This window comes from Sporosarcina sp. ACRSM (assembly GCF_022346545.1).
Classification (GTDB): domain Bacteria; phylum Bacillota; class Bacilli; order Bacillales_A; family Planococcaceae; genus Sporosarcina.
The window spans coordinates 57672-115342 of record NZ_JAKRNU010000009.1 but is presented as its reverse complement, the minus strand read 5'-3'; the positions used below and the strand labels follow the sequence as shown (position 1 = coordinate 115342).

The 57671-nt window shown below is 44.9% G+C and carries 39 protein-coding genes (2 of these 39 cut by a window edge); 31 read left to right on the top strand and 8 right to left on the bottom strand.

What is annotated here, in order from left to right; genetic code table 11:
- The 6 genes from MHZ95_RS14850 to MHZ95_RS14825 form a co-directional block, all read left to right on the top strand.
- Positions 1-725 carry the end of a xylose ABC transporter ATP-binding protein gene (locus tag MHZ95_RS14850; RefSeq protein WP_239391569.1) on the top strand. Its footprint begins 796 nt before the window's first position, so only the last 725 of its 1521 coding nucleotides appear in the window; the start codon falls outside the window, past its left edge; the stop codon is at positions 723-725.
- 62 nt (positions 726-787) lie between these two features.
- Positions 788-1885 carry a sugar ABC transporter permease gene (locus tag MHZ95_RS14845; protein WP_304649404.1) on the top strand — a complete coding sequence of 366 codons (1098 nt, stop codon included), beginning with the start codon at positions 788-790 and terminating at the stop codon, positions 1883-1885.
- 39 nt (positions 1886-1924) lie between these two features.
- On the top strand, positions 1925-3247 hold the full coding sequence (gene xylA, locus MHZ95_RS14840; RefSeq protein ID WP_239391567.1) for a xylose isomerase: 1323 nt from the start codon (positions 1925-1927) through the stop codon (positions 3245-3247).
- 86 nt (positions 3248-3333) lie between these two features.
- Positions 3334-4833, top strand: a complete 1500-nt coding sequence (gene xylB, locus MHZ95_RS14835; protein WP_239391566.1) for a xylulokinase — start codon at positions 3334-3336, stop codon at positions 4831-4833.
- 15 nt (positions 4834-4848) lie between these two features.
- Positions 4849-5847, top strand: coding sequence for a Gfo/Idh/MocA family protein (locus MHZ95_RS14830; protein ID WP_239391565.1), 999 nt, complete (start codon positions 4849-4851; stop codon positions 5845-5847).
- Positions 5848-5883: 36 nt separating this feature from the next.
- Positions 5884-6930, top strand: a complete 1047-nt coding sequence (locus MHZ95_RS14825) for an aldose epimerase family protein (protein ID WP_239391564.1) — start codon at positions 5884-5886, stop codon at positions 6928-6930.
- A gap of 56 nt (positions 6931-6986) precedes the next feature.
- Here MHZ95_RS14825 and MHZ95_RS14820 read toward each other — a convergent pair whose 3' ends face one another.
- Positions 6987-7736 (bottom strand): hypothetical protein, encoded by a 750-nt coding sequence (locus MHZ95_RS14820; protein WP_239391563.1) that lies wholly within the window; start codon positions 7734-7736, stop codon positions 6987-6989.
- A gap of 308 nt (positions 7737-8044) precedes the next feature.
- On the opposite strand from MHZ95_RS14820, the gene MHZ95_RS14815 reads away from it, so the two are divergent.
- From MHZ95_RS14815 to MHZ95_RS14805, 3 genes are all read left to right on the top strand, one after another.
- Positions 8045-9226: an acetyl-CoA C-acetyltransferase gene (locus MHZ95_RS14815; protein ID WP_239391562.1), complete on the top strand. Its 1182-nt coding sequence runs from the start codon at positions 8045-8047 to the stop codon at positions 9224-9226.
- A gap of 427 nt (positions 9227-9653) precedes the next feature.
- Complete coding sequence (locus MHZ95_RS14810) at positions 9654-11033, top strand: S41 family peptidase (RefSeq protein ID WP_239391561.1); 1380 nt, start codon at positions 9654-9656, stop codon at positions 11031-11033.
- Between the two features lie 72 nt (positions 11034-11105).
- Positions 11106-11534 (top strand): VOC family protein, encoded by a 429-nt coding sequence (locus MHZ95_RS14805; RefSeq protein ID WP_239391560.1) that lies wholly within the window; start codon positions 11106-11108, stop codon positions 11532-11534.
- 58 nt (positions 11535-11592) lie between these two features.
- Here the strand turns inward: MHZ95_RS14805 and MHZ95_RS14800 are convergent, their stop codons facing one another.
- The 3 genes from MHZ95_RS14800 to sda all read right to left on the bottom strand — a co-directional run bounded on the left by MHZ95_RS14800 (position 11593) and on the right by sda (position 14310).
- Complete coding sequence (locus MHZ95_RS14800; RefSeq protein ID WP_239391559.1) at positions 11593-12630, bottom strand: PTS sugar transporter subunit IIC; 1038 nt, start codon at positions 12628-12630, stop codon at positions 11593-11595.
- Positions 12631-12913: 283 nt separating this feature from the next.
- Entirely contained in the window at positions 12914-14053 is a 1140-nt protein-coding gene (locus MHZ95_RS14795) for a polysaccharide deacetylase family protein (RefSeq protein ID WP_239391647.1), read from the bottom strand.
- 116 nt (positions 14054-14169) lie between these two features.
- Positions 14170-14310: a sporulation histidine kinase inhibitor Sda gene (sda, locus tag MHZ95_RS14790; RefSeq protein WP_239391558.1), complete on the bottom strand. Its 141-nt coding sequence runs from the start codon at positions 14308-14310 to the stop codon at positions 14170-14172.
- A gap of 288 nt (positions 14311-14598) precedes the next feature.
- Here sda and MHZ95_RS14785 point away from each other — a divergent pair, with 288 nt between their 5' ends.
- The 8 genes from MHZ95_RS14785 to MHZ95_RS14750 all read left to right on the top strand — a co-directional run bounded on the left by MHZ95_RS14785 (position 14599) and on the right by MHZ95_RS14750 (position 28383).
- Positions 14599-15576: a bile acid:sodium symporter family protein gene (locus MHZ95_RS14785; RefSeq protein WP_239391557.1), complete on the top strand. Its 978-nt coding sequence runs from the start codon at positions 14599-14601 to the stop codon at positions 15574-15576.
- 230 nt (positions 15577-15806) lie between these two features.
- The gene (locus MHZ95_RS14780) at positions 15807-16919 is read left to right on the top strand and encodes an extracellular solute-binding protein (protein ID WP_239391556.1); all 1113 of its coding nucleotides are present in this window, start codon (positions 15807-15809) and stop codon (positions 16917-16919) included.
- Positions 16920-16993: 74 nt separating this feature from the next.
- Positions 16994-18064, top strand: a complete 1071-nt coding sequence (locus tag MHZ95_RS14775) for an ABC transporter ATP-binding protein (RefSeq protein ID WP_239391555.1) — start codon at positions 16994-16996, stop codon at positions 18062-18064.
- A gap of 11 nt (positions 18065-18075) precedes the next feature.
- A complete protein-coding gene (locus MHZ95_RS14770; protein WP_239391554.1) occupies positions 18076-19797 on the top strand; it encodes an ABC transporter permease in 1722 nt (573 codons plus the stop codon).
- Between the two features lie 33 nt (positions 19798-19830).
- Positions 19831-21348, top strand: coding sequence for an argininosuccinate lyase (argH, locus tag MHZ95_RS14765; protein ID WP_239391553.1), 1518 nt, complete (start codon positions 19831-19833; stop codon positions 21346-21348).
- A complete protein-coding gene (locus MHZ95_RS14760) occupies positions 21348-22289 on the top strand; it encodes a BadF/BadG/BcrA/BcrD ATPase family protein (protein ID WP_239391552.1) in 942 nt (313 codons plus the stop codon). Before argH ends, MHZ95_RS14760 begins: the two co-directional genes overlap by 1 nt.
- A gap of 244 nt (positions 22290-22533) precedes the next feature.
- A complete protein-coding gene (locus tag MHZ95_RS14755) occupies positions 22534-25380 on the top strand; it encodes an S-layer homology domain-containing protein (protein WP_239391551.1) in 2847 nt (948 codons plus the stop codon).
- Positions 25381-25557: 177 nt separating this feature from the next.
- The gene (locus tag MHZ95_RS14750; RefSeq protein WP_239391550.1) at positions 25558-28383 is read left to right on the top strand and encodes an S-layer homology domain-containing protein; all 2826 of its coding nucleotides are present in this window, start codon (positions 25558-25560) and stop codon (positions 28381-28383) included.
- A gap of 65 nt (positions 28384-28448) precedes the next feature.
- On the opposite strand, the gene MHZ95_RS14745 is transcribed toward MHZ95_RS14750, so the two are convergent.
- Positions 28449-29894, bottom strand: a complete 1446-nt coding sequence (locus tag MHZ95_RS14745) for a DUF6612 family protein (protein ID WP_239391549.1) — start codon at positions 29892-29894, stop codon at positions 28449-28451.
- Positions 29895-30313: 419 nt separating this feature from the next.
- Between MHZ95_RS14745 and ilvD the strand changes: the two genes are divergently transcribed.
- The 9 genes from ilvD (at position 30314) to MHZ95_RS14700 (ending at position 41824) form a co-directional block, all read left to right on the top strand.
- Positions 30314-31981 carry a dihydroxy-acid dehydratase gene (gene ilvD / locus MHZ95_RS14740; RefSeq protein WP_239391548.1) on the top strand — a complete coding sequence of 556 codons (1668 nt, stop codon included), beginning with the start codon at positions 30314-30316 and terminating at the stop codon, positions 31979-31981.
- A gap of 385 nt (positions 31982-32366) precedes the next feature.
- Positions 32367-34094, top strand: a complete 1728-nt coding sequence (ilvB, locus tag MHZ95_RS14735; protein ID WP_370643064.1) for an acetolactate synthase large subunit — start codon at positions 32367-32369, stop codon at positions 34092-34094.
- On the top strand, positions 34091-34606 hold the full coding sequence (gene ilvN / locus MHZ95_RS14730) for an acetolactate synthase small subunit (protein WP_239391546.1): 516 nt from the start codon (positions 34091-34093) through the stop codon (positions 34604-34606). The genes ilvB and ilvN overlap by 4 nt, the downstream gene beginning before the upstream one ends.
- A gap of 216 nt (positions 34607-34822) precedes the next feature.
- Positions 34823-35857: a ketol-acid reductoisomerase gene (ilvC, locus tag MHZ95_RS14725; RefSeq protein ID WP_239391545.1), complete on the top strand. Its 1035-nt coding sequence runs from the start codon at positions 34823-34825 to the stop codon at positions 35855-35857.
- Positions 35844-37385 (top strand): 2-isopropylmalate synthase, encoded by a 1542-nt coding sequence (locus tag MHZ95_RS14720; protein WP_239391544.1) that lies wholly within the window; start codon positions 35844-35846, stop codon positions 37383-37385. The genes ilvC and MHZ95_RS14720 overlap by 14 nt, the downstream gene beginning before the upstream one ends.
- Before the next feature lie 165 nt (positions 37386-37550).
- Positions 37551-38651 (top strand): 3-isopropylmalate dehydrogenase, encoded by a 1101-nt coding sequence (gene leuB, locus MHZ95_RS14715; RefSeq protein ID WP_239391543.1) that lies wholly within the window; start codon positions 37551-37553, stop codon positions 38649-38651.
- 133 nt (positions 38652-38784) lie between these two features.
- Positions 38785-40194, top strand: coding sequence for a 3-isopropylmalate dehydratase large subunit (gene leuC, locus MHZ95_RS14710; protein WP_239391542.1), 1410 nt, complete (start codon positions 38785-38787; stop codon positions 40192-40194).
- Positions 40195-40215: 21 nt separating this feature from the next.
- A complete protein-coding gene (gene leuD, locus MHZ95_RS14705) occupies positions 40216-40812 on the top strand; it encodes a 3-isopropylmalate dehydratase small subunit (RefSeq protein WP_239391541.1) in 597 nt (198 codons plus the stop codon).
- An 85-nt stretch (positions 40813-40897) separates the two neighbouring features.
- On the top strand, positions 40898-41824 hold the full coding sequence (locus MHZ95_RS14700) for a threonine ammonia-lyase (protein WP_370643063.1): 927 nt from the start codon (positions 40898-40900) through the stop codon (positions 41822-41824).
- 99 nt (positions 41825-41923) lie between these two features.
- On the opposite strand, the gene MHZ95_RS14695 is transcribed toward MHZ95_RS14700, so the two are convergent.
- Complete coding sequence (locus MHZ95_RS14695) at positions 41924-43531, bottom strand: exosporium glycoprotein BclB-related protein (protein WP_370643058.1); 1608 nt, start codon at positions 43529-43531, stop codon at positions 41924-41926.
- 463 nt (positions 43532-43994) lie between these two features.
- Between MHZ95_RS14695 and MHZ95_RS14690 the strand changes: the two genes are divergently transcribed.
- Positions 43995-46133, top strand: a complete 2139-nt coding sequence (locus MHZ95_RS14690) for an ATP-dependent Clp protease ATP-binding subunit (RefSeq protein ID WP_239391539.1) — start codon at positions 43995-43997, stop codon at positions 46131-46133.
- A 93-nt stretch (positions 46134-46226) separates the two neighbouring features.
- Here the strand turns inward: MHZ95_RS14690 and MHZ95_RS14685 are convergent, their stop codons facing one another.
- Entirely contained in the window at positions 46227-47315 is a 1089-nt protein-coding gene (locus MHZ95_RS14685) for a glycosyltransferase family 2 protein (protein ID WP_239391538.1), read from the bottom strand.
- Positions 47316-47626: 311 nt separating this feature from the next.
- Here MHZ95_RS14685 and MHZ95_RS14680 point away from each other — a divergent pair, with 311 nt between their 5' ends.
- Positions 47627-49897 (top strand): S-layer homology domain-containing protein, encoded by a 2271-nt coding sequence (locus tag MHZ95_RS14680; RefSeq protein ID WP_239391537.1) that lies wholly within the window; start codon positions 47627-47629, stop codon positions 49895-49897.
- A 55-nt stretch (positions 49898-49952) separates the two neighbouring features.
- Here the strand turns inward: MHZ95_RS14680 and MHZ95_RS14675 are convergent, their stop codons facing one another.
- Complete coding sequence (locus MHZ95_RS14675) at positions 49953-51947, bottom strand: S-layer homology domain-containing protein (protein WP_239391536.1); 1995 nt, start codon at positions 51945-51947, stop codon at positions 49953-49955.
- A 209-nt stretch (positions 51948-52156) separates the two neighbouring features.
- On the opposite strand from MHZ95_RS14675, the gene MHZ95_RS14670 reads away from it, so the two are divergent.
- The 3 genes from MHZ95_RS14670 to MHZ95_RS14660 all read left to right on the top strand — a co-directional run.
- Positions 52157-53620, top strand: a complete 1464-nt coding sequence (locus MHZ95_RS14670; protein WP_239391535.1) for an O-antigen ligase family protein — start codon at positions 52157-52159, stop codon at positions 53618-53620.
- 618 nt (positions 53621-54238) lie between these two features.
- Positions 54239-56515 carry an S-layer homology domain-containing protein gene (locus MHZ95_RS14665; protein ID WP_239391534.1) on the top strand — a complete coding sequence of 759 codons (2277 nt, stop codon included), beginning with the start codon at positions 54239-54241 and terminating at the stop codon, positions 56513-56515.
- Positions 56516-56654: 139 nt separating this feature from the next.
- On the top strand, positions 56655-57671 hold the 5' portion of the coding sequence (locus tag MHZ95_RS14660; protein ID WP_239391533.1) for a polysaccharide pyruvyl transferase family protein. The gene runs 123 nt beyond the window's last position; 1017 of the gene's 1140 nt are visible here — the first part of the coding sequence; its start codon is at positions 56655-56657; its stop codon lies off the right edge, out of view.

The window sequence follows — 57671 nt, the reverse complement described above, 5'->3', positions numbered from 1 at the left end:
ATACAGTAACGGATCATCACGGTAAAAAAATAATTAATGATGTTTCATTTACGCTGAAAAAAGGTGAAATACTTGGCTTTTCAGGTCTGATGGGTGCTGGACGGACGGAATTATTCATGAGCTTGTTTGGCGGCTTGAAGGGAAATCCGACCGGGACGGTTTTGATAGATGGAAAGGAAACTTCTATCAAAAATCCGGCAGATGCGATTAGAGAAGGATTGGCTTATGTTTCTGAAGACCGAAAGCGCTACGGCCTTGTTTTAGGGATGGATATTACTAAAAACACAACACTCGCCGCCTTGAACAAAATGATGAAATTAAAGGTGATCGATAATGCCTTGGAAGTGAAAACGGCTGGGGATATTACATATAAAATGAATTTGAAAGCGCCCAATCTGGAGGCGTTGGTTGGACAACTAAGCGGTGGAAACCAGCAAAAGGTTGTGCTGAGTAAATGGTTGTTAAATGACCCGAAAGTGTTGATTTTAGATGAGCCGACGAGGGGGATTGATGTCGGAGCGAAGTATGAGATTTATAAAATCATCAATGAATTGGCGAGTCAAGGTGTCGGGATCGTGATTGTTTCGTCTGAGTTACCTGAAGTACTCGGTATGTCAGATCGGATTCTTGTGATGGCAGAAGGGAAAATTACTGGGGAATTCAGTAGGGAAGAAGCAACACAAGAGAAAATAATGACATGTGCTACAGGAGGGGAAAAGTCGTGAAAACGCAACCCGCAGCGAATATAGAAGCGCACGAAAAAAGAGAGCTAAGTTTCAAACTGGATATGCAGGCATACACACTGATTATTGCTTTGGTGTTGATCGCCGTTATTTTCGGATTTTTTACAGGTGGAGAGTTTCTATCCTCTCGTAATATATCCAACTTGTTTTCTCAAATGTCCGTCATCGCTATTTTAGCCATCGGGATGACATTGATCATTGTAGCGGGGCATATCGACTTGTCTGTCGGTTCCTTGGTGGGATTAACAGGCGGAGTGGCGGCGATTTTACATGTTTGGTACGACTGGAGTACATTTGCTGTTGTCGTTGCGGCGATTGTTGTCGGAGCGCTCTTCGGTATTTGGCAAGGTTGGTGGGTTGCTTATCGAGCTGTCCCGGCCTTTATCGTCACGTTAGGCGGGATGCTGATATTCCGGGGGATTCTAATCGGTTTAAGCAAAGGGCAAACGGTTTCGCCGATGAATGACAGTTTTAAGGCAATTAGTAATAGTTACCTTCCATTCACCATCGGTTATATTTTGGCGGTCGTCAGTATCGGACTGTTGATTGTATGGACTATGTGGAACCGGGCCAAAAAAAAAAATTTGGACCTATTGCTTCCAGCGCCACTGATCGATTATGGAAAAATAAGTATCTATTCATTTTTCATTTTATTAGCAACCTATATGTTGAATCGTTATCAAGGAATTCCAACGCCTATATTGATCGTTGTCTTTTTCGCGGCTGTTTTTATTTTTGTTTCTTCAAAAACATCGTTTGGCAGATATGTGTATGCAATTGGTGGAAACCCGGAGGCCGCTGCCCTGTCAGGTATTAACATCAAGAGGAATACGTTATGGGTTTTCACTTCAATGGGTGCACTCGCAGGAATTGCTGGCGTGATCTTAACAAGCCGATTGAATGCGGCTACTGTAAATGCCGGAAATATGTACGAACTCGATGCGATTGCAGCTTGTGTAATCGGTGGAACCAGTCTAATGGGCGGGAAAGGGAAAGTCGTTGGCGCGCTGATTGGTGCGTTGATCATGGCAAGTATCGATAATGGGATGAGCATGATGAACATTGAAACGTTCTGGCAATATATCGTGAAAGGCCTCATCCTGATTGTCGCTGTCTGGATTGACATTGCTAGTAAGAAGTAATCGGATCTTGTAACTAAAAAGTATATGGGGGAATTGAACATGACTTATTTTGAAAACATCAATCGCATCAACTATGAGGGACATACATCGACCAATCCGCTTGCATTTAAATACTATAATCCAGAAGAAAAAGTGGCAGGCAAAACGATGGAAGAAATCTTACGTTTCGGTGTTGCGTATTGGCATACGTTCACAATGGATGGATCCGATCCATTTGGCAGCGGCAATATGATCCGTTCTTGGGATAAGTTTAAAGGTATGGATTTGGCGAAAGCTCGGGTAGAAGCAGGATTTGAGTTCTTTGAGAAATTAAATGTTCCCTTCTTTTGCTTTCATGATGTCGACATCGCCCCAGAAGGCGCAAATCTCCGGGAAACCTATCGGAATCTCGATGAAATTGTGGCGATGATCAAAGATTATATGCAAACAGGTAAGACAAAGCTTCTATGGAATACGGCAAATATGTTTTCACATCCACGTTTTGTTCATGGGGCTGCAACTGCCGTTAATGCCGATGTATTTGCCTATTCAGCTGCCAAGGTGAAAAAAGGGTTGGAAGTGGCTAAAGAGCTGGGGGCTGAAAACTACGTATTCTGGGGAGGACGCGAAGGCTATGAAACGTTATTGAATACGAATATGAAGCTGGAATTGGATAACTTAGGTCGCTTTTTCCATATGGCGGTCGATTATGCGCAGGAAATTGGTTATGATGGTCAATTTTTAATAGAGCCAAAGCCGAAAGAGCCGTCGAAGCATCAGTATGATTTCGATGTGGCGACAGGGTTAGCCTTTTTACAATCCTACGATTTACAAGATCATTTTAAATTTAATATTGAAGCGAACCATGCCACTCTAGCTGGGCATACCTTTGAGCATGAACTACATTATGCCCGTATCAATGGCATGCTAGGTTCAGTCGATGCTAACCAAGGAGATACATTGCTCGGTTGGGATACGGACGAATTCCCGACAGACTTATACGCCACAACGTTAGCGATGTATGAGATCTTGAAAAATGGCGGACTGGGACGAGGCGGATTGAACTTCGATGCAAAAGTGAGAAGAGGCTCGTTTGAACAGGAGGATTTATTCCATGCACATATCGCTGGGATGGACAGTTTTGCAGTCGGATTAAAAGTGGCGCAAAAGTTGATCGATGATAATGTACTTGATGGATTTATTGAAACGCGTTATGACAGCTACAATCATGGGATTGGGAAAGAAATTGTTGAAGGGAAAACGAACTTCCGGGATTTAGAAGAGTATGCCTTGCAGTTAGGGGAAATTCAAAACACTTCCGGGCGTGCCGAACGGCTAAGAGCGACCATCAACCAGTATTTATTATCAGTAACCTCTGCATAATGATTGGTTGAAACTAAGGATGTACTAGAATCAGATTATAGACTTCTAGTATGTCCTTTTTATCTAAAGTAGATGAGGGTGAAGTCATGAAATATGTCATTGGCATCGATTTGGGAACGAGTGCAGTAAAGGTTCTATTGGTCAATCAGTTGGGCGATGTATGTCAGGAAATCACGAAAGCCTATCCACTCATACAGGAGAAATCTGGCTATAGTGAACAAGATCCTGAGCGATGGGTCCAAAAAACAGCAGAAGCTCTTTCGGAACTGGTACAGCAATTGGAAGGAAATTCTCAAGATATTGAAGGAATCAGCTTTTCAGGTCAAATGCATGGTCTTGTTTTAATGGATCAAGAGCAAAAGCTACTGCGCAATTCCATTCTTTGGAATGACACGCGGACAACGGAACAATGCCAAAGAATCTATGAAGTTGTCGGCAAGGGGAAGTTGCTCGACATCACGAAAAATCCCGCTTTGGAAGGCTTCACGTTGCCCAAACTGCTATGGGTGCAAGAGTATGAACCGGAGGTTTTTGAACAAGTTGCCCACTTCATGCTTCCAAAAGATTATGTACGGTATCGGATGACTGAGAAGATACATAGCGAGTATTCAGATGCGGCAGGAACTCTATTGCTCGACGTCGGGGAAAAAATGTGGAGTCAGGAGATGTGTGAACAATTCGGTATCCATCCATCCATTTGTCCACCATTACTCGAATCGCATGACTATGTCGGGAACATCACATCCGAATATGCAAAGGAAACGGGACTTGACCCAGCGACAAAAGTATTTGCCGGCGGTGCGGATAATGCATGCGGTGCCATTGGTGCAGGGATTTTATCGAGTGGGAAAACGTTGTGCAGTATTGGAACTTCTGGGGTCATCCTTTCTTATGAGGAAAATAAGGGGCGCGATTTTGCAGGAAAAGTTCACTTTTTTAATCATGGAAAGGAACAAGCTTTTTACACGATGGGCGTGACGTTAGCTGCCGGACATAGCCTCGAATGGTTCCGGAATGTCTTTGCGAAGAACGAAAATTTCGATGAGTTGCTTGCGGATATAGATCAGGTACCGATCGGTGCAAACGGTTTACTTTTCACCCCATATTTAGTCGGGGAGAGGACACCTCATGCGGACGCCACAATTCGAGCCAGCTTTATCGGAATGGACACTTCCCATACGCAGAAAGATTTTGTCCGGGCAATCTTGGAAGGCATCACTTTTTCATTGAATGAATCCATTCATCTCTTTAGGGAAAGTGGCAAGACCATCGATACAATCATCTCCATTGGTGGTGGCGCGAAAAATGAAGCGTGGTTACAAATGCAGGCGGATATTTTTAATGCAAATATCATCAAGTTATCCAGTGAGCAAGGACCCGGTATGGGGGCAGCCATGTTGGCAGCATATGGCTGTGGCTGGTTTGATTCATTGGAACAATGCGCAGAGCTATTTCTTAAAACAGCGTCATCCTATACACCGATTAAAGAAAATGTGAAAAAGTATCACGCATTATTTACGATTTATAAACAAGTCTACGCACAAACGAAAGCGCTAAATGAGGAGCTAAAGCCATTTAGAAAATAGAGGGGGAAAGGGACAATGAAAAAAATCCGTTGGGGCGTTCTAAGTACGGCAAATATCGCTCAAACGCAAGTGATTCCAGCGATTGTTCGCGCCGAAAATGCAGAGCTGATTGCAATGGCAAGCCGGGGAAGTAAGGTTCATGCAGTGGCTTCGAAGCTAAAAGTCCCGAAAGCATATGAAAGCTACGAGGAATTATTGCATGATCCGACAATCGATGCGATCTATATTCCTCTTCCAAATCATCTGCATAAAGAATGGGTAGTCAAAGCGGCTGAACAAGGGAAACATATCCTTTGTGAGAAGCCGGCAGCACTGTCCGCTTCGGAAGCTGCTGAAATGGTAGAACTATGCCATGATCACAATGTGAAATTCATGGAAGGGTTCATGTACCAATTGCATCCGCAGCATGCACGGGTGAAAGAGGTTATTGCATCCGGAGAAATTGGTGAGGTGAAGCTTATTAAATCCAGTCATTCCTTTTATTTGGAGAATCGGGCTAAAGATATCCGAATGGACAAGGCGATGGGGGGAGGTAGCTTATATGACCTTGGCTGTTACACAATCCATGTGACCCGTTATTTAACAGATGCAGAACCTATAGAAGTGCAGGCCTTGGCATCGTTTGACGCTGAAGCCGGCGTGGACATTAGTACTTATGGCTATATGAAAATGGCTAATGGCGTGACGGCAATTTTCGACTGCAGCTTTGATATGGCTGCACGCAATGAATATGAAGTTGTTGGAACGAAGGGGACAATTAAGGTTTCTTTAGCATTCCGGCCGGACGTGAATGGTGGAAATGGTTCGCTTCTTATCCAAAGTGACGGCGTGACGCGAGAAGAAAATATCGAGGGCGATATTTATCGACTGGAAATTGAGCATTTTTCCGAGGCAATTCTTAATGATTCAAGCCCTGCGATTACAGGACAATCTACTATCCGTAACATGCAAGTAATCGAAGCTTGCTACCAATCCATTCAAACCGGCCAACCTGTTGAAATCAACCAATCATGACTTTTTTGTTTTATGTTGAAAGGATGGCGGCTGGCAGTGGAAGTGAAAAAGAAGTTGTTTGGCATGATAGACAAACAGCCAGTGTTTTTATATACCGTTAAGAACCAAAGAGGATTCGAGCTCTCTTGTCTGGATTATGGGGGCATCATTACGGAAATTAGGACTCCCGATCGTGAAGGGAAAATAGAAAATGTTGTATTGGGATTTGATACGTTGGGAGAATATCACAACAACCCTCATTATATTGGGGCAGTGGTCGGGCGATTTGCGGGGCGCATTAAGAATGGAGTTGTCTATTTAGACAGAAATGACTATCGGATCACTACAAATGAAAACAATCATCATCTACACGGTGGGTATAAGGGATTCAGTCAAGTGCTTTGGGATTCAACGGTAATTGAAAAAGAAAATGAAATCAGCATTATATTTTCTTATGTAAGCCCTGATGGGGAAGAAGGCTATCCCGGAAATCTTGAAATAAAAATGACGTACACCATTACAGTTGATAACGAGCTGATCATCTCTTACTGGGGGACTTCGGACAAAAAAACAATATTGAATCCGACCAACCATACCTATTTCAACTTAAGTGGCGACTTAAAAAGATCTATTTTAGATCATGAATTAAAGATCAGTAGCCGTCAATTTATCGAATTGAATGAAGAATTGCTTCCGACCGGGAAAGTACTGGCGGTGGAGCAAACGGTTTTTGATTTTCAAAAAGGAAGAGCGGTTCGCGATGGCGTTAAATCCACACATCCACAAACTGTATTGGCGACCAATGGTTATGACCATCCTTTTTTACTGAATGAAAATCAGCATCAAGAAATTGTCTTAAAAGATCATAAAAGTGGTAGAAAACTTGTGGTAGAGACAACCGAACCTGCTGTTATTGTATATACAGGAAACAAATTGGAAGGCGACTATACAATCAGAGGTAAAAAGGCGCAAAATCATTTAGGGTTATGTTTAGAAACGCAGGCACCGCCTGATTCCATCAAGCACCCTCAATTCCATTCATCCATCTTAGATGTGGGTGAAGTATACGAATCAATGACGAAGTATACTTTTCTTACAATATAGGTTAAACCAACAAACAACCTCCCGATCAGCCAGACGATCGGGAGGTTGTTATCGTTTTAGACAAACCAATACAGCAGCTCACTAACATACCTACCGATTGCTGAATCGGCAATCAGTATAAAGAACAGACTGAAGAGGATGGAATAAGCGAGCAAGTAGACGATGAAAATATAGAACGGATCAATTGTTGTTGGGTTTTTCAGGATTAAAGCGCTCAGTAGGTAAAGCGGCACTAACAAGATGGCAAAGAGAAAAACAAGACTGAGCAATAAATGTCCATAGGTGTAGGATTTGATGATCATTAATAGGAAGGAAGCTGTTGCACCGATAAGAAGAGGGGGTAAGTGGGCTCCATATAAGCTGAGTATGGTTTTAATGGATTGTTGTGGACCGAGCGATGAAGTGGTGACGTATAGGGCGATGAGTGCGATGGTGATGGCTAATAATGTAAAGATGAATGCACCGCCGAAAAACGAAAGGAATCCATTGGCGAGACTTTGGCGTAAAGCCGTAAAGAGGGACAGTGTCACTAAAATACCAAGTAACAGCATACTGATCAGGCCGTTTGCAATCCCGGCTTCGCCATGTTCATAGGCGAGTGCGGGCTTTTTTAATTGGCGGAGGAAATATGAACGGTACGCTTTCGCTTGGACAATCAACTGTTCGACATGGACGTTTGTTTTGGCTGGGACGGTTGTAGCCCGGCGGGGATTATGTAGAACATTCGACTCTTCGAATTTGCTTCCACAATCACCGCAAAATTTCCCTGTTGGCTGCTCATAGCCACAATCAATGCATTTTAACATAGATGTCCTCCTCGTTTGTTTGGGATCTGCCTAATTCACTGTATGCATGCTTTGTAGAAACAAGAAGAGCGTGGGCTTATTAATGATTGTATTCCCTTTAGAAAAGAAGGATTTGATTATAGTTACTAGAATTATTAAATAATATAGAAGAATAAGCTGAACTGGATGCACGGTTTGCAATCGATGAGGGGGAAGATTCTTGGGAAATCTAGTGGAAATGGAAGAGTTAGTGAAAATCGAAGTTCAAGGTCCAATCGGTTATATTATGATGAACCGGCCGCAATAGATTGGAAAGGGGAAATGACTGAATGTCAAACGTATACATTATAGATGGGGCAAGAACAGCTTTTACTGCATTTGGGGGATCATTCGCCAAGGTGGATGCGATGAAATTGGGTACGGTCACGGCGGTCGAAGCATTAAAGCGTTCGAATGTGCAACCGGAACAAGTGGATCATGTCATTTATGGCAATGTCATTCATACGGGGACGAATGCGGCTTATCTAGCACGACATATCGGATTGAAAGCAGGCATTCCGCAAGAAGTGCCTGCGTTGACATTGAACCGGCTTTGCGGATCCGGCATGCAATCCGTTGTAACAGCCGCACAACATATTGTCCTGGGCGAAGCGGATATCGTCTTAGCAGGTGGTGCGGAAAATATGTCGCAAGCGCCGTATGCCAATTTTGAACAGCGATTTGGCGGCTCGAAATTGGGTAATTTGCAGTTTGAAGATATGTTGTCTGCGACATTGACAGACGAGTATACCGGGAGCGGCATGGGGATGACAGCTGAAAAATTAGTGGACCAATATGCGATTTCACGTGAAGAACAAGATGCCTTTGCTATCGAATCCAATCAACGGGCGGCAGCCGCGGCGGAAAGTGGTGTATTCGCAGAAGAGATCGTCGCTGTGGAAGTGAAAACACGGAAAGGTTCCGTGCTTGTCGACAAAGATGAACATATTAAACCGGATGTCAATGCGGAAGTGATGGCTAAGCTTCGACCTGCCTTTAAAAAGGAAGGGAGCGTGACGGCGGGAAATGCATCGGGCATTAACGATGGAGCCGCGTCAGTTGTGGTCGCAGGTGAAAAAGCCGTTCATAAACATGGATTGAAACCGATAGCGCGCATCGTTTCGTGGGGCGTAGCGGGGGTGGATCCGACGATTATGGGGATTGGTCCGGTGCCTGCCATTAAACAAGCATTGGAAAAGGCGAAGCTCACGCTTGCGGATATTGACTTGATTGAGGTGAATGAAGCGTTTGCGGCCCAGTACTTAGCGGTCGAAAAAGAGCTGGAATTGGATCGCTCGAAAACAAATGTTAATGGCGGTGCGATTGCGCTTGGCCATCCGGTTGGTGCCAGTGGAGCACGGATTTTATTGTCGGCAGCTTATGAATTGAAGCGCCGCAATGGAAAATATGCGGTGGCGAGCCTCTGTATCGGCGGCGGGCAAGGAATTGCGGTGGTGATCGAAAAGGCTTAAGCTTCCCGCGCTTTAACTTGATTCAGTAGAAGTCCCCCACATCCATAAGTGGCGGGATGAATGCCAGAAAGCACTTCAATCAGAGGGAGTTCAAACTCCCTGTAGCTGACGCCTCGCTTTCAGTACAAAAAGATTTGCTGATTGGAAGAACTCAGGTTAAGGTCGCCGCGTCCAAAAGTGCCTTAATTTCTGCAAAAAAACGCAGAAATACGGCAAATCGAACCCTTCGCTGTTCGATTCGCAATTCAAAATTTGGACGTAATCATGCCGAGGCGCGATTGATTTATACGAGTAACGCGATCTCCCCATCTTGTATGCATAGGATGAGGGGATTTTTTGCTTTGTCATTATTTTCTATTAATCTAGTCAATCTCAGAACTATAACGCTATAATGAAAGAAGGTTGTAAAGAGAGGGGAATTGCCATTGTGAGGACAAATGTTAAAATCCTATTGGTCACATTATTATCTGTCTTATTTTTCCAAGTATCGTCCGCATCTGCTCAACCGATCGACGATATCCGGGAGCTGGTCCGTGATTATTATGTCGATGATATTCCCGAATCCGTGTTGTCTAAGGGATCCATCACAGATATTACGAATCATCTGGATCCCTATTCTGTCTATATGACTGCGAAGGAATATGAGCAATTCATCAACAGTATCGAACAGCGCATTGTCGGGATTGGCGTCGTGTTGGAGGAGGATGGAAAAGGGGTCAAAGTGACATCTGTCATTCCGAATGGCCCGGCAGATCAGGCTGGGATTCAAGCGGGAGACATTATTACGAAAGTCGATGGGAAAAGCGTTGTCGGCAAAGCGGTACAGACAGCCGTCACGCTCATTACCGGAGAGGAAAATACAACGGTCACGCTGACGATTGAACGTCCAGCAAGCAGAGAAGTGTTGACAAAACAGTTGAAGCGACAAGCGATTTCATTGCCGAATGTGGAATTTGCTATGCTTGGCGGCGATATTGGTTACATTCGTCTGAACAGTTTTTCAACGGAATCCGCAAAAGAAGTGAATGATGCCATGATTTCACTCGCTGGGGCGGATGGCTGGATACTGGATCTGCGAGATAATGGCGGCGGTTTTATCACAGCAGCTCAGGAGATTACGGGATTCTTTCCAAGGGCGAAAAATGCATTTCAACTGAGAGAAAAGAACGAAGCGCCTATCGTATATAAGTCAGAGTCGTATTTGAATCAATTCCAGAAGCCCGTCCATCTATTGGTGAATGCCTATAGTGCGAGCGCGTCGGAAATGGTTGCGGCGGCAGTTAAGGAACAAAAAGCGGCCACTTTATACGGACAGACAAGCTATGGAAAAGGAACAATGCAGTCGATGTTCAGCTTTACAGATGGCAGTGTATTGAAGTTGACGACTGCCCGTTTTTATTCACCTGGAGGTCAGTCGATTGATAAAACCGGTGTGAAACCGGATAACGTCACGAAAATAGGGGAAGAACTGGAGCAATCTCATCGTAGTCATTTGCTGGCAAAGCTGGAGGGTTACAAACAGCATCCAAGCCTTGTAAACGTTCCGACCACAAAAACATTCACGGTGGAAATGAATACGTCCATGGACTGGAAAAACATCGATGCATCCGCCGTTCAATTGATTGAGTTGGGTGGAGTTGAACAATCTGTAACCATTGATGTCAAAAATGATCAAACCATCACTGTCATCCCAAAACAGCCTTTACTGAAGGGGAAGAAGTATATGTTGATCGTCCATCCTTTATGGAAAGGGAAGAACCAGCATGCCATGAAGCAAGGGATTTATTTGGATGTCAGCGTGAAATAGTTTGGTACGATGATTAAAGAAGATGAAATGATACAATAATAGAAAAGAATGCAATGTGGAGGTGTAAAGCAGATGGCTGTAGACGTGTATCTGAATTTTAATGGCAATTGCCGCGAAGCAGTAGAGTTTTATGCAGAAGTTTTTGGGACGGAGAAACCGCAAATGATGACTTTCGGGGAGACGCCGCCTAGCCCGGAATTCGTGATGCCAGAGGAAGCGAAGAACTTGGTCATGCACACGCGACTCAATATTGAAGGAAGCAATGTCATGTTTTCTGATGTATTTCCGGGCATGCCTTTCATTGAAGGGAACAACATTAGCCTCGCTTTTGTCAGTCAGGATTTGGAGAAAGTAAAAACGGTATTCGCGAAATTGGCAGAAGGCGGTACTGTCAAAATGGAGTTACAAGAAACTTTCTGGACCAAATGCTACGGCAGCTTGAAGGATCGGTTTGGCATTGAATGGCAGTTCAACCATGACAATGGAGAAACATTCATGTAATGGATAAAAATGAAATCCCTGATGAGTTGAATCATCAGGGATTTTGCGTTGTACAAGCTTAGTCGAAATCCAATTTGTAATCTTCCGCTTTGATCATTTTCAGTTTTCTAGAAAAGATATAGATCAGACCAAGATTTAAAATGATTGGTAATATGAAGAAAGTACTTAGCATAATTGCAATGTTTTGCGGTGTCCAACCGCCTTCAGCTAGGTTGATGTAATTCAACGGTCCAACAAGACCAGACAAACCAAATCCTGCGCTATATGGCGTACCTTGGATATTTAAGACCCCAGCCAACGCACCAAGAATTGCTGCTGTAATAAGCATTGGAAAGGCGATTTTCGGTTTCATGAAGAAGTTTCTCATCTGGATCTTAGGCGAACCGATCACGTGAGCAAGGGCTGTTCCCAAGTTGTTTGCCTTGTAGCTGGCAATCGCAAATCCGACACCGGTAGCAACAAGGCCAAGGTTGGCAGCTCCTGATCCGATACCCGAAAGCATGATGACCGTAGCTACACCTACTGTCGAAATCGGAGATAGCATGATGAGGACGAAAATGACGGCAATGGCTGCGCCCATCACAACAGGTTGCAATGTGGTGATGTGCTCAATGGCAGTGCCGAGTAAGCCTGTTGACTCCCTGACAAATGGGAGGAGCAGATAGCCGACCATCCCAGGTAGTAAAATACTTAATGTGGGCATCAACAGAATGGAGTAAGTTTTGAAGCGATTGCCGATAAATTGAACGAATAAGACGGTCAATGCGGCTGTCAGTCCGGTGTTGATGACAATTCCAATCCCGCTCAGGGCAAATAATCCATCAGCCGTTTTTACAACAGCACCACTTCCGACTATCGACGCAATGCCGACACTTGCCGTTTGAATGGGTGATAATTTAAAGTTAACTCCCACCATGACTCCAATCATGACAGGTAATAAACTCATGACAAAAACAGTGATATCAAACACATGTTGTAAGGCGGGGAAGTGCGGAATTAGTAATTTTAAAATTTCCCCTAATAACGCATTTGGGATAAGTGCGACAACGATACCGATACTCATTCCCGTCAATAATTTACTGAAAAAATCCTTCATTCTACCAAACTCCATTCTACGATGTTCATTCGGATTATTATAAGGAAGATTCTGATATCCGTCAATGTTATGAATTGCTGGTATGTGTGCAATGATCGCTAGGAATGTGGAATGATCACTTGTCGTCGAGTAATGATCGCTAGAAATGTAGAATGATCACTTGCCATGAGGAATGATCGCAAGAAATAGTTTATGATCACTCTACTGCTGGTATTGATCACTGAAATAACAGAAGGTCCCACAAAAAAAGTCCTCTCCGCGCTAAGGAGAGGACTTGACCGAGTTATTTTCCTTCCAACCGATTTGCAAAATCTTTCAACGTCATATTGGAATGGACACGCTGCCTTTTCAATTCAAAGATAGAATCACCTTGGAAAACATTTCCTTCATCGATCGTATAGGCACTAGTGATACCTGCGGACAGCAGTGCCCGGATGGCTTGTGGGCTTCGCTTCCCATATGGATAGGCATGAGCGGTGACAGTATAGTCAGGACCTAGGATATCTTCAATGATTCCGTTTGCTTGTTGGAGGTCCTCCAAAATGGCGTATTCCGATTCGTATTGAAGAAGGCTTAAGTTTGTTAAGTTGTTAAACATATGGAATACATGTGTATGGTTTTGATAAGAATAGACATCCTGCGTTCGGGCGATGTCTTGATCAGAAACCATGCCGGGCCGGTTGATACGGCTTGTAATCAAAAAAGAAGTCGCTTGAAAACCATGTTGCTTCAGAATAGGATAAGCTAAATCGATGGTCGATGCATAGCCGTCATCGAATGTGATGAGAACGGACTTTTTCGGCAATGCGATCTGTTTAGTCACCCACGCCTCCAATTGATGCGGCGTAATGGTTGTCCAACCGTTTTTCTTCAAGTAATTCATCTGTTCCCTAAATTTCTGGATTTCTAGCGTGGAAGTGTTTTGATCGGATTTGCTTGTCACAATATCGTGATACATCAAAACAGGGATTCCTGATTCGATTTTCAATTGATCTTTATGGATATAGCCTGTTTGTCCGCCAACGAGGATTGGATAGTAGACACCTTTCAATCGTTGGACATAAATGGTCATCTTCGGTTGGATCGAACCGAGCACAGTGGCTTTTACGGAAGGTCGATCCATAATATTGACATGCGTTGAAGTGGTCGCGCGGACGGGATGTGCACCTTTCCAGTTGCCGGGATTGTTTTGGATCACTCTTGCCCGCTGTTTTGAAAACTTCACTTCATCATTTCCCATAATGGTATGGTAAAAGCGATCCGATTCTTTAATGACTGTATGAGAAGTCCCTTTCTGGAAGACTGCCACCTTTTGCGTATCGTCAAAGACGGGTGTTGTTTCTGTTATTTTAACTAATTTCACACTGGAAGCGTGAGTGGAAATTGGAAAAGCTAGTGTGAAAATAAGAAGAACTAAAATCATTTTTTTCAATTGTCAATGGACCCCTTTATTCTCGGTTGTCTCTCTATCATTAGACAAAGTTGGTAAAATAGCAAGATGTATTTAAAAAGGAAAACAGACTTTTAATAGATTGGTAGTTAAACAGGAAGTTTGATCTTGGTGAGTAAAGAGCGTGAACGGATTTCCAGTTCTAGAAGGTAGATGAAATAAGGATTCAGTTTTAAAGCCTTTGCTTTGAAATAGCACTCAATTAACAAATCATCCGGTAGTTTTCGCATGCCTCGGGTCACCTCCATAATTTATTTGCCAAAAGTGTGTTATTTGAACCCATGGATGAATAAACTAATTGGTTACAACTGGTGTACTTCTAATCTAACAAAAATCCTAAGTAAGAACAACCGTTCTCTTATCCACAACCATTGGTGGATATCCTGTGGTTAAGTTGTTTGCAAGGTGGACAAACTGTGGTATTTCTGCGGTATAATGTGAGTAAAGTTATCCACAGTTCCGAATAATGCGAATTTTGTCGAAATGTTTTATCAATTTTGTTGTTTGGAGGCATGTAGATGAAGGTGATTCAGGCAATCACAACTTTAATTTCGAAATACTTACCCGTTTGGATTGTCCTACTATCGTTTATCGCGTATTTTTTTCCTAATGTGTTTATTCCGATTCGCAGTTGGACCGGAGCGGGATTAGGGATGATTTTCTTATTGATGGGGATGTCGCTTTCGGCGGAAAAACTATTTGCAGTCATTCGAAATCCTAAGCATGCATTACTAGGCGTGTTCTTAAAATGGAGCATTATGGTGACTGTCACAATCGCGATTGCTTATTTGTTTTTTCAAGAGAATGCGGAAATCGCTACCGGCCTCATTTTAGCAGGGACGGTTCCGAGCGGGACATCCGCCAATATTTATACATTTATCGCGGGTGGTGAAGCGGCGTTGAGCATTACGATGGCAACGATGGATACGTTCATCTCGCCGGTGCTGACACCGACGCTTGTCCAAGTGTTTGCGGGGAAGCTGATCCCTATCGCTTTTTGGCCATTATTTATCAATATCATTTATATTGTTTTCATCCCACTTCTTACAGGGTTACTGTTGCAATGGAAATGGGCCAAGCGTATAGAAGTTGTGAAACCTTACACGGCTGTACTCTCCCAACTTGCATTATTTATCGTCGTCTTATCAGTCATTTCCAATGCGCAGCCATCCTTACAGGACAACTTATCGGTTCTGCCGAAGATTTTCTTGGCGGTCTTTTTCCAAGTGACCATTCCAATGGTTGCAGGCTATATCATAGCCAAATCAATGAAAGTGCCGGAAGAGAATGCACGGGCAATTTTGTTCCACACTGGAATTTGTAATACAGCGCTCGCGGCGACATTGGCGATGGAACACGTCAGTTCGCTTGCTGCCGTTCCGGCTGTTGCGAATATGGTCGTCAATTTAACGATAGGCGCAATCGTAGCAAATCTTTTTGCAAGAAGAAAATGGAAGCAACCAGATGCAAATCCCTTTAAGTCCACGGTGACTTGAGGGGATTTTGTCAATTTTCAGGAAACGACCTGCGCTTTCGTTCATGGGAGTGGAATTTGGAGGTTTGCGGCTGATTGGCTATGGGGTATTTATTTGACTGTTAGGACTATTTAAGTCGCCCTAAAGTAATCTTCTAGATCATAAAACATAAAGTGGTAGAGTAGACGAAAAGAGTCATTGGGGTATGGCATCATGCAACAATCTATACAAAGAAAAAGGGGGGCGTTGATTTGAAGAGGAAAGGGTTTTTTAGTGTCTGGCTCGTTTTCTTGCTTTTGCTTGCGGCAGCATGCAATACGGACAAAGGGGAAAGTGGAACGAAAACGGACGATAACACCAAGCCAGAGGAAAATACAACATCGGATGACAATGCAACGATTGAAAATGAAGCTTCCGGTAAGCTCGTTATTTATACAGGTCGCGATGAAAGCGTAGTTGAAAAGGTTGTCGGGATGTTCAATGAAAAATACCCGGATGTACAAGTCGAGCATTTGACAATGGGGGCCCAACAGATCCTTGAACGTGTCCGTGGTGAGAAAGCGAACCCGCAAGCGGATTTCTGGTGGGGAGGTACACAATCGGCGATGATGGTGGCGGCGGATGAAGACCTTCTGTTGCCGTTCAAACCATCGTTTGATAATGCGGTTGCTGACGCATATAAAGATCCTGAAGGCAGATGGTACGGGGAGATGTTGTTGCCAGAAGTCATTATGATCAACAGTGATGTATTGACCAAGGAAACAGGTCCGCAAGATTGGGATGATCTTTTGAAGCCGGAATGGGAGGACAAAATCGTCATCCGCGGAGTGCTAGCTTCCGGGACGATGCGCACCATTTACTCCTCGATGATTTATCGTCAAGGTGCGGATACGCCTGAAAAAGGATATGAATGGCTGAAAGGTTTGGATAAAAACACCAAAGACTATGCGCAAGACCCGACGAACCTTTATTTAAAATTAGTTCGTCAGGAAGGGACCGTTTCATTATGGAACTTGCAAGATATTTTGCTGCAAAGCAAGTTGAATAACCAACCATTTGACTATATTTATCCGAAGAGCGGTGCACCAATTCTGGTTGATGCGGTTGGTATTGTCAACAATGCTAAAAATGAAGAGAACGCAAAATTATTCTATGAGTTCCTTTTCGATCCGGAAGTACGTGCGGAGCTGGCGGAAGAGTTGTATCAGATTCCGACACGTTCGGATATTGCGAGAGAAGATATGCCGGATTGGTATCAGGAGCTCGATTTGAAGGCGCTCGATATCGATTGGGAAAAGATGGCGGACAAAGAAGCGGAATGGATGGAGCATTGGGATTCGAACATTAAGGGCAAAGGGAAGTGAAGATTCAACAAGTGTGACCTCGGGACATCGACCTCGGGGTTTTTCCTTTATATAGAGGCAGGAGGAGGAGCGGGATGAAAGGTGTTCGTTTGAAAGACATCACGAAAATGTTTGGAAATATGCATGGTGTGAAAGATTTGAATATTGATATTCAACCCGGTGAATTTTTTACATTTCTCGGACCGAGCGGTTGCGGCAAGACGACGACACTCCGGATGATTGCAGGGTTCTATTATCCGACGGAGGGGAAGATTTTTTTCGATGAACGGGATGTGACGACTTTGCAGCCTAATAAAAGGGACATCGGTATGGTGTTCCAAAACTACGCGCTGTTCCCGCATATGACGGTCAATGAAAACATCGCATTCGGCTTGGAAGTGCGGAAGTTTACCAAAGCAGAGATTAAGCAAAAAGTCGATAAAGTACGGGGACTTGTACGGCTTGGCCAGTATGGCGAACGGAAGATCAATGAACTTTCCGGCGGCCAGCAACAGCGTGTTGCCTTGGCTCGTGCGCTTGTCATCGAACCGGATATCTTGCTGTTGGATGAACCGTTGTCGAATCTAGATGCCAAGTTGCGTGAAGAAACGCGGATTGAAATCAAACGGTTGCAAGCGGAACTTGGAGTGACGACCGTTTATGTAACACATGATCAGACGGAAGCGATGGCGATGTCAGATCGCATTATGGTGATGGAAGACGGGTATATCCAACAGATCGGCACGCCGCAGCAAATTTACAACCGGCCGATGAACCGTTTTGTCTCAACGTTTATCGGGGAGTCGAATATGATAGAAATGAAGATCAAATCAGTGGATAGAGAACAGGTCATTGTAGAAAATGGGCATGGTATCTCACTGAAGGGACAACTGGCGAACAGTTCTCCACTTGCACCGATGCGGGTGGGAGAGACTGTTCACGTCTCGATCCGCCCTGAAGTGATCCATCAAGGAGAAGGGGAGAATGTGCTGACCGGGACCATTACATTTGTGGAATTCACCGGTCTGAGTGTCAATTATATCGTTGACATACCGGGAATCACATTGAAAGTGATGATCATCAATACAGGCGGGGAGCTGTTGGCAATCGGGGATTCCATTCAGCTGAATATCCCGTCGCCAAGCCTGTACTTTTTAGGGGAATAGGGGGCGATGTGATGAAAAAACGGACGATCCAACCGAGACAGGATAGCAGGTGGGCCCGGCTGACAAGATCCCCTTCCTTTATATATGTACTTATCTCACCTTTGTTCCTTATTCTGTTTGCGTATGTCATCTATCCGTTTTACCAGACGTTTCTTCAAAGTTTCGGCAGCGAGACAGGGCTCGCTAATTACAAACGTTTTTTCAGTTTGGAAAGTACTGCGAACTTAGAAGCGCTCTGGACGAGTGTCTATATATCAGTTATCAGTGTTATTACCTGTGCGATTGTCGGCGTGACGATGGCTTTTCTGTTAGAACGTTATGATTTTCCGGGACGCCGGATTTTATCTGTCCTCGTCCTTGTACCGATGGCGTTGCCGCCGCTAGTCGGTGTGCTGTCGTTCACTTTTCTATATGGAGAAAGCGGCATCATACCACGTGGACTCCAGCATTTATTCAATTTGCAACAGGCGCCATTTTCGTTGAAAGGGGTATGGGGCGTCATTGTTGTCCATACGTTCACGATGTATACGTACTTTTATTTGACCGCGTCGGCCGCGATCAAGGGGCTGGATCCGTCACTAGAAGAAGCGGCGACCAATCTTGGAGCAAGCCGGATCCGCATTTGGCGGAAAATCATCTTGCCGATGCTGACCCCTTCGATTGTAGCGGCGGCGCTCCTCGTCTTCATGATTTCCATGGCGTCGTATACAGCACCACTCATTTTTGGCGTGGAACGAACGATGACCATGCAAATCTATTTGTCACGAACCAATGGCAATCTGGATATGGCTGCGACACAATCGACGATTCTTTCGTTCGTTTCCATAACGTTTTTGATCACCATGCGTTGGTATCAGAATCGGCGGAACTACCAGAACTTAAGTAAAGGGATCGGTGTCCATCGCTCGGAAGTGAAGTCGAAAGTGATGAGAATGGTGTCCATCATTCTGTCGGTGATCGGTGTCATCATCTTATTGTTACCGATTTTGACGCTCATCCTCATTTCATTTTCGGTGGATGGTACTTGGACGATCCAAGTGCTGCCACCTCAATATACATTTGATCATTATATTGCCTTGTTTACGGACGAACGGACATGGCGACCGATTTGGAACTCGTTGCAAATGGGCTTTGTCGCGACTGTCGGGAATATCCTGTTCGGTGTCGCGGCAGCCTATGCGATGGTACGATTGAACTTTAAAGGGAAGACGTTGCTTGATATTTTGATCATGGTTCCTTGGGCGCTTCCTGGAACGGTCGTTGCGGTGAATTTGATTGCAGCATTTAGCGAAGAAAATATTTTCGCATTCAATCAAGTGCTCATCGGGACGTTCTGGATTTTACCGCTGGCATACTTCATCCGCCATTTGCCACTTGTCTTTCGGTCGACATCCGCGTCATTAATGCAGATGGATCAATCGATTGAAGAGGCTTCGCGCAGTTTGGGAGCAAGTTGGTGGATGACATTCCGCCGTATCGTCTTACCATTGACGATGACAGGTATATTAGCTGGGACATTGTTGGCATTTGTTCAAAGCATCGGTGAGTTTGTTGCATCTATTCTCATTTATAGTACATCGACGATGCCGTTATCCGTGGCGATCTTCCAGAAGATGTACGCATTCAAATTTGGTACGGCTTGTGCATATGGCGTCTTGCAAATTATTTTAATATTAATTGTATTGACGATTTCTGAGAAACTGTCCAAAGGCAGCGCAGGCTCGGCAATCTAAGAAAGGAAATTTGTTGGAAGGAAGGTTAACATCATGATTCGCAATTTCAAAGATCGGATCAATGAAGTCGAAGGGGAGGAGTTCCCCTCAAAAACGTATAGGCGAATGGTTTTACAGCCCGCTTACGACGAAGCGAAAAAGTATTTCTTGCATTCCATGATCCAAATCCATGCCGCTCATTTGAAGATGTTGGAAGAGCAAGGGATTGTCAGTCCAGAAGAAGCCGCGACAATCGGCAAAGCAGTTCATGCCCTCGATGTGGATTATTATAGTACGGATCATTATAATCCACTCTTCGAGGATCTGTTTTTCAGGATTGAACATGATTTGATTGAAGACGCGGGTGAAGTGGCAGGAAATTTGCATATCGCCCGGAGCCGGAATGATATGGGAATCGCCATTTACCGAATGACGCTGCGGAAGAAACTGCTTGAGCTGATGAGTGAAATGCTGGCGCTGAAAGATGCACTGCTCGTTTTTTGCGAAGCGCATCTCGATACGGTGATGATTGGCTATACGCATACGCAGCAAGCGCAACCGACGACGCTTGCTCATTATTTGAAGGCGGTCATCGATCAACTTGGCAGGGATTTTAAAAGAGCCCAATCGGCTTATGGTACGGTGAACCGCAGTAGTATGGGTGCCGCTGCGCTGACAACCACAGGCTTTGCGATCAATCGAGAGCGCATGCGGGATCTACTGGCGTTTGATGATATTATCGAAAATTCTTGGGATGCCGTTGCGTCGGCCGATTATATTACAGAGTCGGCAAGTGCTGTTCAATTGTCCGCTTTGAACTTGGGACGCACGGTACAAGACTTTCTGACATGGGCGACGCAGGAGTTCAATGTATTCACCTTGGCGAATCCCTATGTTCAAATCAGCTCCATCATGCCTCAAAAGCGCAACCCGGTGTCAATCGAGCATATGCGTTCTTTGCTTTCCTCGGTCGTCGGTGATACGAATACGGTATTGACAATGATCCATAATACACCGTTCGGCGATATTGTGGACACGGAAGATGATTTGCAGCCCTATTTATGGAAAGCGATCGATCGCCTCATCGGTATTTACCAATTGTTCGGAAGTGTCGTGTTGACGATGGATGTCAACAAGGATCAGTTGCTCAAACGGGCGGAAGGAAGCTTTGCTAATGTGACGGAATTGGCGGATACGCTCGTCCGTTCAGAAGGGATTTCATTCCGTCAATCGCATCAGATTGTCAGCAATTGTGTCAAAGCATTGGCTGCGGCGGGGGAGGACTCATTGTCTAGCCTGACGTGGCGTTTGGCAAACGACCAGGCGCGTCTTATTTTGAAAAGAGATCTTACGATTTCCGCCCTCGATTTTCAAACTGCATTGCGACCGCAACATTTCGTTTCGATCCGGACGATTTACGGCGGTCCCGCTGCTGAAACGATGAAAGCTTCTATTGAACGATCAAAAGAAGTCGCAAAAGAGGCGATGCAATGGTTGAATGAAAAGGAACGTGCGATTATCGATGCAGAAATCCAGTTGGAAACATTCAAAGCGAACTGGAGTGATGCATGATGGAAGAGATCATCCTTGCTGTTGATGGGGGAGCGACCAAAACAGCTTTGACGCTTCGAAAACGTGACGGAACGGTATTGTTGGATAAGCTAGGCGAAAGCTCCAATTACCAGACGTCGGGAGCGGATCAAGTGCTGGCTGTTCTGGTTCATTTATTGACAGAGGTGAAGTCGGCTTTGCCGACGGCGCAAGTGGACATCGCTGTTTTCGCACTCGCAGGAATTGATTCGGAACGAGACCGGACTGTCGTTCAAACGATCGTTGAAGAGGCTTGCTTGGTAGCCGGTTTACAGGTGGCGAAGCTGATCGTCGAAAATGATGCTCAAGCGGCCATGCTAGGTGCAACCGGCTGTCAACCGGGTGTCTCGCTTATTTCAGGAACGGGTTCCATCGCTTTTGCGCATGACGGCAAAGGCGATATCAACCGCTCGGGTGGCTGGGGGCATCGCGCGGGAGATGAAGGAAGCGGCTACTGGATAGGGCGTGAAGCGTTGCGTGCAATATTTCGGATGGAGGATGGTCGGGGAGCTGTTACTTCATTATATAGAAGCGTATTGGAAGAGCTATCAATTGAAACGATTGAGGAATTGGCGGATTGGTTATACGGATCGGCTTATTCCGTAGACCGGGTAGCACGATTATCTATTGTCGTGGATCGTTGTGCGCAACAGGGCGACCGGGTGGCCATTCGGATTTTAGAGCAAGCGGCAGAGGAATTGGCGCTATTAGTCGCTTCGGTAATACGAAAGAGCAATTTGGAGGAAACGGAATGCGTTGTCTACTTAAATGGAGGGGCGGTCATGCATTCTGGAAGAATCAGAGGCAAGCTCGAAGAAATCGGGGAAACAGAATTCCCACAATGCCGTTTCGTCATGGCATCCCGGTCGCCGCTTGAATACATCGTCGAGCGTGGTTGGCAATGGAGTAGAAATGAAGGTTGAACAAAGGCTATTCAATGATTCAGGCATGATGGATCATTGGATAGCCTTATTTTTTGTTCTATTATTCTAGTAAAAGGAAAAAGACCAGAAATTGGATGCTGATAGAGTAAATCTAATATGTTAGGATGAGTGAGCAACAACTAAAGGTACATATATAGTGCCAGCAATCACTTACCAGTTAGAAATGAAGGTTCTTAGATTAAGAAATTCATCTCTACCTACATATGAGGAGGAAATGTTTTAAATGGTTAATAAACAATCTGCAAGGTATAAAAAGTTTGTCTTGGGCGCTGCTTCAGCGGCTTTAGTAGCGGCTGCAGTAGCACCGGTCGTAAGTGCGAAAGAATTCAATGATGTGAAAGCAGATCACACGCACAAACCGGCAATCGATGCGTTATCTGATGCGGGTGTCATTTCCGGTTACCAAGACGGTACGTTCAAACCAGGCAAAACATTGACGCGTTCTGACGTCGTAAAATTAATGGGGAAATGGCTTGTATCTGAAGGCTATAAAATCCCGGCAGACTATAAAACAAAAATGCGTTTTACAGATTTGACAGCTACATCTAATGATGAGCTTTTACAATATGCTGCAGTTGTGAAAGACAACGGCGTATTCAATGGAAATAACGGTCGCCTAATGGCTGCTGACAACATTACACGTGAAAACATGGCGGTTGTCCTAGTTCGTGCATTTGATAAATTACATAACATGGACCTGGTCGCTTATGTTGAAGCACAAGACTTCGATAAAGACGTCATTGACCGAGCGAAAGCAAAAGAGGAAGCGCGCCCAGCAATCGATGTCCTTGATTTCTTTGACATCACGAACCCGGCTGCACCAGCGTTCAACCCGAAAAACACAACAACACGCGGCCAATTCGCAACATTCCTTCATAAAACAATCAACACAGACTTCTCTGCTGTAAAAGCACCTGAAGTGAGTGAAGACAAAGCGGCAGTGGAAGCTGCGGCTAAACAAGTGAAAGACGGCGAAGTAACTGTATCACGCGGCGAATATGCAACAGACGCAAACAAACTTGCAGCTGTCCAAACATACGTTAACGGCCTCATGAAAGAAGAAGGCGTAACAGTGAAAGCGGCAGCAGGCAAAACAGCTGGCGAATATGTTGTCACATTGACAAAAGGCGAAGAAAAAGTAGAAAAAACAATCGCTGTAACATTCAAATTCGCAGCGGATGATCGTTTTGTTACGGAAGTAAACGCTTTGAATGCAACGCAAGTTGAGGTTAAATTCAGCACAGCAGTAGATGCCAATTCCGTACTAGGTGCGAATGGTGCCATTAAAGCGAATACGATTTCTTTAACCTCATTGGATAAAGTAGATGCTGGAACACTTAAAGGTGAACTAAGCAAAGACGGAAAAACATTGACAATTACAGCTAAAAATATTCTTTCAAAACGCTATGATGTTGTAGTTGATGGACTGAAGTCCGTAAATGGTGCTGCTATTGATAAATACGAAGCAACAATTACGATTGCTGCCGACAAAACAGCTCCTGTCATTCTAGGAACTACGAATATTAGTGCGTCTAAAGTTAAAGTCAGTTTTTCTGAGCCGATGCAAGCAATCCCTGCATCTAGCGTGCAATTTACACTTGCTGATGGAACAAAAGTTACGGGGATCACAGGTGATCTTGCAACAGGCGACCAAGAAGTGACTTATGACCTTTCGGCTGCAGAAGTTGGACAAGCAATTACAGCAACGTTCATCGGAGCGAAAGATATAGCTGGAAACCTGATTACGCCAAACCCGGCAAAAGTGACATTCCAAAAAGGTGCAAAAGATGGAGTAGCACCATCTGTAAAAGAAATCACACAAATGGGTGCGAAAAAATTCGCTATCAAATTCTCTGAAGAAATTCAGACACCAGCAAAGAACGCCATTGAAGTATCTGTAGGATCAACATCGAATGCTGTTGCTTCAATTGAAAAGGATCAGTTAGATGCGACAACTTACATCGTAACAGTCGCAAATGACCTGGATGGCTTGACAACGATCAAAACAGCAGATAAAAAAGTTGTAACAGACCTTTCAGGTGAAACAGCAACGTTCAGCAAAGTTGTTTCATTTGTTAAAGATACAGTTGCACCAAAAGTTCTATCAACAAAAGTGATTGTCGATAAAGAAAAAGAATACCTAGAAATCACTTTCGATAAAAATGTTAAACTTACGGAAAAGGATTCCAAAGTTACCGCTAAAGGTTCATACGTAAAAGATTCCGTCACTCACGAGGTTACTGGTCTTTCAGCGACAGAACTTGAACACAAAGACGAAAATAGTAAAAAAGTTGTTCGTGTAGCACTTGCTACTCTTCTTGGTAATGCGGATGAAAAGGGTGCTGCATACCAACTTGACCTTGCATTCACAGACGTAGTAAGCGAAACAGGTGAAGCGGCGGCAGACGTTAAAGCAATTACGTTTACACGCGGTGAGGACGGAACACCAGCTACAGAAGAGAAAATCAAAGTTAATGGTGTGCAACAATCTACAAATGATAACAACGAGGTTGTTGTCACTTTCGATCAAGAAGTAGATGCTGATACGGCAACAGTTGCTGCCAACTATAAAATTTCTGGCGCTGAAGTAGAATCTGCGACTGTCAATGCAGGAGCGCTTAAAAAAGTGACACTTACCTTGAAAGCTGATTCAAATACATTTACTGGCGAACGTAATGTCGTTATTGAAAATGTAAAAGCAAAAGGTTCTTCCGTAGCAATGAACAAATACGAAGGAACAGTTGCACTCAATGAAAACGTTGCCCCAACTGTCACAAAAGCAGTATTGACAGCTGACAACGAAATCACATTAACATTCAGTGAAAATGTGACAGTACCTGAAAATGCATTTGAATTGTTTATTGGAGATTCAAATACGAAAGTGGCAGGTGCAACCGTGGCAGAAGTTACGGAAGGTAAAGAAGTCGTTATCACATTGGCTGGTAAAAAGACGACATTCACAGATGCAGATATGAATGCAGGAGTCGTCGTCAAGCTAGCGAACAATAAAAAGGTATTCGATACAGTGAATAATCCATTAAACTTTAAATCCATCAAAGTGACTCGATAAAATCTAATACCTGAAGCGGAACAAGCTCATTCCAGAGCGAGTTCCGCTTTTTTTATTTCAATAAACTCCTTCAAGGCGATTTTCTCAAATAGTTTAAATCAATCTACTAAGGGTAAAGATAGAAATAGTCGAATAGAGTTCATTTCTAACGATTGATTTAAGGGGAGGAAGTTATTCATGACTCAACGATCAGCATCGAAAAGTAAAAAATTCATAGTAGGCGCAGCGTCGGCTGCTCTTGTCGCATCTGCAGTAGCGCCGGTAGCAAGTGCAAAAGAATTCAAAGATACAAAAGGGAATACACATGAAAAAGCAGTTGATGCCTTATCCGATATGGGAATTATTTCGGGTTATCCCGATGGAACATTCCAGCCGAATAAAACCTTGACGCGTTCAGACGTTGTGAAATTGATGGGGAAATGGCTTGTAGCGGAAGGATACGATATACCGAAAGATTATAAGGCAAATCCACGTTTTACAGATCTCACCTCCAGCTCCAATGACGAGCTTCTGCAGTCTGCGGCCATCGTGAAAGATAATGGCTTATTCAATGGCAATAACGGCCGTCTACTTGCTTCAGACAACATCACCCGTGAAAACATGGCTGTTGTGCTTGTCCGGGCGTTCGATAAGAAAAATAGCACGGATCTTGTCTCTTATGTGGGAGAGCAAGATTTTAAAAGAGATGTCATTGATTTGACGAAAGCGAAAGCGGAAGCCCGTCCGGCGATCGATGTCCTCGATTATTTCGATATTACGAATCCGGCCGCACCGGCTTTTAATCCTAAAAACACAACAACCCGTGGCCAATTTGCAACATTCCTCTATAAAACCATGAACACGGACTTTTCACAAGTGAGTGATGATCAAGCGGCTGTCGATTCGGCAGCGGACTTGGTGAAGACCGGGAATGTTGTCGTTCCGAAGGGAGAACAGGCAACCGATAAGACCAAACTGGAGGCTGTACAAGCCTATGTCGATCGGGTTGTGACAGGTAAAGGGACGAAAGCTGAAGTCGTTGCGGGAGCGAATGCCGGCGAATATAAAGTGATATTGACAAAAGGGGAAGCAACAGCTGAACAGACGATGACGGTAACGTTTGAGTATGCCGGAGACGATCGTTTTGTGACAAGTGTGAAACCCATTAATGCGACACAGTTTGAAGTCCACTTCAGTACAGCTGTAGACGCCGATTCCGTGTTGACTTCAAGTGGGACGATCAAAGAAAATACGGTTGCCATTTCATCGCTGGACGGGGTGACTGCGAAAGTCGTATCAGGCAGCTTGAGTTCGAACGGAAAAGTATTGACGGTGACAGCCAATGCTCCGCTTTCAAAAAGGTATGATGTGAAAGTAAAAAACGTAAAAACGACTAACGGAAAAGCGATTGACGACTTTACGGACATGGTAACCATTGCAGCAGATACGACCGCGCCAACAATTAAAAGTGTCGAAAATCTTTCGGCTACACAAGTGCGGGTGAAATTTTCGGAACCGATGAAAGCGTTTAATGAAACGACATTCAAGTATGAAGATGGTTCAGCCGTTTCAGGAATTACAGGTGCGATGACAGAAGGGGCTGATGAGATCGTCTTCACAATGGATGCAAATGTTTCCGAATCAAAACGCATCGTGGCGACATTCATCGGAGCGCAAGATATGGCTAAGAATTTGCTCACGCCTAATCCGGCAACCGTCACTTTCCAAAAAGGGGCCGCTGACGGGATTGCGCCAGTAGTTGAAACAATCAAGCAAACAGGGGCATCCTCGTTGTCGATCAAGTTCTCCGAGCGGCTGAATGATAATCCGACTGTAGCGGTGTCAGGATATCCTAAAACTGCAGTTTCTAGGTCTACTGACGATCCGACAGTGTATGATGTGAATGTTGAAGGTCTTTTGGACGGGGCTAGGACTGTAACGGTTTCAGCTTTCTCCGACTTGAGTGGGGAAGTGGGAGCTACTACCAACAAAGTAATCACGTTCACTAAAGATACAACCGCTCCGAAAGTCGTCTCCAGGGCAGTTGTACAAGACAAAGCAAACGGGAAAGAATATTTGGAACTTACCTTTGATAAAAACATCAATCTAGGAAAAAATCCAACGGTCAGCGGTGTCGGAAGTTATGTGAGAAACTACGTGACGGTCGGCTCAAAGGACTTCGATGCAACACCGGTGACCTATAAAGAAACGGGCAATAAAAAAGTGGTGCGGGTCGAATTGGATGCCTTTTTAGGAGAAAATGACTTTAAAGCTGCTGACTATACACTCGATCTTACGTTCAACAATGTGACTAGTGAATCAGGCATCGTGACAGGCACGAATCCTGTGACCTTCACACGCGGTGAAGATGCCACGCCTGCAAATGAGGCAGTAGTCGGTGTAACCGAAGTGGTTCAAGATCCTGCGGATAATAATAAAGTGAACGTGACGTTTAATCGTGCAGTTGATGGGGCGACGGCTACGACTTTAGCAAACTATTCAATCGACGGAGCAGTGATTGAGTCAGTGACATTGAAGCCGCCAGTCACATCAGAATCGGGTACAACACAAGTAGCCGTGCTCAATCTTAAAAAAGGATCCAATACTTATACAGGGGTACGTAATATTGCAATTGAAAATATAAAAGCATTCGGCTCTACGAAAACAATGGATCGTTTCTTTACGAACACAGTTAGTCTAAAAGAGAACGTAGCGCCATTTGTGGAATCCGCTGTATTGGCGGGGATGGACAAAGTGAAACTCACTTTTTCTGAAGCCGTTACAACAATCGGAGGCGAGCAAGATTTCGAATTGCTGATTGATGGTGCAACCGTTGCAGGCAATAAGCAAGTGACGACACCTGCGGGAAGTTCTATTAAATCAGTCGAACTGACATTAGAGAATGAGGTAACAAAGGCAAACATCGCAAGCGGTCTCTCTCTCGAGGTGTTGGATAGTCGAAACATCAAGGACGCTGCAGGTAACAATCTATCGATCCCTGCAAATATACGGATTACCCAATAACGGACATTCCTATAAGAGAAAAGCGGAACGAGCCCATCCAAGGGCCGTTCCGCTTTTTTTAGCGATTATTCAGCTTCGTATTCAAACTCTGCTTCGAATTCGGCTTCAAGTTGTTCGAAGTATTCTTCCATAGTAATTGCGTTTTGGATGACTTCCTCAGGAACTTTAATTTCTTCAACGGCATTGAAGTTACTGAATGCCCCGGAGAGGATCATTTTCATAGAGAAAGAATCCTCGCCCATCGCCATTGTGATATGTGCATTCCCAGACAAATCAAGTGGGAATAATGTTTCTTTATCGTAATTGGAAACAAAGTAGAATTCCTCGAGTTGTAGACCAAGGCTATCGAAAATCGCGTCGAAGTCACCTTCTTCAAAAATGACTTCATCGATTACTGCCTCTTCTTCAGTCGCTTCATTTGTATTTTCCTCTGTAGTTGTCTCATCGTCAACCGCTTCTACAACAGTTTCTTCTTTTGCTTCTTCAGCAGTCACTTCTTCAGTCACTTCATTTTCAAGCGTTACTTCTTCAATCTCTTCTGCTTCAGTCGCTATCACTTCGATAGATACTTCTTCAGTTCCCATAACAGGCAGTAGCTCTGAAAATAATGAAGATGCCTCTTTTAGCATTTCTTTCAGCTCATCTGTCGTCAGTGATTGGGTCATGACGTAGACATCATCATATTCATAGATATTGATGCCTGTAGTGAATTTCTGTTGCAGTTCTTCCAATTGTGGCAGTAACATTTCTTGTGCAGAAGTGATTTGTTGCATGAATTCAGCCATTTCATCGTCATACTTGATCCAAGTATCGCCCATCTTTTGGAAGAATCCATCTTCGGTTATATACGTTTCGGATACTTCCTCAAAGGCAAATCCTTCTGAATCAGTCATTGACATTGTAGAAATGGAGTGTGAGGAAAATGGATCCAAAATGTCATCTGATTGAATAGCCATTAACATCTTCATCGTTTCTTCATCTAGTGAAGATGCCATCTCTAAGTCTATTGTCAGATTAGCAGACTGGCTGTTTAAATTGGCATCCATTGCTTTCTCTAAAAATGCAGGAACATCTAGCACACGGTTCGTCTGAATTGCAACGGATTGATGGTCTGCTGCAACTTTCGCCGAAAATCCTTCTAGTTGTGCCAAAAATTCAGTGGAAATATAGTTTCCGCCATTTCGATCAGTGAGAGGGAATTCGGCATTCGCCTTTTCACCATTCACTTTGATTTCTCCTGCTGCCGCATCAAAGTCAATCGTCAAGTGGTTGTTCGTTACATGCACTTTACCAGACTCGTCTTTTGAAACTTTGAAACCAACTTCCTCAAATAGTTTCTCTATGGGAATCAGAACCTTATCATTGAATAGAAAAGGTTGGTCGTTCCCTGTCACTTCAACATCGTCAATCGTCCAGTTGAGTGCATACGATTGAGCAGACGCCGTATCTTGTGGAAAAGCGAATGAGAGTAACAAGATGAATGCGAGTGCCCATGTTGCTAGTTTTTTCATAGCCTAAAACCTCCATTAAGATTATTGGTAAAAAATACATGCTTTCGAAAGCAAGTATACTACAGTTACGAGTCTATTGCAGGAAGGTTTCATAAATCATGAATTTTATAAATATCCCTTCCTGACGAATGAAAACCCTTTCTATGCTTGCTGTCATTTCGTAGAAAATTTTTTATTAAATATGAACAAATTGTGAGATATGCGATATATCGCATATGTAAGCGGATACATTTTTGCTTGCAATTCTCAATTGGCTAATAATTATAAAAAGACTGTTGACTACAGGCGATATCCAAGATATGATAGCTTCAATCCAAATCAGCACGTGATTCAGTTCAGAAGACAAGTGACTGATTGATAGGTAGTAACTTAGTTCAATTGAGATAAAAGTGTAAGTGATTTGAGTAGGAGAGAATGCAATGAGAAGTGATATGATCAAAAAAGGTGTGGACCGCGCACCTCATAGAAGTCTATTGTACGCAACTGGTGTTCGGATGAAAGATATGCACAAACCTTTCATAGGTGTCTGTAACTCATATATTGATATCATTCCTGGTCATATGCACTTGAATAAATTCGCAGAAGTCGTCAAAGAAGCAATCCGGGAAGCGGGTGGCATCCCGTTTGAATTTAATACCATCGGCGTAGATGATGGGATTGCAATGGGGCATATCGGAATGAGATATTCACTCCCAAGCCGAGAGCTCATTGCAGATGCAGCGGAAACTGTGATAAACGCTCACTGGTTTGACGGTGTGTTCTACATACCGAACTGTGACAAGATTACACCAGGTATGCTAATGGCAGCAGTTCGGACGAATGTCCCATCCGTATTCGTAACAGGTGGCCCGATGGAGGCTGGTACATCGGCAGATGGAAAACAGCTTTCCCTCACTTCTGTATTTGAAGGGGTCGGGGCTTACAAACAAGGCTCAATGACGGAAGCGGAACTGCTCGACATTGAACAAAATGCATGTCCGACATGCGGATCTTGTTCAGGAATGTTCACAGCGAACTCCATGAACTCTTTGATGGAAATGCTCGGCATGACACCTCCAGGGAATGCCACAATCGTAGCTACTTCGGACGAGCGTCACCGACTCATCAAAGAAGCGGCGCAACATCTTGTCCGCATGGTAAAAGAGGATATCAAACCGCGTGATCTTATTACGAAAGAAGCAATCGATGATGCATTTGCACTCGATATGGCAATGGGTGGTTCGACCAACACTGTTCTCCATACACTTGCTATCGCACATGAAGCGGAAATCGAGTACGATGTGAAAGACATCAACGAAGTCGCGAAGCGCATTCCTTATTTATCGAAAATTATGCCAGCTTCCGATTACTCGATGCATGATGTTCACCTTGCAGGTGGCCTCAATGCCATTATCAAGGAACTTTGCGAAATCGAAGGAGCCATCCATCCTGATCGTATGACGATCACAGGAAAAACGCTCTACGAAAACGTCAAAGAAGCTAAAATTACGAATGAAGCAGTCATTAGACCGAAAGAGAATCCATACAGTCCTGTAGGCGGATTATCCATACTCTTCGGAAATATCGCACCGGACGGCGGTGTCATTAAAGTCGGCGCTGTCGATCCGTCAATCAAGGAATTCACAGGCAAGGCGATTGTCTTTGATTCCCAAGAAGCGGCACAGGAAAACATCGATAATGGCACGGTTAAAGAAGGTCATGTCGTTGTCATCCGCTACGAAGGTCCAAAAGGCGGGCCAGGGATGCCTGAAATGCTCGCACCGACGTCTGCGATTATGGGACGCGGTTTAGGAACGAAAGTGGCACTCATTACAGACGGTCGTTTTTCAGGGGCATCCCGAGGCATCTCGATCGGCCATATTTCACCGGAAGCGGCAGAAGGCGGACCAATCGCATTAGTCGAAAACGATGATATCATTTCCATCGATTTGACGAACCGGACGATCCAACTCGAAGTTTCCGATGAAGAATTAGCAAAAAGACGGGCAGCATTAAAACCGTTTGAACCGAAAATCAAAAAAGGCTATCTTGCCAGATATTCAGCACTTGTTACATCAGCGAGTACTGGCGGCGTTATGAAAATTTAATAGATTGAAATCGATGATGGGGCAAAAGTAACTAGATCCACGTATTCACAGAGAGCCGGGGCAGCTGAAAGCCGGTATACACCTAGTTTACGACATCACCCCGGAGTGGGTTGCTGAAACCGTAGGGGATTAGGCAATCTCGGGCGTAGTTCGCTATGCTCGTTAGCAGCGAATAGACAATGTCTATTCATGAGGCAGCAAAATTGCTGTGAACAAGGGTGGTACCATGAAAAGCTTTTTCATCCCTAGGTAAAGAGAATACGTTTCTTTGCGTGGGAAGAAAAAGCTTTTCTTTATTTTGAAATGTCGAAAAATGTCGAAAAGAAAAGTAAGGAGGAGTTTATTGATGAATGCGGAAGTTCAAACGAAGCAAGCAGTAAAGGAAATGGTGACTGATACTGTGATTGAACAACAAAACATACAGCCGAGCGATGGATCAGCTGTTTTGATCCAAGCATTGAAAGATCAAGGTGTCGAAGTCATCTTCGGTTACCCTGGAGGGGCTGTATTACCGATTTACGATGCGCTATATAAAAATCCCATTTCCCATGTGCTTGCCCGTCACGAACAAGGCGCAATTCATGCGGCGGAAGGGTATGCCAGAGTATCCGGAAAAACAGGTGTCGTACTTGCCACATCCGGACCGGGCGCAACGAACTTAGTGACAGGGATTACGGATGCTATGATGGATTCTTTGCCACTCGTCGTATTTACTGGCCAGGTTGCCAATACAGTCATCGGAACCGATGCATTCCAAGAAGCGGATATCATCGGCATTACACAGCCAATCACCAAGCATAATTATCAGGTGAACGACGTGGCGGATTTACCACGGATTATCAAAGAAGCATTCCATATCGCTTCAACAGGACGTCCTGGACCGGTTGTTGTGGATATTCCTAAAAACATTGCGACGGGGTTGTTCGCTTCGACGGATGAAAAGTATGCAGACATCGAAGTCAACCTACCGGGCTATCAGCCGACAACGATTCCGAACTTTTTACAAATCCAAAAAGCGGCAAAAGCCATTTCAGAAGCGAAAAAGCCGATCATTCTAGCGGGAGCCGGCATACTTCATGCAAATGCGATGGACGAATTGAAAGAATTTGCAGAGAAACACCAATTACCGATTACCAATACGCTACTTGGTTTAGGAAGTATCCATGGCGAACACGAACTATTCCTCGGCATGGCAGGAATGCACGGAACGGTTACTGCCAATATGGCGCTTAGCGAATGTGATGTACTTGTCAATATCGGAGCACGCTTCGATGACCGTTTAACAGGTAATCTTGAGTTGTTCGCACCACATGCAAAAGTCATCCATATCGATATCGATCCGGCGGAAATTGGCAAAAATGTACCGACGGAAATCCCGATCGTTGCAGACGCCAAGGAAGCGTTGAAAGAACTTTTGAATCAGCAAAACGAATCGCCTGAAATAACTGAATGGTGGGCTTACTTGAAACAATCAGCCGAAAAGTTCCCATTATGGTACAACGAGGACGACAGCGTCATCCTTCCGCAACAAGCGGTTGAAATCATCCACCGTATCACGGAAGGGGAAGCGATTGTCACAACGGATGTAGGTCAGCATCAAATGTGGGCAGCGCAATATTACAGTTTAAATAATCCGAATCATTGGGTAACGTCAGGCGGTCTTGGAACGATGGGCTTCGGTTTCCCAGCAGCGATTGGTGCACAGATTGCCAAACCGGATAAACGTGTCATCTCGATCGTAGGAGATGCTGGATTCCAAATGACGGCACAAGAATTGTCCTTATTGCAGGAGTTGCGCCTACCTGTCAAGGTTGTTATCTTGAACAACGAAGCACTCGGAATGGTTCGCCAATGGCAAGAAACGTTCTACGAAAACCGTTATTCACAATCTTTGATCCCGGTGCAGCCGGACTTTGTGAAATTAGCGGAAGCGTATGACATCAAAGGCTATCGAATCGAGAAACTGGAAGAGGCAGAAGCGCAGTTCCGGGAAGCATTATTATCCGATGAGCCTGTCCTGATCGACTGTCGCGTGAAACAGGCGGAAAAGGTTACGCCGATGGTTGCACCAGGCAGAGGACTGAATGAAATGATTGGAGTGAGCAAACATTGAAACGAGTCATTACAGTAACAGTCATTAATCAAAGTGGTGTCTTGAACCGAGTGACGGGATTGCTCATGAAAAGACAATTTAACATCGAAAGCATTACAGTCGGGCATACTGAACAGGTTGGCATCTCGAAAATGACGTTCATCGTCAATGTAGAAGATGAACGGAAAATCGAGCAGCTTGTCAAACAGTTGTCCAAACAGATCGATGTCCTTAAAGTGAACGACATTACAGATCGAGCGATTGTCATGCGGGAACTCGCTTTAGTGAAAGTCATTTCACCGCCGCATGTCAGGAGTGAAATGAATAGTATCATCGAACCGTTTAGGGCAACCGTCATCGATTCCGGTAAAAATGTCGTCACCTACCAAGTGACAGGCAATCCGGATAAGATTGAAGCGTTTATCGATCTGCTCAGACCATATGGCATTAAAGAATTAACAAGAACAGGTGCTACGGCATTTGTACGGGACACGCAAAAGGTCCAATCACCACAATTATCCATTTTAAAATAATATAGAAAAGCGCAGGGCGCCTGCCTAGATGCGACAGGCATAAGACGGACCGGCGAAGAGGCGTACTTTGCCTCACAGCCGGGCTGGCTTATGACCCGAGCATCTGGCGCCCGGAGTCTAGACACAAATGGATAACAGTAACACCATTCAAATGTGTACCATTTAAATACCATATAGATAATAACAACTACAAACAATTTATTGGAGGAATTTAAAATGACAAAAATGTACTATAACCAAGATATCAATGAGGCAGTTCTACAAGATAAGAAAATCGCAATCATCGGATACGGATCACAAGGTCACGCACATGCACGTAACTTGAAAGATTCAGGTTTCGACGTTGTTGTTGGTGTACGTCCAGGTAAATCTTTCGATCAAGCGAAACAAGACGGTCTTGAAGTGAAAACAGTTAAAGAAGCAGCAGAAGCAGCAGACTTTATCATGATCCTACTTCCAGATGAAAGACAAAAACAAGTTTATGAGGAAGAAATCGCACCAGCTCTTACAGCAGGCAAATCCCTTGTATTCGCACATGGTTTCAACGTTCACTTCGGTCAAATCAAACCACCAGCGGATGTTGACGTATTCCTAGTTGCACCAAAAGGACCAGGACATCTCGTTCGCAGAACATTTGAAGCTGGCGCAGGTGTACCGGCATTGTTCGCAATCTACCAAGACGTATCCGGCAATGCAAAAGACGTTGCACTTGCATACGCAAAAGGAATCGGTTCTGCACGCGGTGGAGTTCTTGAAACAACGTTTGAAGAAGAAACAGTTACGGATCTATTCGGTGAGCAAGCAGTACTTTGCGGTGGTTTAACATCACTTGTTAAAGCTGGATTTGAAACACTTGTTGAAGCTGGCTACCAACCGGAACTTGCTTACTTTGAAACATTGCACGAAACAAAATTGATCGTTGACTTGATGTATGAAGGCGGAATGGCTGGCATGCGCTATTCAATCTCCGATACAGCTGAGTGGGGTGACTTCGTATCAGGTCCACGCGTTGTTGACGCAGATACAAAAGCACGCATGAAAGACATCTTGACTGACATCCAATCTGGGAAATTCGCTGAAGAGTGGATTGCAGAGAACGAAAACGGTCGTCCGAACTTCAACCGCATCGAACAAGAAGAAGCGAAACACCAAATCGAAGAAGTTGGTCAAAAACTACGCGCAATGATGCCATTTGTGAATGAAGGTGCAAAAACAAAAGAGGAAGAAGTGGTCGCTAGTGCGAAAAATTGACATCTTTGATACCACTTTGCGGGATGGCGAACAGTCCGCAGGTATCAATTTAAATACAGCGGAAAAATTAGAAATTGCACGTCAACTAGAAAAATTCGGGGCAACAATTATTGAAGCAGGGTTTCCTGCTTCATCCCCGGGTGATTTTGAAGCGGTTCAACGCATTGCGAATACAGTGAAAAACTCAACGGTTACAGGTCTTGCCCGGGCGATGAAGAGCGATATCGAAACGTCATGGGAAGCACTTCGTGGTGCGGAACAACCTCATTTACACGTATTCTTAGCAACTTCACCAATCCATATGGAATATAAACTTCAGAAAACCCCTGACCAAGTCGTTGACATTGCAGTGGAAGCTGTCAAATATGCACGCAAATATTTCCCGCTTGTCCAATGGTCCGCGGAAGATGCATTCCGTTCAGACCCGGAATTCCTTGTCCGTATTATTAATCAAGTGATTGCCGCAGGCGCAACGACCATCAATATCCCGGATACGGTCGGTTATGCGACGCCTCAAGAATACGGTGCACTCTTCAAATATTTGAAAGAAAATGTCACCGGAATTGATAAGGTTAAACTTTCCGCTCACTGTCATAACGACTTAGGGATGGCTGTCGTCAATTCGATTGCAGCGATCGAAAATGGAGCGGATCAAGTCGAAGGGACGATCAACGGCATCGGGGAACGCGCAGGAAATGCAGCGCTTGAAGAAATCGCAGTCGCTCTTCACATCCGAAAAGACTTCTACGGTTTCGAAACGGGCATCAATTTGAAGGAAATCAAACGCACGAGTCAGCTTGTAAGCCAGTTGACAGGTGTCGTCATACAACCAAACAAAGCAGTCGTCGGCAAAAATGCATTTGCGCACGAGTCAGGGATTCACCAAGACGGTTATCTGAAAAATCGTGAAACTTACGAGATTATTACGCCGGAACTGATCGGTGACAAAACAGAACCGCTTGCCCTTGGAAAACACTCGGGTCGTCATGCATTCAAAGATCGTGCCATTACGATGGGCTTCGATCTGGATGATGAAAAAATCAATAAAGCGTTTGTTGAATTTAAGAAGTTGGCAGACCGCAAAAAAGAGATCACGGAAGACGATTTATTCATCCTCTTTACGGATCAGCAAATTGAATATAAAGAAGTTCCAGTATACGAGCTGACGAATGTGCAAGTGCAGTATGGAACTGCCAATGTACCGACAGCGACAGTTACAGCTGTTGTACCAAATGGCGAAACCGTCACGGTGGCTGCTACTGGAGCAGGTTCAGTCGAAGCCATTTTCAATACACTTGAAAAATTGGTGGATGGCGAAACCCACATTTTGGATTACCGTGTGACATCGATCGGTAAAGGGCGCGATGCGCTTGGGGAAGCAGTCGTAAATCTCAGCATCGACGGTCAAGTTTCCATTGGCCGTGACGTCGCCCAAGACGTATTGGAAGCATCTGCTAAAGCGTACTTGAACGCCATTAACAGACAGCTGATCAAAGAAGGAAACAAAGTAAAGCAAACTGTCCAATAACGTTAGCGTAAAATAATTCTTCAACAAAAGTAAATTGAAGAAACGATATATAATGAAGGAATCTTTTGTGCCCCTCCTATAAGACTAGTGGTAAAGCCGCTTGTCTAAGGGAGGAAGGCATCCCGAAACGTGAAAACGTAAACTTAAACAAGGAGGAGAAGTACGGTGGAAAAGAAAATAGCAGTATTACCTGGTGACGGAATCGGCCCGGAAGTGACAGAAGCGGCAGTGAAGGTGCTTGAAGTCATTGCGAAACGCTTTAACCATACATTTCATTTTGAACATGCATCCATTGGAGGCGATGCAATCGATAAGCATCAAAATCCTCTGCCGGATGAAACAATCGCCATTTGCGAAGCGAGTGACGCAGTACTCCTTGGAGCAGTAGGCGGTCCAAAATGGGATCAGAATCCGCAAGCGCTCCGTCCGGAAAAAGGACTGTTGGCCATTCGGAAACGTTTCGATCTATTCGCCAATCTTCGTCCTGTGAAAGCTGTCCCTTCTTTGCTCCATACTTCTCCTTTGAAAGAAGATATTGCAAAAGAAGTCGATATGCTGATCGTACGGGAATTGACCGGTGGTTTGTATTTTGGAGAACCGAGTCATCATACAGAAGAAGGGGCTGTAGATACACTCCTTTATTCACGTGAAGAAATTGAACGCATCGTCGACAAATCATTTGAGTTTGCCCAACTGCGTAGAGGGAAAATCGCTTCTGTCGACAAGGCAAATGTCCTTGAGTCAAGTAAACTATGGCGCAAAATTGTGGATGAGAAAAAGGTGGCCTATCCCGATGTGGAAGTTGAGCACATGCTAGTTGACTCAACATCTATGAAGCTGATTACAAATCCCGCTGCATTCGATGTCATTTTGACGGAAAATATGTTTGGCGATATTTTAAGTGATGAGGCGTCCGTCATTACAGGTTCACTGGGCGTACTACCGTCAGCGAGTATGCGTGCAGACAGTTTCGGCCTCTATGAACCGGTGCACGGATCAGCTCCGGAAATTGCTGGGAAAGGCATTGCGAATCCAGCTGCAACCATTTTGTCAGCTGCGATGATGTTACGTTATTCATTCGGAATGGAAGCGGAAGCTGTGGCGATTGAGAAAGCCGTTGATACAGTATTCGAAGATGGCAGCTTCACAGCGGATTTGGCTGATTCTGCGCAACGAGCGCTAACAACGCAGGAGTGGACCGAAAAAGTAATCAACGAACTCGATACACAATCTGTTTCGAACAGCATTATGAATTCATACGTATGACTTAATTCAGTAAACTGAATTAAGTCATGCCTCCGGCGCATGTCACAGATTTTGAAAGGAGTTAATTGAGCAAGCTCAATTCAAAATCTGGACGCAATTACGCCGAGGCGTAATTGAGAAGGGAGAATGACTTATGGCAAAAAATATTATCGAGAAAATCTGGGAACAACATGTAGTTTATGAAGAACAGGGGAAACCGGATTTGCTCTACATCGATCTTCATTTATTGCATGAAGTGACCTCTCCGCAGGCATTTGAAGGTTTGAGACTTGCAAACCGGAAAGTTCGGAGACCGGATCTTTGCTATGCAACGATGGATCATAATGTACCGACGCGCAACCGGGAGACGATTAAAGACCCGATCGCACGGAAACAGATCAATACATTACAAGCGAACTGTGATGAATTCGGTATTGAGCTAGCTAATATGGATCACCCTGACCAAGGAATTGTCCATATTATCGGGCCGGAACTTGGATTGACGCAACCTGGAAAAACAATTGTTTGTGGGGATAGCCATACATCCACGCATGGAGCATTCGGTGCGATCGCATTCGGTATCGGAACAAGTGAAGTCGAGCACGTGCTATCGACACAAACGCTTTGGCAAAACAAACCGAAAACTATGCAAATCCGCATCAATGGCGAACTTGGTTTTGGTGTCACTGCTAAAGATATCATCTTAGCAATCATCGCTAAATTTGGCATTGATATGGGGACTGGACATATTGTGGAATATACAGGCGACGCTATTCGTAAGCTAACGATGGAAGAACGGATGACAGTCTGTAATATGTCCATTGAAGCCGGAGCGAAAGCTGGTTTAATCAGTCCAGACGAAACGACCATCGCCTACCTGAAAGGGCGTAAACATGTTCCACAAGGAGCCGCGTTTGATGAAGCAGCAGCAAAATGGCTTGCTTTGGCGTCCGACGAAGGAGCTACATATGACATAACAGTCGAACTGGATGCAAATGAAATCGAACCGTTTGTGACATGGGGGACGAATCCTTCCATGGGATCCGGTATTACCTCACATGTACCTTATGCATCTGAATTTGAGTCTGAGTCCGATAAAGAAGCGCTGAAAAAAGCACTTGCTTATATGGGACTTGAAGAAGGGGCTCCGCTGACATCCATTGACATCCAGCACGTTTTCATCGGCTCTTGCACGAATGCAAGATTAAGTGACCTACGCGCAGCTGCAAAAGTGATCGAAGGGAAAAAAGTTCATCCTTCCGTTACAGCGATTGTCGTACCAGGTTCATACTCCGTTAAAAAGCAGGCGGAAGAAGAAGGACTAGACTCCATTTTCGTAGAAGCTGGATTTGAATGGCGCGAGTCAGGCTGTAGTATGTGTCTCGCGATGAATGATGATGTTGTTCCTGCAGGAGAGCGATGCGCTTCGACATCCAATCGGAACTTCGAAGGCCGTCAAGGTGCGGGATCCCGAACACATCTGATGAGCCCGGCGATGGCGGCTGCATCTGCCATTGCAGGTCATTTCGTCGATGTACGTGAAATACAGAAAGCCCATGCGTAAGCGCTGAAAGGAGACGATTAGATGGAACCGATTAATGAAGTAGTGAGTGTCATCACTCCACTCGACCATAAAAACGTCGATACCGACCAAATTATTTCCAAGGAATTCCTAAAGCGGATTGAGCGTACAGGATTTGGAAAATACTTGTTTTACCACTGGCGGTATAATGCGGATGGGACTGAGATAAAAGATTTCGTATTAAATGATGAGCGATTCAAAGGATCCAAAGTTCTCGTGTCACATGAGAATTTCGGATGTGGATCTTCAAGGGAGCACGCCCCTTGGTCAATCGTGGATTATGGTTTCAACGTTGTCATTGCCCCTAGCTTTGCGGATATTTTCCATAATAACTGCATGAAGAACGGTTTACTTCCTATTAAATTGAAAGTGGAAGAAGTAGAAGAACTGTTGGAGAAAGGCGAGCAAGAGCCATACACGGTAGAAGTGAATTTGGAAAAGCAGACAGTGACCGGGCAAGACGGGAAGGTTTATTCATTTAATATCGACCCGTATTATAAACAAATGCTGTTAAACGGTTGGGATGAAATTGCATTGACATTCCAATACGAAGAGCATATTGCCAAGTATGAACAGCAACAAACAAACCAGCTGGTATAACCAGCTGCATTAAAGAGGAGATGGTGTAATTGGGAATTCGTACGACACAGCTCGTTTATTCGAAGCATTTGAGAGGTTAACAGAAATCGTTCATAGGACGCCTTGTAAACAGTCCGAAACATTGAATGAATGGACCAACAGTGAAGTGTATTTAAAGCTTGAAAATCTTCAGAAGACAGGTTCGTTCAAAGTACGAGGCGCTTTCAACAAAGTCGCGCAACTTTCCGAAGAGGAATGTGCCAAAGGATTATTGGCGGCCTCGGCGGGAAATCACGCACAAGGAGTTGCACTCGCAGGACGGAAAAAAGGCGTTCCCGTAACGATCTATATGCCACTCGCTACACCGGAAGCGAAGGTGCAAGCGACGCAGAAATACGGAGCAACCGTCAAATTGATCGGTCAAAGTTTTGACGAAGCTTATTTGGCTGCACGCTCCGCACAGCTTGCTACAGGAGCGACATTTGTCCACCCATTCGATGATCTAGCCATAATTGAAGGTCAGGCTACGGTTGCTATGGAAATGTTGCAACAGCAACCTGACTTAGATACGATTGTTGTACCGGCAGGCGGAGGCGGTTTGTTGGCAGGAACAGCACTCGCTGTCAAAGCAATCCGTCCCACTGTCAAAGTGATTGGGGTTCAAGCGGAAAACGCACCTGCAATCTTTTCGAAATTTCACGAACGAAAAGGCATGGTCCATTTTCTACCGACCTTGGCGGAAGGCATCCGTGTCAAAGACCCAGGGAAAGTGACAATGGACATTATCCAGAATTATGTTGACGGTCTGATTACAGTATCTGAACAGGAAATTTCATCAGCGATATTGTTCATGCTAGAACGTGAAAAAACATTGATCGAAGGTGCAGCAGCTGCCGCAGTCGCTGCAGTTCTGCATAAAAAACTACCCTTTACAGCAAATCGTATCGGCGTCATTGTCAGCGGTGGAAATTTCGATGTCGCAAAGCTCGGTGAATGTGTCACGACGAGTACTGATTACGTGAATAACTTCTAAACTAAATCACCTCTTTCATTCAAGGGAATGAAAGAGGTGATTTTTTGCTTTTCGCACTATGAACAACTGATAAACTGTATGACTAATTATACCAGTTCGTCAGTTGATGGATACGCCACCACTAGCTGCACCTGTGAAAGAGGCTGCAAGAGGTAGACCTGCGACAATTTGTGCGGAGAACACAAGCACCAGCCGTTGTCCTGCTGTTACAGGGATTGATAAGCCGCTTGTAATCCCACTGCTGTTAATCACTGCCCCAAGTGGTCCTGTTAAGGTTGGCGATAGAGTTACAGAAGCGCCCGGAATTGGACTAAATATGTTGCTATTTATATCGGCTACATATAATTGTGCTGTAACCGCTGCAGTTGCAAGAAGATTTAATCCAAGTGTTGTTGTATAGAATCCTGCTACTGACGTGATGATTCCGTCACGGGGAACCATAAACGCATAGTTCAGAAGTCCGGAAAGGTTAATCGTCCCGCCTGCAATACTAATTCCTGGAACGGCACTTCCAAACCCTACAAGGCTAGTAGTACCAACTAAGCCAGTCAAAAGAGTTGTTAATTCAACTGGTGTAACACCTGAAGCGAACGGAATGATTGCACTTGCTCCAGCCACACCCGTAGCTCCGGTAACACCGGCTACTCCGGTAGCGCCAGTCGCCCCAGTCGCCCCGGTAGCCCCAGTCGCCCCAGTCGCCCCGGTAGCGCCAGTCGCCCCGGTAGCCCCGGTAGCGCCAGTCGCCCCGGTAGCCCCGGTAACACCAGCCACACCCGTCGCCCCAGTAGCGCCGGTAACTCCGGCCACACCCGTAGCGCCAGTCGCCCCGGTAGCCCCGGTAACACCAGCCACACCCGTAGCCCCAGTCGCCCCGGTAGCCCCGGTAACACCAGCCACACCCGTCGCCCCAGTCGCGCCGGTAACGCCAGCCACACCCGTAGCGCCGGTCGCGCCGGTAACGCCAGGCACACCCGTAGCGCCAGTCGCGCCGGTAACTCCGGCCACACCCGTCGCCCCAGTCGCGCCGGTAATGCCAGGCACACCCGTCGCCCCAGTCGCGCCGGTAACTCCGGCCACGCCCGTAGCGCCGGTCGCGCCGGTAACGCCAGGCACACCCGTCGCGCCAGTCGCGCCGGTAACGCCAGCCACGCCGGTAACGCCAGCCACGCCGGTAGCGCCAGTCGCGCCAGTCGCGCCGGTAACACCGGCCACGCCAGTCGCGCCGGTAACGCCAGCCACGCCCGTGGCACCCGTAGCGCCAGTCGCGCCGGTCACGCCGGTAGCGCCGGTAACACCAGCCACACCCGTCGCCCCAGTCGCGCCGGTCACGCCGGTAGCGCCGGTAACTCCGGCCACACCCGTAGCGCCAGTAGCGCCGGTAACGCCAGGCACACCCGTAGCGCCAGTCGCGCCGGTAACTCCGGCCACACCCGTAGCGCCAGTAGCGCCGGTAACGCCAGGCACACCCGTAGCGCCAGTCGCGCCGGTAACTCCGGCCACGCCCGTAGCGCCAGTAGCGCCGGTAACACCGGCCACGCCCGTAGCGCCAGTCGCGCCGGTAATACCAGCCACACCCGTAGCACCTGTAGCGCCGGTAACGCCAGGCACACCCGTAGCGCCGGTAACGCCAGGCACACCCGTAGCGCCGGTAACACCAGGCACACCCGTAGCACCCGTAGCGCCCGTCGCGCCGGTAACTCCGGCCACGCCCGTCGCCCCGGTCGCTCCATCTGGCCCTCGAAAACCTCGTGGTCCTCGTGGTCCCGTAGCGCCGGTAGCCCCAGTAGGCCCTGTAACTCCAATCGGTTCTGGGCAGCAACATGCTCTATGACAACAACACGGTCTTGCGCAGTTACATGAACAATTACAATTTCTACGCATTCTATAATTCATATATTCATAAAAATCCATATTTCCACCTCCTCCCCTGTAACATACTATTCTAGAAAAGTGATGAAGGACGGGCATTCAACTACTTGTCTACGACATTCAATCAAAAGAGGAATAATTGTGATTGCTTCTTGTTCTATCTCTATATTTAAAAAGAAAAAAGTTGTATGAGCAAAATGGTTGAAAGTCAAAACAGGTCAGAGTATAATCAAATCATAGTCAAAGATAGTCAAAGTCAAATTGATCAAATAGATGAGAATTCTGTAAGGAGGAATTATGTATGAAATGCCAACAATGTGGTCAAAACCAAGCAACGATGAATCTATGGATCCAATTGAACAACCAAAGAATGCAAATGAATATGTGTCATCATTGTTTCAACGACATTCAAAACAAACTAAGTTCGGGCGATCTATCATCTTTTAACGGAAACACAAATGATGCATTTGCAAAACAATTTTTCCAAGCAAATGGCGGAAAACAGGCCAGAACTCAAACCATGCAAGAACAAGGAAATCGTGGTAACGGTTTGCTGGACCAACTTGGTAAAAATCTATCTAGCGAAGCAAGGGAAGGTTTGATTGACCCTGTCATCGGGCGTGATCAAGAAGTGAAGCGTGTTATTGAAACATTAAATAGAAGGAATAAAAATAATCCGGTCCTAATCGGTGAGCCAGGGGTAGGTAAAACAGCAATTGCCGAAGGGCTTGCGGTGAAAATCCTTGAAGGCGATGTACCAATGAAGCTGATGAATAAGGAAGTTTACTTACTGGATGTTGCTTCATTAGTGACGAATACAGGGATTCGTGGGCAATTTGAAGAGCGAATGAAACAATTGGTTGAAGAGTTGCAAACGCGTAAAGACGTGATTTTGTTTATTGACGAAATCCACTTATTAGTCGGTGCAGGATCAACGGAAGGGTCTCAAATGGATGCGGGCAATATTTTGAAACCGGCATTGGCGCGAGGCGGTTTACAATTGATCGGGGCAACGACTTTGAAAGAGTACCGACAGATTGAAAAAGACGCTGCGCTTGAACGGCGTTTCCAACCGATCATCGTGAAAGAACCATCTACTGAAGATACGGTTAAAATACTGAACGGCATCAAGGATCGTTATGAAAAATTCCATGAAGTGTACTATTCAGAAGAAGCAATCCAAGCCTTCGTCACATTGTCTCAACGGTATATCCAAGATCGCTTCTTGCCGGATAAAGCGATCGATTTAATGGACGAAGTCGGTGCGCGTCTCAACCTTGTCCATTCGGAAAAAAATGCAGCTTCCATTGAAATGCGCCTGAATGAAGTAAGTAAAGAAAAGGTTCAGGCTGCTGAAGCGGAAGACTATGAAAAAGCTGCGAACTTACGTTATGAAGAAATCCGTCTTCAGAAACAATTGGAAGAGATCAACAAAGATGAAGAAGTCGCCCGAGTAGAGGTATCTGTTGCAGATATTGAACAAATCGTGGAGGAAAAAACGGGGATACCTGTGACAAAATTGCAAGCGGCTGAACAAGCGAAAATGAAAGGAATGGCAGACAGTCTTCGGGCAAAAGTGATTGGTCAAGAGGATGCGGTCGATAAAATCGCCAAAGCGATCCGTCGCAGTCGTGCTGGTTTAAAATCCAAACAACGCCCGATCGGTTCATTCCTATTCGTCGGTCCGACCGGGGTCGGTAAAACGGAAATTACGAAAGTGCTTGCTGAAGAATTATTCGGCTCACGCGATGCATTGATCCGACTTGATATGAGTGAGTATATGGAGAAACACGCGGTGTCTAAAATCATCGGATCGCCTCCAGGCTATGTGGGCCATGAAGAGGCGGGTCAATTAACGGAGCAAGTTCGCCGTAATCCGTATTCCATCCTCTTACTCGATGAAATTGAAAAAGCACATCCCGATGTTCAAAATATCTTCTTGCAAATCATGGAAGACGGTCGACTTACGGATTCACATGGCCGGACAGTGAGCTTCAAAGATACAGTCATCATTATGACAAGTAATGCTGGAACGGGCGATAAGAAAGTGAATGTAGGCTTTAACAGGGTCGAACATGATTCCATTACAACATTGGAAAATCTAAGTGATTACTTCAAACCGGAGTTCTTAAACCGCTTCGATGCGATTGTTCAATTTAATTCGTTGACGGAAGAAAACCTACTCGAAATCGTTGACCTGATGCTTGCCGATCTACAAGCGAATATCGAGGAAAATGAAATTGAAATGACGATCACGTCCGAAGCTAAACAGGCGTTGGTCAAACTAGGCTATGACAAACGTTTTGGAGCAAGACCACTTCGCAGAGTGATCCAAGACAAAATCGAAGATCAATTGACAGATCTTATTTTGGAAGAGGATGTCATTGAAAAGGTTCGAGTCGAAGTGATTGATGAAGAGATTGTCGTGACAAAAGCATAATTGAAGATGAAACTCCCACTGGATTGCCAGTGGGAGTTTTCTTGTTAGTACTAAAGTCTTGAAATGTAAACAAGTAGAAGTTCATTCATCGTTTTACGGGTTTTCCTCATTGTCCTTTTGAAAGATACCTTCAAAGTACTTTTTATTATGGATCATTCTTTCATCATTCGGCCGATACTTTCTAGCAGATTCATTATGCTCGTAAGCGACGTCATACTGCTGTAACCGATCATACAGGACACATAATTGAAGATGGGGCAGCCATGTCGAGAAAGCGGGATTTTGTAAACTGATGGTCTCTTTGTTTTCGGTTGCCAATGCTTGTTTGTACCAATGGATAGCTTCCCAGTTCTTGGATTGTTCCATGAAATAATAGCCTAAGCGGCAACAAGCTTCAGGGCGGGGGACATCATAGATGAATGATCGTAAAGTGGCGTTCAGTTCCATTTCTTTGTTATTTAAGCTGTGGTAGCAATCCGCCAATTTAAAACAGGCGCGTATGTTATCTTCAATCCAACCTAGCTTTGATTCCAAGAATTTCTCGTAATAATGCGCAGCTTCTTCGAATTGATTGTGGTCCATCAATTCATTCGCGTAATAGAAAGTGTCGCGTGGGGAGAGGGGGTGGCCGGATTCTATCATTTTTCGATAAATCCTTAAGTTGCGGTCGCTATCATGGGAAAGCGGAGAATGGGTGATGGCGACCTCACTGTCCAATAAATTCCCAGAAACCGCAAGATACTCATGGACAGCACCTATCCATTGGAAATTATTTTCCTTTTTAACTAAACGATACCTCCGTAATTGGGAAGTGACGTTGCCATCATGATCGAAACCCAAATGATAATTCATCGATACAGCATCGATTGTTGAATCAAGAGATTGTTTTAACGCTTTGAATTTCTCGCGGTCTTCTGGTGTTAATATATCATCCGCATCTAGCCAAAAAATATATTCCTTTGTCGCTTGCTGAAAGGAGAAATTTCTTGCACGGGCGAAATCGTCTATCCATTCGAAATCCCAAATCCGGTCGGTATACGTTTTCACGATTTCCTTTGTTCGGTCTGTAGAACCTGTATCAATGATGTTAATTTCGTCTACTATATCACGAACCGATGCCAAACATCTTCCAATCACATCTTCTTCATTTTTGACGATCATACATAAGCTTATCGTAACCATTTCAATCCCTCCGAACTTTCCTTCTCTCATATATATGCATAGCATCCTATTTTGACGAAGTTCGATGATACTTAGGGAATTAGGGAAAGATTACGCAATATCTCCTAATAATTAGGAAGTCCTTTTGTGCGGAAATATGGTATTATAAAGGAATTACTGTACAAAATATAAAAGCGCTGCGCACCGCATAGACGCGACAAGCGCTGGAGGAATTGAAGATAAAGGCGTTCGTTGCCTTTATTGGCAAGTCTGAAGCGACTCGAGCGGCTGGTGCACGGAGTCTGGAAAATAAGTCAGTAAGGGGGATATCAATGGTACAAAAAAGAAAGATGAAAAGCCCAATCATGATTGGGTTTATTGTAGTTATCGTCTTTTCATTATTCGGATTCGGCATTTTAAATGTCAGTGCCAATCCAATCCAGCAAAGTTTCACGGATGTCCATAATGATTTTTGGGCGAAAGATGAAGTGACGCAATTGGTCGATTTGGGCATTATTAATGGCTATCCGGATAAGCAGTTCAGACCTGCATTGGAAGTGTCGCGAGGGCAGGCAGCCAATTTGCTGACCAATGCGCTACAGTTAACGTACTCATCCTATCAACCTATCTTTAAAGACGTCAGTGCAAAGTCTTCCCATTTGAAAGGGGCAATGGCCACTTATGAGGCGGGAATTTTCCTCGGGAAGGAAGACGGAACATTCGGCGTAGGGGATTCGTTGACACGTGAACAGATGGCGACTGTCATCGTGCGTGCGTTTGATCTACAGGACACAGGTGAAGAAATTCATTTCGCCGATGAAGCTCGCATCAGCGACTCTCACAAAGAAGGTGTCAAAGTACTGGCACAACACGGCATCACAACTGGAAAAGAAGATGGTACATTCGATCCGAAAACGCCTGTGAATCGTGCGACGTATGTCGTTTTCTTACACCGCGCGATGGCCCAAAATGGAATGATCGAGAAATTGCCGGCAACGGTATTTGTGGAACCAAATACATATGGCGACTATACGCCCATCCGCTTTGAACAGCAATTTGCAGAAGTTCCAGTAACAACAGCTGCCAAAACGTATTTGCGCTCGAATTATGCGATGCAGTTTGCCGGTGAGAAAACGATCAATCATCCACATGCAAAAGACATCGTTTATACATACCGAGTAAGCGGTTTGTCGCCAGCGACGGTCACGTTGACAAAAAGAGAACTGCCGAACGGGGATTATTTCTTATTCACCGAGTTGCGAAATCCGCAGCGCATGCCGATTACCGTTGATGTCATTCAGACTGAAACGGGATTGACGAAAGGTGTGTTGCATGAATATAGCAAATACCCGATTAAGAAAAGTATGGATGAAACATTCGGTTTTGACTTGACGACCTATCCGACAGGCATTTTCGAAAAGACGAATCAGGACGGTCACAAGTCGCAACGGATGATCGGGAAAGCTTATCAGTCCGTTGAGCTGTACCAAAAATATCCGACAGGTGCGGAAAGCCACACGAGAGAATTGCTGCAAGAAAGTGAAGCGTTCAGTGGAGCGAAGCTAGGCGATACGCAACTCTCGGTCTACCGACTGCAATCGAGAGGATTCGATGTTGTCGATCAATGGTTCCTTTCTTCCGAAGAACCGCTATTTTCGGATCGGAAACTGATGGATGCATGGATGCTGGAATCCGCAGTCAATTACAAGAAACGTAACAAATGGTATACAGCCCATGGACCGTACAATAAAATGGCGGTCACCATCGAACCGATGCCGAAGTCGGGAAGAGGATATGGCCGGAATCTTCTGCTTGTGAAAGAAGACCGGGTCATGGCATTGTATTCCGAAACAGGAGAACGGTATTATGAAAACCTCGTCTACAATGCGTTCGCCAATCTCGATATCTTCAGAGGAGATGCGACGTATTGGGAAACGGAAGTAACGAGTACGTATTTGAAGAGTTTGTACGGAATTACGGCTCCGTTTGTCGATACCCGCTTCAATGAGCAAATCGCTTTGTATTTATACAATGGCGGCAAAGCATTCGGGCATTCCGATTATAATGTCGGATTGAAAAACTATGCGGACTTGCTCGTAAGCCAGAAAGCGAAAGGAAATATATTGAAAGTGGATAATTCCTCTTACTACATTTCCGATTATTTCCCAGCCGCTCAAAAAGTGAAGACGCATACGTCCATGAACCATCTGCTTGGCGGGATGAATATCCTATTGCTCGCTTATGAGGAATTTAAGGATCCGGTTTATTTGAACACAGCCTATAGCATTCAGTCAGCGATCGAAAAAGATAAGAAAAAATGGATTCGCCCGGACGGCGATATTTGGTATAAAGTTTCGCCAGAATATGAATTCATCGGTCGCGATTACGTCCATTTAACATTGGAAGACTTGATTCACTCCTATGAAAACTGGTCCGCCATCGATCCGAAAGTGCTTCCAGTGTTTGAAGAGATGATTCGATCCAAAGCGGGTTATTTGAATAAAAATAAATTAGGGTACACGACGAAAATCAAACAAGGCCTGGAACGTATCGGGATGTCGGAATTATTACCGACAGGTGCGGAACATACAGACGCTTTGTAAACAGAAAACACTCCATGTACGGATTCTTCGATCCGTGGCATGGAGTGTTTTTTCTTTAATAGTTAATGCGTTCCACTAAATCGGAACGGATCCAACCGTAATCAGCAGGTGGATTCATATCCGAAAGCACTTTATACCATTTATAGCCATCCGCGCCGGTCGTTTCATCGACAATGACCACCGGGTAGCCGAACGCAGCATTAAGACCCGGATCTTTCTGTTGGTAACTGAAGAGTTTCGGGCTTGTCGCATCTGGGCTTGTCCGTACATTGACCCCAACTGGACCGTCATAGATGATCCGCCCTAAATCGGCTTGTTGATAATCTTTTTTGCCGAGGAATGTATCGATGCGCCACATATGGCCTGCAATTTTACTGCCCCAGTTCGGATCGGAAGCATATCGGACGTTGAAGCCGACTACTTTGTTGCCAGGAGCAGCTCCATTTGCATAGCCGCCTAGAGGATTCGCATAATTTTTGTTCATATATTCCCGGATGAAAGCATCGACGCTTTTTTCAGGACTGGCGTAGACTTCCCCTTTGTCGGGATCGGAGTCGAATACTTTAATGCCAAAAATATTATTCTTCGTTTGCGCATTTGTACTGATGCCGTAATCACTTTCGTGAATGGCCGTTGCCAAGATGAACAATGCATTAACGCGATGTGTTTCTTCAACTGCTTTCAAATATTCGCCAAGACCGATTAACTTCGATTGAGTTGGCGCGTTTTGATAACGAGCAATCCCCGTTTTTTGACGATCGACCAAAATTTTGTTGATATATTCATCTAGTTCCGCACCGGTATAAGTAGACGGATAGCGGATCGATTGGAATTGAAAGTAAGGATAATACGTCGCCGTCTTGCTTGAACCTACTTCTTTAAAATGGACGCCGTCAAGGCTTGTATATTTGGCGCCGATTCGCATGGATGATGCAGCAGAGGCAATCGAATAATTCGCATATGATTTACTAATATTATTATAAGTGTAATGGTACAAAACTCCGTCTCGGCCCACTTCATAATAGTCTGAGCCTGTCACCAGTTCTGTCGGGACGAGATCGACTTCATTCTGTTTTGCATAGAAAGTCAATCCACCTAATTCAACAATGACACGGTCTGCGCTACTACCAACATAGCTGATTTCTCGACCAGCTTGGATGGAGGTCGCTAAAGTTTTGAAGGAAGAGTCTTTATACAGCGAGGTCGTATTCGTAGCGTTATTTGAAGCGAACGCTTTCCCCGCTTTCATTTTAATGACTTTATCCCCTTTTTGGATGACTTTTATAGATGAAGATGCATTGTAGGCAGCCAATGCATCTTCATAAGTTTTGTATAGTGCGGTTGTCGACTTCAATTGTCCGCCAGAAATTGAGCTCACTTTGTATACTTCCGGGTCGACATCGGGAATACTAGGTGTACCTGGAGTCGTCGGTTCACTTGGCTTCAATTTGTCAGCTGCTGCAACCATTCTGAAAAGGAATGCCGAAGCGTGAGCGACAGTCGCATGATCTTGAGGTTTGAAATAGACACCATCTTTACGGTGATCCCCACGGATAATATTTAAACTGTGTGCGACAGCGACCGGATTTACGAAGTTCGCAGATATTTTATTGGTATCTTTGAACTTGAAATTTGAATGTTGTTCCGGTAGTTTCATATAGCGCATCGCTTTATACATCATCCCGGCCATATGTTGACGAGTAATTTTTTCATTAGGTCTAAATGTGCCGTCAGGATAGCCGGAAAGAATTCCTGCGCCAGCCGCATTCTGAATTTCGATGGTCAGCGTTGTGTTTGCCTTTAAATCTTTGAATTTGTGTTTTGTAGAAGTCGGTAACTCTAGTGCACGGGCAATATAGGATGCGAACTCGCCTCTTGTCACCGACTTATTCGGGTTGTAGTTACCTTTCGCATCGGCTCGAATTACGCCTTTGTCAATCCAGTAATTCAACTCCGTTTCCATCTGATGCCCCTTTACATCACTTGCCTCGGCGACGATCGGGGTCCATAATAACAGAGTGAGTAGCATCAACGTGAATAATTTTTTCAACCAATTAACCTCCTTTTTTACCTTCTATTAATAGTAGCAGAAAACTACAAGAATAATAAGGTATATTTAGCCCAAGATGACTTCCTCATAAAATTGCAACAAAAGGTTAAACCAAAACGTCCCATAAGATGCTATAATGACGGAGGACTTCTATCTCATTGGTCATTGTGCTTGTTAAGCGATTCTTCATAGAAAGGGTAATTGTGTGAATGTCAACTTTAAAAAAATATGTAAGCGATAAAGATACAGTTTCACTGTTAGTGGCGCTCGCGGTGGTCGTAGTCGCTTTATTCCTACCTTCATCCATAGCGCTAGTGGCAACGTCGTTGTTTTTTGTCCTGTTTGCCTTTTTTAGGCCGCAACAAAGTTTGCTGTTTCTCATTATTTATGTCAGTATCCGTCCGTTACTGGTGGAAGTGAATTCAGGTTTAAAATTAGTCGGTGACCTGATTACAGTCATCGCGTTTGCTAAACTGGTTCTTTCCAGTGGACGGAATTGGAAGTCGTTGTTTTCGTTTAAATGGTTTGAATGGGCATTCTTTGCATTCCTGTTGTTCGGCGCAGTAATCGGATTGATGCAAAACGTCTTACCCGCAGCTGTGATTTTCCAAATCCGGACATTCATCATCATGTATTTGCTTTACTATATCCTCTCCAGAATGCTGTTACCGGAAGGTTGGTACCGTCGATTTGCATGGGTGACGGTGTGGACAGGCTTTATTGTGTCCATCCACGGTTTGATTGAGAAATTGTCCTTGAGACAGTTGTTGTTGCCGGATATCTGGAAGTATAAGACATTGTCTGCTACGAATGCTGTCCGCATTTATGGGCTTCCTGGGAATCCCAATTCCTTGGCGCTCTTACTGTTTTTTGCAATCATCGCGCTCTTTTTCTTGAAATCGGTGTATGGCAAAGAGAAATACCGGTTGTTCTTGAATATCAATCTTGTGCTCTTCCTTGGGGTGTTCATCTTAACTTACTCAAGGGGAACATGGATTTCAGCGTTCATTTTCGGCTTGATTTTCATTTTGCTGACAAAAAATTGGCAAGTGCTCAAGCGTTTGGTGCTCGCTGGGATTACATCAATCATCATCATTTATTTCCCTGTGAATCTTGCTGTACAGTATTTTCAATCACTGGGTCTCAGTGCACCGGCACCAGGAGCGGGGAGTTTCGGTGGAAGGATTAGCGAGACGTTCGATGAAAATAACTTGGCGCTCATGTCCGAAAGCGGTCGATTCTTCTATATCAATAAAGGCTTTGAAGTCTTTAAGGATAACCCGATCACGGGGACAGGCTTCGGATCATTCGGAGGGTCTGCGACATTGTCTTACGGATCACCGATTTACAACCATTACGGCATCCGTTCGGATATTTACGGTGGCAAGTATTTCTACTCCGATAATCAGTACATCCAAGTGATTGCGGAAACAGGTGCAGTTGGCGTTGTATTGTTTGCAGCCTTTTTGTTAGGGATGCTTGCGATGTTCTGGAAAGAACGGAAAACCGTGTTTGGAAAATTCATGATCGCACTATGGTTCGCAACCGGCTTTTCCGGTTTTTACTATAATATTTGGGAATTGAAGATGTATACGATGTTCTACTTCCTGATCTTCGGAACATTTGCGTCGTATACCAATCAATACGTGAAAATGAATTTGAAAGAACGATAACTTTAATAACCGCGCAAAGTGTAAAATTAGACACTTTACGCGGTTTTTTTGGTGGTCGCTCGAGCAGCATCATTGAGCGCGGGGGTGGGGGCTATGATCATAGGAATGGATTTATGATTGCGTGCTTTGATCTATGATCGCTTGTTTGGATTAATGAGCGCATGTCACAATCTATGATCACTTGAGAGAATGAATGATCGCATGCTTTGATCTATGATCACTTGGGAGGATGAATGATCGCATGCCATGATCTATGATCACTTGAGAGAATGAATGATCGCGTGCCATGATCTATGATCACTTGTATGGATTAATGATCGCGTGCTTTGATCTAAGATCGCTTGTCTGAATTAATGATCGCGTGCCATGATCTATGATCACTTGAGAGAATTAATGATCGCGTGCCATGATCTATGATCGCTTGTATGGATTAATGATCGCGTGCCACGATCTATGATCACTTGAGAGAATGAATGAGCGCCCCCCTAACCTATGATCCCCCGTAAGAAATAATAATCACAAATTTACAACCTTTTCTATTTTACAACTTATGGATTATGGCAATCTGTCGAAACCTTTGGTAAGCTGTATATTCATAGGAAAGGAGAGTTCCGCTTAATGGTTAGTAAAGTAGCTTCAATGAAACGTGTCGGGAAACAGATTGCCATGACAGCAGCGGCGGCCGCATTGTTATGGACTGCCCCGATAAGTGCTTCTGCCAATCAAAATTCGGTGAAAAGTTATCCGGTGTCTTCGGGAGTAAAATATTCTCAATATACACATTCTGGAACAAATTACATAAATCATCTATCTGTCAATCTAGGAGATCCACATACGAAATTGGATATCGGTCTACCATCACCGATTAACAAAACGCAAACGACGACCTCTTTGGCCAATCGGGATTCCAAGGATGGAAACCGTGTCGTCGGGGCCATCAATGCCTCCTTCTTCGACATGAATAGCGGTTATCCGATGTATTTGATTTCACAAGGAAATAATATCGTCAACGGCGGTGTCATTTCCAGCTCATCCAGCTATTACGTGAGCCAGCCGATCGCTTTTGGTGTCACAAAAAATGGTCTTGCCGAAATTGATCATTTCAACTTGGGCATCCATTTGGGTTATAAAGGATTCAATTACCAAATCACAGGTCTGAACCGTGAACGTCAAAATGACGAAACGATCATTTTTACACCGCAATATAGTAGCCAATATACCAATTCTAATCAATATGGAATTGAAATTGTCGTTGACACAGGTCAGCCGATTACGCATACGCAATACGGGCAACAAGTGTCCGGAAAAGTGGTGAAGGTGCGTGGCTATGGTTCAAAAGAAAAAGTAGAAATACCGAAAACCGGTTTTGTCTTGTCCGTTCACGGTGCAAAAGGGCTTGAACGCTTTAAAAACATGCAAGTTGGGGAAGATGTCTCCCTTTCATTATCCATCGACGACAAATGGATGGATTCCCAGTTCATGCTGGCGAGCGGACCGATGCTATTGAAAGACGGCAAACCGCATATCACGATGGATACATCCAACTGGCGGGCGAGTTCACGTACTGCACGTACAGCTGTTGCCATCAGTAAGGACAAAAAACAAGTGCATCTTGTGACAGTGGACAACCGTTCCGGTTACAGTAACGGTATGACATTGACACAGTTTGCCAATTACTTGGCGGCACAAGGTTATGACAGGGCCATCAATTTTGACGGCGGCGGTTCCACTGCAATGGGTGTACGTAACCACGGCAGCAATACAGTCGTCTTGGCAAACCGGACGACTAACTCCGCTGAGCGTCGCGTATCAGCCATTATCGAGGCAATCAGTACCGGACCCGTGAGTGATCCGGCCCATATTAGCGTTTCACGCAATCAAATCGGTACGTTACTCGTTGGATCGAAAGTTTCGATGACGGTCAATCATGTGCTTGATGCTTATTATAATCCGTTGAAAGTGGACAATAACCAGATCCAAGTCGTATCGGAGAAAGGGACAGTCTCAGGATCGGGGCTATCCTATAGTGCAGTGAAGGCCGGGGAGGACCGGGTTACCGTACAATATGGCAATGCGAAACAATCATTCCCTGTCACAGTCGTCGATGCACCGACGAAATTGACGATTGCACCTTCGACGTCAAAAGTGACACCGGGCGCTTCGGTTTCATTCAAAGCGACAGCGACAGATGCACAAGGGAAGAACCTGATTTATGCACCTGAACAACTGGAGTGGAGCGTCTCAGGCGATATTGGAACGATCACCCAATCCGGAAGCTTCAAAGCAGCGAACAAAGCCGGCAAAGGGCAAGTGACGGTGAAACTCGGTACGAAAACAGCGAGTATCCCGATCAATGTAACGGACGGGGCGCCTGCCTTCAAAGACATCCCTGCCAATTACGCATACTTCACGGAAATCAATTTCCTGAAGCAGCGTGGATATATCAAAGGGGACTTGGATGGGAAATTTAATCCGGGCAATACACTCTCCCGTGAACATGCGGCTGTCATTTTAAGCCGAGTATTCGATTTGGATACGACAAAACCGGGCACACAAGTGTTTAAAGACGTTCCGGTTTCACACCGCTATTTCAATGAAATCAATGCCATCGCCAATGCCAATATCGTAGGTGGTACCGGAGACGGTAATTTCGACCCAACCGGACAGTTGACAAGAGCACAAATGGCGGCGATTCTCGTGAAAGCTTATAAGCTAGAAGGCGAATCAGCGAAGAAATTCAAAGATGTCCCAGCAAGCCACTGGGCGTACAAGCAAGTGCATATTTTAGCGAACAGCGGCATTACAACGGGCAATGAAAAAGGCAACTTCGAGCCGAATAAACCTGTGAACCGCGCACAATTCAGCGCATTTCTATACCGCAGCATCAATAAGTAAAAGACATTTGGTGCCAGTTACTGATTCAATATGTATCAGCAACTGGCACTTTTTTTGAGGTTGGGTAGTGGGTTCCATTTTCAAGAGCACGCGCGGCTATGCTATACTAAAACCATCACGAAATAAAGGAAGTATACACATGAAAATCGGTATTGTCGGCAATTATGGAAATGATAATAACGGAGACGAAGCGATTCTGCTAAGCATTATCAAGCAGGTGACGTCGACGTTCAATATAGGTAGTGAGCAACTGACCGTCTTCAGCAATAATCCTGAACAGACGGCGAAGCGCTACGGTGTCAGCAGTTTTCCGCTTTATTATAAAAATGGCAACGCAGTGAAAACATTCATCAAAACGTATCGTCTTAATAAGGAAATCGTCAAAACGTTCGATCTGCTCATCATCGGCGGGGGCGGTATCTTAATGGACCTTTATAAAAGAGAAGCGCCGCTATATGGTTCTTATGCGATGATGGCGAAAAATTCGAATACGCCATATGTCATTTATGGTTGCGGCGCGGGTCCGTTGCTATCGGGCTTGGGCAAATGGTTTATCCGCTATATGTGTAAACATGCGGAAAGCGTGTCGGTGCGTGACCCGGAATCTGCAGAACTGCTACGGGAAATCGGTGTGAAAGAAGACGTGCAGATCATCGGTGATCCGGCGTTTTCATTACGCCAGGAGGGCGCAAAGAAATCCGTTGCCCCAACGAAAATCGGCATTACAGCTGTCCCTTACTACAACGCTGGTTACTGGCCAGAAGGAAATCCCGCTATCTACAATGATTATGTAGAAGGCATGGCGAAAAACTTGGACAATCTGGCGGCACGACATGATGTCGAACTGACTTTTTTCGCGACGAAATTCCCGCAAGACGCGGACGTCACAAAAGATATTCAGCAAAAGATGACGCACAAGGAGAAGATCTCCATTATCGACGATAACTTGTTGCCTGACAGGATCTTAGAAGTAACGGCACAACAGGATATCATCATCGGTACAAGGCTCCATTCCTTAATCTTGGCGACATGCACAGAAACACCGATCATGGCCATCTCCTATCATCATAAAGTGAATGACTTCATGAAATTGGCCGAATTGGAGGCCTATGCATTCCCGATCGGGGATATCCACAAACAAGACACCCTGTTTTTG

Excerpts from the sequence above, each read along its gene's own strand:
- MHZ95_RS14770 (WP_239391554.1), top strand. The coding sequence starts at position 18,076 with ATGAAAAAACGGACGATCCAACCGAGACAGGATAGCAGGTGGGCCCGG.
- MHZ95_RS14830 (WP_239391565.1), top strand. The coding sequence starts at position 4,849 with ATGAAAAAAATCCGTTGGGGCGTTCTAAGTACGGCAAATATCGCTCAA.
- ilvB (WP_370643064.1), top strand. The coding sequence starts at position 32,367 with ATGGTGACTGATACTGTGATTGAACAACAAAACATACAGCCGAGCGAT.
- MHZ95_RS14785 (WP_239391557.1), top strand. The coding sequence starts at position 14,599 with ATGAAGGTGATTCAGGCAATCACAACTTTAATTTCGAAATACTTACCC.
- leuC (WP_239391542.1), top strand. The coding sequence starts at position 38,785 with ATGGCAAAAAATATTATCGAGAAAATCTGGGAACAACATGTAGTTTAT.
- MHZ95_RS14745 (WP_239391549.1), bottom strand. The coding sequence starts at position 29,894 with ATGAAAAAACTAGCAACATGGGCACTCGCATTCATCTTGTTACTCTCA.
- MHZ95_RS14775 (WP_239391555.1), top strand. The coding sequence starts at position 16,994 with ATGAAAGGTGTTCGTTTGAAAGACATCACGAAAATGTTTGGAAATATG.
- sda (WP_239391558.1), bottom strand. The coding sequence starts at position 14,310 with ATGCGAAAACTACCGGATGATTTGTTAATTGAGTGCTATTTCAAAGCA.
- ilvC (WP_239391545.1), top strand. The coding sequence starts at position 34,823 with ATGACAAAAATGTACTATAACCAAGATATCAATGAGGCAGTTCTACAA.
- MHZ95_RS14795 (WP_239391647.1), bottom strand. The coding sequence starts at position 14,053 with ATGATTTTAGTTCTTCTTATTTTCACACTAGCTTTTCCAATTTCCACT.
- MHZ95_RS14670 (WP_239391535.1), top strand. The coding sequence starts at position 52,157 with ATGTCAACTTTAAAAAAATATGTAAGCGATAAAGATACAGTTTCACTG.
- MHZ95_RS14815 (WP_239391562.1), top strand. The coding sequence starts at position 8,045 with ATGTCAAACGTATACATTATAGATGGGGCAAGAACAGCTTTTACTGCA.
- MHZ95_RS14760 (WP_239391552.1), top strand. The coding sequence starts at position 21,348 with ATGGAAGAGATCATCCTTGCTGTTGATGGGGGAGCGACCAAAACAGCT.
- MHZ95_RS14805 (WP_239391560.1), top strand. The coding sequence starts at position 11,106 with ATGGCTGTAGACGTGTATCTGAATTTTAATGGCAATTGCCGCGAAGCA.
- xylA (WP_239391567.1), top strand. The coding sequence starts at position 1,925 with ATGACTTATTTTGAAAACATCAATCGCATCAACTATGAGGGACATACA.
- argH (WP_239391553.1), top strand. The coding sequence starts at position 19,831 with ATGATTCGCAATTTCAAAGATCGGATCAATGAAGTCGAAGGGGAGGAG.
- MHZ95_RS14685 (WP_239391538.1), bottom strand. The coding sequence starts at position 47,315 with ATGGTTACGATAAGCTTATGTATGATCGTCAAAAATGAAGAAGATGTG.
- MHZ95_RS14800 (WP_239391559.1), bottom strand. The coding sequence starts at position 12,630 with ATGAAGGATTTTTTCAGTAAATTATTGACGGGAATGAGTATCGGTATC.
- xylB (WP_239391566.1), top strand. The coding sequence starts at position 3,334 with ATGAAATATGTCATTGGCATCGATTTGGGAACGAGTGCAGTAAAGGTT.
- MHZ95_RS14750 (WP_239391550.1), top strand. The coding sequence starts at position 25,558 with ATGACTCAACGATCAGCATCGAAAAGTAAAAAATTCATAGTAGGCGCA.
- MHZ95_RS14690 (WP_239391539.1), top strand. The coding sequence starts at position 43,995 with ATGAAATGCCAACAATGTGGTCAAAACCAAGCAACGATGAATCTATGG.
- MHZ95_RS14755 (WP_239391551.1), top strand. The coding sequence starts at position 22,534 with ATGGTTAATAAACAATCTGCAAGGTATAAAAAGTTTGTCTTGGGCGCT.
- MHZ95_RS14665 (WP_239391534.1), top strand. The coding sequence starts at position 54,239 with ATGGTTAGTAAAGTAGCTTCAATGAAACGTGTCGGGAAACAGATTGCC.
- leuD (WP_239391541.1), top strand. The coding sequence starts at position 40,216 with ATGGAACCGATTAATGAAGTAGTGAGTGTCATCACTCCACTCGACCAT.
- MHZ95_RS14680 (WP_239391537.1), top strand. The coding sequence starts at position 47,627 with ATGGTACAAAAAAGAAAGATGAAAAGCCCAATCATGATTGGGTTTATT.
- MHZ95_RS14845 (WP_304649404.1), top strand. The coding sequence starts at position 788 with ATGCAGGCATACACACTGATTATTGCTTTGGTGTTGATCGCCGTTATT.
- MHZ95_RS14820 (WP_239391563.1), bottom strand. The coding sequence starts at position 7,736 with ATGTTAAAATGCATTGATTGTGGCTATGAGCAGCCAACAGGGAAATTT.
- ilvD (WP_239391548.1), top strand. The coding sequence starts at position 30,314 with ATGAGAAGTGATATGATCAAAAAAGGTGTGGACCGCGCACCTCATAGA.